The 57,151-nt window shown below is 51.4% G+C and carries 53 protein-coding genes and 3 pseudogenes (1 of these 56 cut by a window edge); 30 read left to right on the top strand and 26 right to left on the bottom strand.

The features are described 5' to 3' along the window. Positions 1–119: pseudogene (locus tag RDY34_RS07470) on the top strand (IS5/IS1182 family transposase); the annotation flags it as partial. A gap of 188 nt (positions 120–307) precedes the next feature. Here the strand turns inward: RDY34_RS07470 and RDY34_RS07475 are convergent. From RDY34_RS07475 to uvrA, 3 genes are read right to left on the bottom strand one after another with little or no spacing between them, the layout of a single operon-like run. Next, a complete protein-coding gene (locus tag RDY34_RS07475; RefSeq protein ID WP_003754769.1) occupies positions 308–1,048 on the bottom strand; it encodes an MAE_28990/MAE_18760 family HEPN-like nuclease in 741 nt (246 codons plus the stop codon). 8 nt (positions 1,049–1,056) lie between these two features. After that, positions 1,057–2,229 (bottom strand): DUF262 domain-containing protein, encoded by a 1,173-nt coding sequence (locus tag RDY34_RS07480; RefSeq protein WP_003754771.1) that lies wholly within the window; start codon positions 2,227–2,229, stop codon positions 1,057–1,059. Positions 2,230–2,232: 3 nt separating this feature from the next. Next, entirely contained in the window at positions 2,233–5,094 is a 2,862-nt protein-coding gene (uvrA, locus tag RDY34_RS07485; RefSeq protein WP_308074716.1) for an excinuclease ABC subunit UvrA, read from the bottom strand. Positions 5,095–5,248: 154 nt separating this feature from the next. On the opposite strand from uvrA, the gene RDY34_RS07490 reads away from it, so the two are divergent. Next, on the top strand, positions 5,249–6,046 hold the full coding sequence (locus RDY34_RS07490; protein ID WP_308074715.1) for a phosphatidylserine decarboxylase: 798 nt from the start codon (positions 5,249–5,251) through the stop codon (positions 6,044–6,046). Between the two features lie 391 nt (positions 6,047–6,437). On the opposite strand, the gene znuD is transcribed toward RDY34_RS07490, so the two are convergent. After that, the gene (gene znuD / locus RDY34_RS07495; RefSeq protein ID WP_308184513.1) at positions 6,438–8,714 is read right to left on the bottom strand and encodes a TonB-dependent zinc receptor ZnuD; all 2,277 of its coding nucleotides are present in this window, start codon (positions 8,712–8,714) and stop codon (positions 6,438–6,440) included. A gap of 420 nt (positions 8,715–9,134) precedes the next feature. Here znuD and RDY34_RS07500 point away from each other — a divergent pair, with 420 nt between their 5' ends. The 6 genes and pseudogenes from RDY34_RS07500 to RDY34_RS07530 all read left to right on the top strand — a co-directional run bounded on the left by RDY34_RS07500 (position 9,135) and on the right by RDY34_RS07530 (position 13,669). Further along, the gene (locus tag RDY34_RS07500; protein ID WP_308184514.1) at positions 9,135–9,725 is read left to right on the top strand and encodes an aminodeoxychorismate/anthranilate synthase component II; all 591 of its coding nucleotides are present in this window, start codon (positions 9,135–9,137) and stop codon (positions 9,723–9,725) included. A 63-nt stretch (positions 9,726–9,788) separates the two neighbouring features. Beyond that, complete coding sequence (gene trpD / locus RDY34_RS07505; protein ID WP_308184515.1) at positions 9,789–10,817, top strand: anthranilate phosphoribosyltransferase; 1,029 nt, start codon at positions 9,789–9,791, stop codon at positions 10,815–10,817. A 202-nt stretch (positions 10,818–11,019) separates the two neighbouring features. Next, positions 11,020–11,511: a contact-dependent growth inhibition system immunity protein gene (locus tag RDY34_RS07510; protein WP_308073697.1), complete on the top strand. Its 492-nt coding sequence runs from the start codon at positions 11,020–11,022 to the stop codon at positions 11,509–11,511. 75 nt (positions 11,512–11,586) lie between these two features. Beyond that, positions 11,587–12,042: a hypothetical protein gene (locus tag RDY34_RS07515; protein WP_308073698.1), complete on the top strand. Its 456-nt coding sequence runs from the start codon at positions 11,587–11,589 to the stop codon at positions 12,040–12,042. A gap of 198 nt (positions 12,043–12,240) precedes the next feature. Further along, positions 12,241–13,208 (top strand): annotated as a pseudogene (locus tag RDY34_RS07525) (two-partner secretion domain-containing protein); the annotation flags it as partial. Continuing rightward, positions 13,184–13,669 (top strand): immunity 42 family protein, encoded by a 486-nt coding sequence (locus RDY34_RS07530; RefSeq protein ID WP_301005482.1) that lies wholly within the window; start codon positions 13,184–13,186, stop codon positions 13,667–13,669. The pseudogene RDY34_RS07525 and the gene RDY34_RS07530, both read left to right, overlap by 25 nt. A 302-nt stretch (positions 13,670–13,971) precedes the next feature. On the opposite strand, the gene glyA is transcribed toward RDY34_RS07530, so the two are convergent. Beyond that, positions 13,972–15,222, bottom strand: coding sequence for a serine hydroxymethyltransferase (gene glyA, locus RDY34_RS07535; RefSeq protein ID WP_308075271.1), 1,251 nt, complete (start codon positions 15,220–15,222; stop codon positions 13,972–13,974). 210 nt (positions 15,223–15,432) lie between these two features. Between glyA and RDY34_RS07540 the strand changes: the two genes are divergently transcribed. Further along, positions 15,433–15,651, top strand: coding sequence for an HP1242/YdcH family protein (locus RDY34_RS07540; RefSeq protein WP_003754814.1), 219 nt, complete (start codon positions 15,433–15,435; stop codon positions 15,649–15,651). A 141-nt stretch (positions 15,652–15,792) separates the two neighbouring features. Here RDY34_RS07540 and RDY34_RS07545 read toward each other — a convergent pair whose 3' ends face one another. Both RDY34_RS07545 and RDY34_RS07550 read right to left on the bottom strand, forming a co-directional pair. Beyond that, complete coding sequence (locus RDY34_RS07545) at positions 15,793–16,767, bottom strand: class 1 fructose-bisphosphatase (protein WP_308073700.1); 975 nt, start codon at positions 16,765–16,767, stop codon at positions 15,793–15,795. Positions 16,768–17,168: 401 nt separating this feature from the next. Then, a complete protein-coding gene (locus tag RDY34_RS07550) occupies positions 17,169–18,014 on the bottom strand; it encodes a 23S rRNA (adenine(2030)-N(6))-methyltransferase RlmJ (protein WP_308073701.1) in 846 nt (281 codons plus the stop codon). Between RDY34_RS07550 and RDY34_RS07555 the strand changes: the two genes are divergently transcribed. Next, complete coding sequence (locus tag RDY34_RS07555; protein WP_304670825.1) at positions 17,958–18,083, top strand: hypothetical protein; 126 nt, start codon at positions 17,958–17,960, stop codon at positions 18,081–18,083. The genes RDY34_RS07550 and RDY34_RS07555 overlap by 57 nt on opposite strands. 18 nt (positions 18,084–18,101) lie before the next feature. Here RDY34_RS07555 and plsY read toward each other — a convergent pair whose 3' ends face one another. Further along, positions 18,102–18,704 (bottom strand): glycerol-3-phosphate 1-O-acyltransferase PlsY, encoded by a 603-nt coding sequence (plsY, locus tag RDY34_RS07560; protein ID WP_308073703.1) that lies wholly within the window; start codon positions 18,702–18,704, stop codon positions 18,102–18,104. Positions 18,705–18,759: 55 nt separating this feature from the next. Here plsY and folB point away from each other — a divergent pair, with 55 nt between their 5' ends. Together folB and RDY34_RS07570 are read left to right on the top strand one after the other, a co-directional pair. After that, positions 18,760–19,116: a dihydroneopterin aldolase gene (folB, locus tag RDY34_RS07565; protein WP_002221051.1), complete on the top strand. Its 357-nt coding sequence runs from the start codon at positions 18,760–18,762 to the stop codon at positions 19,114–19,116. 33 nt (positions 19,117–19,149) lie between these two features. Further along, entirely contained in the window at positions 19,150–19,686 is a 537-nt protein-coding gene (locus tag RDY34_RS07570; protein ID WP_003754827.1) for an NUDIX hydrolase, read from the top strand. A 654-nt stretch (positions 19,687–20,340) separates the two neighbouring features. Here the strand turns inward: RDY34_RS07570 and RDY34_RS07575 are convergent. Then, a complete protein-coding gene (locus RDY34_RS07575) occupies positions 20,341–20,700 on the bottom strand; it encodes a fluoride efflux transporter CrcB (RefSeq protein WP_003754830.1) in 360 nt (119 codons plus the stop codon). A 28-nt stretch (positions 20,701–20,728) separates the two neighbouring features. Then, positions 20,729–21,409, bottom strand: a complete 681-nt coding sequence (locus RDY34_RS07580; protein WP_003754832.1) for an energy-coupling factor ABC transporter permease — start codon at positions 21,407–21,409, stop codon at positions 20,729–20,731. Positions 21,410–21,573: 164 nt separating this feature from the next. Here RDY34_RS07580 and RDY34_RS07585 point away from each other — a divergent pair, with 164 nt between their 5' ends. After that, positions 21,574–24,630 (top strand): DNA translocase FtsK, encoded by a 3,057-nt coding sequence (locus tag RDY34_RS07585; protein ID WP_308073704.1) that lies wholly within the window; start codon positions 21,574–21,576, stop codon positions 24,628–24,630. Between the two features lie 66 nt (positions 24,631–24,696). Here the strand turns inward: RDY34_RS07585 and RDY34_RS07590 are convergent, their stop codons facing one another. Then, entirely contained in the window at positions 24,697–25,959 is a 1,263-nt protein-coding gene (locus RDY34_RS07590) for a glutamate-5-semialdehyde dehydrogenase (protein WP_308073705.1), read from the bottom strand. A gap of 12 nt (positions 25,960–25,971) precedes the next feature. Continuing rightward, positions 25,972–27,081 (bottom strand): glutamate 5-kinase, encoded by a 1,110-nt coding sequence (gene proB, locus RDY34_RS07595; RefSeq protein WP_025458362.1) that lies wholly within the window; start codon positions 27,079–27,081, stop codon positions 25,972–25,974. Positions 27,082–27,326: 245 nt separating this feature from the next. On the opposite strand from proB, the gene RDY34_RS07600 reads away from it, so the two are divergent. Both RDY34_RS07600 and RDY34_RS07605 read left to right on the top strand, forming a co-directional pair. Next, the gene (locus RDY34_RS07600) at positions 27,327–29,120 is read left to right on the top strand and encodes a 2-isopropylmalate synthase (RefSeq protein WP_308073707.1); all 1,794 of its coding nucleotides are present in this window, start codon (positions 27,327–27,329) and stop codon (positions 29,118–29,120) included. A gap of 97 nt (positions 29,121–29,217) precedes the next feature. Then, entirely contained in the window at positions 29,218–29,880 is a 663-nt protein-coding gene (locus tag RDY34_RS07605; RefSeq protein WP_308074712.1) for a YecA/YgfB family protein, read from the top strand. 70 nt (positions 29,881–29,950) lie between these two features. On the opposite strand, the gene lgt is transcribed toward RDY34_RS07605, so the two are convergent. Both lgt and RDY34_RS07615 read right to left on the bottom strand, forming a co-directional pair. After that, positions 29,951–30,799: a prolipoprotein diacylglyceryl transferase gene (gene lgt, locus RDY34_RS07610; protein ID WP_308074711.1), complete on the bottom strand. Its 849-nt coding sequence runs from the start codon at positions 30,797–30,799 to the stop codon at positions 29,951–29,953. Between the two features lie 75 nt (positions 30,800–30,874). Continuing rightward, positions 30,875–32,005: a M14 family metallopeptidase gene (locus RDY34_RS07615; protein WP_308074710.1), complete on the bottom strand. Its 1,131-nt coding sequence runs from the start codon at positions 32,003–32,005 to the stop codon at positions 30,875–30,877. 168 nt (positions 32,006–32,173) lie between these two features. Between RDY34_RS07615 and argB the strand changes: the two genes are divergently transcribed. Further along, positions 32,174–33,070, top strand: a complete 897-nt coding sequence (gene argB / locus RDY34_RS07620; RefSeq protein ID WP_003751967.1) for an acetylglutamate kinase — start codon at positions 32,174–32,176, stop codon at positions 33,068–33,070. A 1,234-nt stretch (positions 33,071–34,304) separates the two neighbouring features. Here the strand turns inward: argB and RDY34_RS07625 are convergent. The 6 genes from RDY34_RS07625 to RDY34_RS07655 form a co-directional block, all read right to left on the bottom strand. Further along, a complete protein-coding gene (locus RDY34_RS07625; RefSeq protein WP_308074709.1) occupies positions 34,305–34,973 on the bottom strand; it encodes a histidinol-phosphatase in 669 nt (222 codons plus the stop codon). A gap of 111 nt (positions 34,974–35,084) precedes the next feature. Beyond that, the gene (hda, locus tag RDY34_RS07630) at positions 35,085–35,777 is read right to left on the bottom strand and encodes a DnaA regulatory inactivator Hda (RefSeq protein ID WP_107819344.1); all 693 of its coding nucleotides are present in this window, start codon (positions 35,775–35,777) and stop codon (positions 35,085–35,087) included. Positions 35,778–35,881: 104 nt separating this feature from the next. Further along, positions 35,882–37,651, bottom strand: a complete 1,770-nt coding sequence (locus RDY34_RS07635) for an ABC transporter ATP-binding protein/permease (RefSeq protein WP_308073709.1) — start codon at positions 37,649–37,651, stop codon at positions 35,882–35,884. Between the two features lie 391 nt (positions 37,652–38,042). Further along, on the bottom strand, positions 38,043–38,690 hold the full coding sequence (locus tag RDY34_RS07645) for a DUF799 domain-containing protein (protein ID WP_308073710.1): 648 nt from the start codon (positions 38,688–38,690) through the stop codon (positions 38,043–38,045). Next, the gene (locus tag RDY34_RS07650; RefSeq protein ID WP_025458374.1) at positions 38,687–39,055 is read right to left on the bottom strand and encodes a DUF4810 domain-containing protein; all 369 of its coding nucleotides are present in this window, start codon (positions 39,053–39,055) and stop codon (positions 38,687–38,689) included. The genes RDY34_RS07645 and RDY34_RS07650 overlap by 4 nt, the downstream gene beginning before the upstream one ends. Before the next feature lie 9 nt (positions 39,056–39,064). Further along, positions 39,065–39,736, bottom strand: coding sequence for a CsgG/HfaB family protein (locus RDY34_RS07655; protein ID WP_308073711.1), 672 nt, complete (start codon positions 39,734–39,736; stop codon positions 39,065–39,067). Positions 39,737–40,093: 357 nt separating this feature from the next. Here RDY34_RS07655 and RDY34_RS07660 point away from each other — a divergent pair, with 357 nt between their 5' ends. Both RDY34_RS07660 and RDY34_RS07665 read left to right on the top strand, forming a co-directional pair. Next, positions 40,094–40,558: a hypothetical protein gene (locus tag RDY34_RS07660; RefSeq protein ID WP_118786805.1), complete on the top strand. Its 465-nt coding sequence runs from the start codon at positions 40,094–40,096 to the stop codon at positions 40,556–40,558. A gap of 17 nt (positions 40,559–40,575) precedes the next feature. Then, positions 40,576–40,869, top strand: a complete 294-nt coding sequence (locus RDY34_RS07665) for a hypothetical protein (protein ID WP_118777633.1) — start codon at positions 40,576–40,578, stop codon at positions 40,867–40,869. Positions 40,870–40,948: 79 nt separating this feature from the next. On the opposite strand, the gene RDY34_RS07670 is transcribed toward RDY34_RS07665, so the two are convergent. From RDY34_RS07670 to hpnD, 3 genes are all read right to left on the bottom strand, one after another. Next, positions 40,949–41,668, bottom strand: coding sequence for an SDR family oxidoreductase (locus RDY34_RS07670; RefSeq protein ID WP_003675340.1), 720 nt, complete (start codon positions 41,666–41,668; stop codon positions 40,949–40,951). Positions 41,669–41,745: 77 nt separating this feature from the next. Then, positions 41,746–43,062, bottom strand: coding sequence for a hydroxysqualene dehydroxylase HpnE (gene hpnE, locus RDY34_RS07675; RefSeq protein WP_308073714.1), 1,317 nt, complete (start codon positions 43,060–43,062; stop codon positions 41,746–41,748). A gap of 78 nt (positions 43,063–43,140) precedes the next feature. Further along, positions 43,141–44,013, bottom strand: a complete 873-nt coding sequence (gene hpnD / locus RDY34_RS07680) for a presqualene diphosphate synthase HpnD (RefSeq protein WP_308017374.1) — start codon at positions 44,011–44,013, stop codon at positions 43,141–43,143. Between the two features lie 170 nt (positions 44,014–44,183). Here hpnD and hscA point away from each other — a divergent pair, with 170 nt between their 5' ends. The 4 genes and pseudogenes from hscA to fdx all read left to right on the top strand — a co-directional run bounded on the left by hscA (position 44,184) and on the right by fdx (position 47,831). Next, complete coding sequence (hscA, locus tag RDY34_RS07685) at positions 44,184–46,046, top strand: Fe-S protein assembly chaperone HscA (RefSeq protein ID WP_308074720.1); 1,863 nt, start codon at positions 44,184–44,186, stop codon at positions 46,044–46,046. Positions 46,047–46,141: 95 nt separating this feature from the next. Continuing rightward, positions 46,142–46,637 (top strand): annotated as a pseudogene (locus tag RDY34_RS07690) (GIY-YIG nuclease family protein). Between the two features lie 35 nt (positions 46,638–46,672). Continuing rightward, a complete protein-coding gene (locus RDY34_RS07695; RefSeq protein ID WP_003751924.1) occupies positions 46,673–47,434 on the top strand; it encodes a DUF2314 domain-containing protein in 762 nt (253 codons plus the stop codon). Positions 47,435–47,489: 55 nt separating this feature from the next. Then, positions 47,490–47,831: an ISC system 2Fe-2S type ferredoxin gene (fdx, locus tag RDY34_RS07700; RefSeq protein WP_002219289.1), complete on the top strand. Its 342-nt coding sequence runs from the start codon at positions 47,490–47,492 to the stop codon at positions 47,829–47,831. 183 nt (positions 47,832–48,014) lie between these two features. Here the strand turns inward: fdx and RDY34_RS07705 are convergent, their stop codons facing one another. Continuing rightward, the gene (locus RDY34_RS07705) at positions 48,015–48,602 is read right to left on the bottom strand and encodes a hypothetical protein (protein ID WP_003751922.1); all 588 of its coding nucleotides are present in this window, start codon (positions 48,600–48,602) and stop codon (positions 48,015–48,017) included. A 212-nt stretch (positions 48,603–48,814) separates the two neighbouring features. Between RDY34_RS07705 and iscX the strand changes: the two genes are divergently transcribed. Continuing rightward, the gene (gene iscX, locus RDY34_RS07710) at positions 48,815–49,012 is read left to right on the top strand and encodes a Fe-S cluster assembly protein IscX (protein WP_002248850.1); all 198 of its coding nucleotides are present in this window, start codon (positions 48,815–48,817) and stop codon (positions 49,010–49,012) included. 67 nt (positions 49,013–49,079) lie between these two features. On the opposite strand, the gene RDY34_RS07715 is transcribed toward iscX, so the two are convergent. Beyond that, positions 49,080–49,481: an RNA-binding S4 domain-containing protein gene (locus RDY34_RS07715; protein ID WP_002219287.1), complete on the bottom strand. Its 402-nt coding sequence runs from the start codon at positions 49,479–49,481 to the stop codon at positions 49,080–49,082. 211 nt (positions 49,482–49,692) lie between these two features. Here RDY34_RS07715 and RDY34_RS07720 point away from each other — a divergent pair, with 211 nt between their 5' ends. From RDY34_RS07720 to bioB, 7 genes are all read left to right on the top strand, one after another. Further along, positions 49,693–50,652 (top strand): acetyl-CoA carboxylase carboxyltransferase subunit alpha, encoded by a 960-nt coding sequence (locus tag RDY34_RS07720; protein ID WP_002217206.1) that lies wholly within the window; start codon positions 49,693–49,695, stop codon positions 50,650–50,652. Between the two features lie 66 nt (positions 50,653–50,718). Then, positions 50,719–52,029, top strand: a complete 1,311-nt coding sequence (gene tilS, locus RDY34_RS07725; RefSeq protein ID WP_308074708.1) for a tRNA lysidine(34) synthetase TilS — start codon at positions 50,719–50,721, stop codon at positions 52,027–52,029. Positions 52,030–52,102: 73 nt separating this feature from the next. Next, entirely contained in the window at positions 52,103–52,888 is a 786-nt protein-coding gene (locus RDY34_RS07730) for a TrmH family RNA methyltransferase (RefSeq protein ID WP_304670814.1), read from the top strand. 9 nt (positions 52,889–52,897) lie between these two features. Then, a complete protein-coding gene (locus RDY34_RS07735; protein WP_025458387.1) occupies positions 52,898–53,095 on the top strand; it encodes a hypothetical protein in 198 nt (65 codons plus the stop codon). Positions 53,096–53,107: 12 nt separating this feature from the next. Beyond that, complete coding sequence (locus tag RDY34_RS07740) at positions 53,108–53,410, top strand: DUF4124 domain-containing protein (RefSeq protein WP_304670816.1); 303 nt, start codon at positions 53,108–53,110, stop codon at positions 53,408–53,410. A gap of 61 nt (positions 53,411–53,471) precedes the next feature. After that, positions 53,472–54,848, top strand: coding sequence for a UDP-N-acetylmuramate:L-alanyl-gamma-D-glutamyl-meso-diaminopimelate ligase (mpl, locus tag RDY34_RS07745; protein WP_003751910.1), 1,377 nt, complete (start codon positions 53,472–53,474; stop codon positions 54,846–54,848). 206 nt (positions 54,849–55,054) lie between these two features. Beyond that, positions 55,055–56,107, top strand: a complete 1,053-nt coding sequence (bioB, locus tag RDY34_RS07750; protein ID WP_003751908.1) for a biotin synthase BioB — start codon at positions 55,055–55,057, stop codon at positions 56,105–56,107. Between the two features lie 81 nt (positions 56,108–56,188). Here bioB and RDY34_RS07755 read toward each other — a convergent pair whose 3' ends face one another. Beyond that, on the bottom strand, positions 56,189–57,151 hold the 3' portion of the coding sequence (locus RDY34_RS07755; RefSeq protein WP_042742384.1) for a CapA family protein. 267 nt of this gene lie beyond the right edge of the window; 963 of the gene's 1,230 nt are visible here — the last part of the coding sequence; its start codon lies beyond the right edge, outside the window; its stop codon occupies positions 56,189–56,191.

Raw genomic sequence — 57,151 nt, forward strand, 5'->3', positions numbered from 1 at the left:
GCTACGCCCGGGCAGCCTATTTTGGTTTGCTCAAAGTGAGTGCGCAAAGTCATCTGAAGGCGATGTGTTTAAACCTGTTGAAAGCGACTAACAGGCTAAGTGTGCCTGTTGCTGCCTAAAAGGCGACCCGGATGCCTGATTATCGGGTATCCGGGGAGGATTAAGGGGATATTTGGGTAAAATTAGGAGGTATTTGGGGAGAAAACAGCCGAAAACCTGTGTTTGGGTTTCGGCTGTCGGGAGGGAAAGGAATTTTGCAAAGGTCTCAAGCCGGCAATCAAGCAACCGCGTGCGTACCGCACACACCCTACGCTTTGGTTTTGAAGTCCGAGTGATTCATCGGTAGGGTATGTGGGTGACTATACAGACTACGGCTTGCTACATCTAGGAAAGTTAAATTTATAATCATTTCTCTTAATTCATCACAAAAACTTTCCATTAATTGAAGACACATATTTTTTGTTTCCCCTAAATCATGAGAAGCAATTATCCTTTCTTCTCCATGAGCAATCGCATTTCTTGTGCTTAATAAAGTCTGATCTATAAAATTAAATTTTGTTTCGAAATTTTTAGTAGATATTCCTAGCTTGTAACAGATTTCTTCTAAAACCTCAGAATTTAAATTTGATTTAGTATTGCAAAAAGTATCTAAGTTGCAATTAAATAAATCATTTAAATTTAATGAGTTATCAAAATATTTGCGAATATAATTTACACTTAACGCATATGATCCATTAAAACTATGAAATTGGTTTAATGCAGCACAGATATGAAAATTAGGTTTTAGCTGATTAAATCGTAGTCTACTTTTTCGCAAAAACCTAAAAAATAGAAGCATTACATCTTTAATTAACCCTTCCCAGTGAGAATATAATAAACAATGGATCATTTTATTATGAATGTTTCTAATGCCTTCAGGCTGATTGTAAGTATATGAAAAAATATCAGTAATTTCTTTCTTTCTCCTGCTAAATTGCTTATCAATTTTATCTAATAATTTATTTGCTTTTTCGGTTATGTCATTAAGAAGTTCTTGCTCAATATCCATTTAAATTACTACTTTTCAAATAGTTTATCTGCTAATTCAATAAATTGAGGTAATCGTCTGCTGGCTCTAGTTCCTGAGCCACTAGCCTCCCTAAATGTGTCATTCGTTGGTAAAAGCATAGAAATTTCTTGTATTTTCTTTATGTCATCATTATTGTTTATATCATAATTCCCTAAATGTTTTGATAGTCCTATACTTAATATTTCATAAATAGATAAAGAAAATGCTCCTAGATACTTACCGTTTTCATATCGTTTAAATGAGTTTTCAGATAGTGCTCTATTAAGTAATGCAAAAGTTTTACAAAAAATATCTTTTTCTGAAACAAAATCAAAACGCTTAAAGCTTTCTGAAGAGTTATTTTCTGGAGTAAACATATTAATCATCTCAGATGTTAAAAAGTTACCTACATCTTCAAGCATAGAAGAAGTAATGTTTGGTGTGTTCTTTAAAATGAGAAATCGTAATACTAGTTCAGTATGATATTCTTCAGAAAGCTGTCTATCTGTTAACGTAAGAGTTTCTCTAAAATTTTGATCATCTGCTAAAGCTCTTATCCAAGAAAAAACCGTTGGATCTATCATAATTAGCATACAGTTACGGACTTCTTGGCTTGATAGTGAACTACCAAAAGTATTTAACCTTTGGAATAGTTCATATTTTGTATTACTATCGCTTTCCTTTTTAATGATTTTAATATCAATTTTCTCTCTTTTGAAAGCCATCTGTAATTTCTTGGTAAGAGAGCTGGATTCAGGGAATAAAGATGTACTATCTGGGATAATTGAGGAATCCCAATATATATTCTCTAAAGCTGGTAAATATTTAGTACCTATTAATTGTAATGGTTTTTCCAACTCCCCTTTTTCATTTTTGTAAATACCTAAAAATGAAAAAATGGTCGATAAGCGTTGTAAACCGTCTACAACATCCCAAACACCATCATCTCTTTGAGCAACAAAAAAAGATGGTAAAGGGATACCTAAAAGGATGGATTCAATTAATTTACTTTTCTGGGTAATAGACCAGCGATATGTACGCTGGAATTCGGGATGTATATCTAATTCACCGTCTTGGTACAGGTTAATAATTTCACCAATAGACATGGGATAAGAGTCGGTATAAATTTCTTTACGTTTTTGTTCAATTTGTTGTTCTAATGAAACTTGCTTATCATCCATTGCTTAATCCTTTTTCTGTACAATTTGTTTAAGATATTTAGCAGTATAGCTAATACTTGTCATTTTCGCCACTTTCTCGGGGCTACCTGAGGCAATAATCCTCCCCCCGCCATCACCACCTTCCGGCCCTAAGTCCACAATATAATCAGCCGTTTTTATAACGTCAAGATTATGCTCGATAATCACGATTGAGTTGCCTTTGCCTTTCAGACGACCGATTACTTCCAGCAGCAGGGCAATGTCGGCGAAGTGCAGACCGGTGGTGGGTTCGTCGAGGATATAGAGCGTTCTGCCGGTGTCGCGTTTGGATAGCTCTAGGGCGAGTTTGACGCGTTGGGCTTCGCCGCCGGAGAGGGTGGTGGCGGACTGGCCGAGGCGGATGTAGCCGAGGCCTACGTCCATGAGGGTTTGCAGTTTGCGCGATACGGTGGGGACGGCGTCGAAAAATTCGCGGGCTTCTTCGACGGTCATGTCGAGGACTTGGCTGATGTTTTTGCCTTTGTATTGGATTTCGAGGGTTTCGCGGTTGTAGCGTTTGCCGTGGCAGACTTCGCAGGGGACGTACACGTCGGGCAGGAAGTGCATTTCGACTTTGATGACGCCGTCGCCTTGGCAGGCTTCGCAGCGGCCGCCTTTGACGTTGAAGGAGAATCTGCCGACGTTGTAGCCGCGTTCGCGCGAGAGGGGTACACCGGCGAAGAGTTCGCGGATGGGGGTGAACAGACCGGTGTAGGTGGCGGGGTTGGAGCGCGGGGTGCGGCCGATGGGGGATTGGTCGACGTTGATGACTTTGTCGAGGTGTTCGAGGCCGTGGATGTCGTTGTATGGGGCGGGTTCTTCTTGGGCGCGGTTGAGCTCGCGGGCGGTGATTTTGGCGAGGGTGTCGTTAATCAGGGTGGATTTGCCGCTGCCGGATACGCCGGTGATGCAGGTAATCAAACCGAGCGGCAATTCGAGGGTAACGTTTTTGAGGTTGTTGCCGCGCGCGCCTTTGAGGATGAGCATTCGGTCGGGATTGACTGGCGTGCGTTCAGACGGCACGGCGATGGATTTTTTGCCGCTGAGGTATTGTCCGGTAACGGAGTTTTCGCATTTGGCGACGTTTTCAGGCGTGTCGGCAATCAGTACGTTGCCGCCGTGTTCGCCTGCGCCCGGGCCCATATCGACGACGAAATCGGCTTCGCGGATGGCGTCTTCGTCGTGTTCGACCACAATCACGCTGTTGCCCAAATCGCGCAGGCGTTTGAGGGTGGCGAGCAGGCGGTCGTTGTCGCGCTGGTGCAGGCCGATGGAGGGTTCGTCCAAAACGTACATCACGCCGGTCAGACCGCTGCCGATTTGGCTGGCGAGGCGGATGCGTTGGGCTTCGCCGCCGGAAAGGGTTTCGGCGGAGCGGGAGAGATTCAGGTAATCCAGCCCGACGTTAATCAGGAAGCCGAGCCGCTCGGTGATTTCTTTGAGGATTTTTTCGGCGATTTGTTTTTTGTTGCCGTCCAAATCCAGCGTTTCAAAGAATTGGTGGGTTTTGGTCAGCGGCCATGCGGAGATTTCATGCAACGGTTCGCCGCTGACGTAAACGTAGCGGGCTTCTTTGCGCAAACGTGCGCCGCCGCAGCTCGGGCAGGCGCGGTGGTTTTGGTATTCGCGCAGCTTTTCGCGCACGGTTTCGCTGTCGGTTTCGCGGTAGCGGCGTTCGAGATTGGGGATGATGCCTTCGAAGGCGTGGCTGCGGTTGAAGGTAGTGCCGCGTTCGGACAGGTAAGTAAAATTAATGACTTCCTTGCCCGAGCCGTGCAACACGACTTTTTTCACTTTTTCAGGTAGCGTTTCCCAAGCAGCCTGCACATCGAAACCGTAATGCCGCGCCAGCGACTGAATCATTTGGAAATAGAACTGGTTGCGCTTGTCCCAGCCGTCAATCGCGCCCGTTGCCAATGACAATTCGGGGTGGGCGACCACTTTTTCGGGGTCGAAGAAGTTGGTGTTGCCCAAGCCGTCGCAAGTCGGGCAGGAACCCATAGGGTTGTTGAAGGAAAACAGGCGCGGCTCTAATTCGGGCAGGCTGTACGAACATACGGGGCAGGCAAAACGCGCGGAAAACCAATGTTCTTCGCCGCTGTCCATCTCCATCGCCAGTGCGCGCTCGTTGCCGTGGCGTAATGCAGTTTCAAAGCTTTCTGCCAGTCGTTGTTTGACGTCCGCCTTCACTTTCACGCGGTCGATGACCACGTCGATATTGTGTTTGATGTTTTTTTCCAGCTTCGGCACTTCGTCCAGCTGATAGACCTCGCCGTCCACGCGCACCCGCGCAAAGCCCTGCGCCTGCAAGTCGGCAAAGAAATCGACAAACTCGCCCTTACGCTCGCGCACCGCCGGTGCCAGAATCATCACGCGCGTGTCTTCCGGCAGTTTCAAGACGGCATCGACCATCTGCGATACGGTCTGGCTCGACAACGGCAGATTATGTTCGGGGCAATACGGCGTGCCGACGCGTGCGTACAAAAGGCGCAGGTAATCGTGGATTTCCGTAACCGTGCCGACGGTGGAACGCGGATTGTGGCTGGTGGATTTCTGCTCGATGGAAATCGCGGGCGACAGACCCTCGATCAAATCGACGTCGGGTTTGTCCATCATCTGCAAAAACTGCCGCGCATAGGCGGAAAGGCTCTCGACATAACGCCGCTGCCCTTCGGCATACAGCGTGTCAAACGCCAGCGACGACTTGCCACTGCCCGACAGCCCCGTTACCACCACGAGTTTGTGGCGCGGAATGTCCAAATCGACGTTTTTCAAATTATGCGTACGCGCGCCGCGGATGCGGATGGTGTCGTTGTCGTGCGAATGTTGGGGATGATGGTTGCACATAATGGATGCCGCCTGAAAAATAAAGGAAAACCGATATTGTAGCACTTTCTCGGATGCCGTCTGAAGCTGCGTTCAGACGGCATTTGTCGGCGGAACGCGGCAGATTCCGCTATAATGTCGGCAATTTTAACCCGCTTGAACAAAAGGATGACAAATGAACCGTCTTTACCCCCACCCGATTATCGCCCGTGAGGGCTGGCCGATTATTGGCGGCGGTTTGGCTTTGAGCCTGCCGGTGTCGATGTGCTGCGGCTGGTGGTCTTTGCCGTTTTGGGTGTTTACTGTATTTGCCCTACAGTTTTTCCGCGATCCTGCGCGTGAGATTCCGCAAAATCCTGAAGCGGTGTTGAGCCCTGTTGACGGCCGTATCGTGGTGGTCGAGCGCGCACGCGATCCGTATCGTGATGTTGATGCTTTGAAAATCAGTATTTTTATGAACGTGTTCAACGTGCATTCGCAAAAATCGCCTGCCGATTGTACGGTAACGAAAGTGGTCTATAACAAAGGTAAATTCGTGAATGCGGATTTGGATAAGGCCAGCACGGAAAATGAACGTAATGCGGTTTTGGCGACTACGGCTTCTGGTCGTGAAATTACTTTTGTTCAAGTGGCCGGTTTGGTGGCGCGCCGTATTTTGTGTTACACCCAAGCAGGTGCGAAACTGTCCCGCGGCGAACGCTATGGCTTTATCCGCTTTGGTTCGCGCGTGGATATGTATCTGCCTGTCGATGCGCAGGCGCAAGTGGCGATTGGCGATAAAGTTACCGGCGTCAGCACTGTATTGGCGCGTTTGCCGCTGACTGCGCCGCAAACTGAATCTGAGCCTGAATCTGAGCCTGCTTTACAAACTGCTCCGGTTGAAACAGCGGCAAACCCATCTGCCGAACAACGGCAAATTGAAGCGGCGGCGGCTAAGATTCAGACGGCTGTGCAAGATGTGTTGAAAGATTAATTTTGCGAACTGAAATAGAAAATATCAGTACCATCATTCACACGAATGAGGAAGTTTGGTTTTTTGAATTTTTGCTAATGTTCACACCGTTATGTTCACGAAAATGGGAATCCGGGAACTTAACGTTACAGTGATCTATCGGAAACGGCTGAAACCGAATGAATTGGATTCCCGCCTGCGTGGGAATGATGGGATCTTGGGTTTTTGCTTTTGATTTTTCTGCTTTTGTGAGAATGACGGCGTGAAAGCAAGAATGATGAAACAAAAAAAATGGGAATGATGGCATAGTGGTTTGTTCTTTGTCTTTGCCATATTTCCTAAAAAATTGATTAAAAAGAAAAAAGGTTTTCAGAATGCCGTCTGAAAACCTTTTTTGTTTGCCTGTCCGATTTTAAAACTTCACGTTCACGCCGCCGGTAAAGCTGCGGCCCATTTGCGGCGTATCAGAGAGGAAGCTGCTGTGGGCGTAAACGGATTGGTTGAGCAGGTTGTCGGCTTTGACGTACCAATTCCACTCGCCATAGCGCGTATTGCGGCGGTAGTTTGCGCCGAGGTTGAGCATATGGTGTCCGGGCGTACGCGTTTCGTAGCGGGCGAGTTTGTTTTGGGCGAACACGCGGTAGTAGTCCAAATTGGCATCGATACGGTCGGTCAGCGAGGCTTTCAGGTGAACGCCGAGGCGCGCAGCCGGAACGCGCGGCGCGTTTTGGTCGGCTTGTGCGATGAAGGGACGCTTGCCGTAAGCATCTTCCCTACCGGGTAGGGATGGCAGGTTTTTCAGACGGCCTCGTACATAGTCGCCGGAAACGCCGATGCGGTAGCGCGGTGTCGGTTTGAAGTAGATTTCGCCTTCCGCACCGTAGAAGTCGGCGCCGGATTGGTTGTAGCGCACGAGCTTCATTTCGCTGTCGTCTTCGATGGATTTGGGGCCGCGTCCGTCGTTTAAGGTTTGGGCGTAAATGTAGTTGCCGAAGCGGTTGCGGTAGAGTGCCAGATTGTATTGCCAGCGGTCGCCTTCGTAGCCCAGTGCGAGTTCGATATTGTTGGAACGCTCTTTGTTGAGGTGTTTGTTGCCGACTTCAAAGGTGTTGGTGGCAACGTGTTTGCCGTGTGCGTACAGCTCTTGCGTTGACGGCAGGCGTTCCTGATGAGAGGCGGTCAGGCTGAGTTTGTGTTGTGGCGTGAAATACCAGTTGCCCGAAAGTGCGAACGATCGTGCGGTTTGGCGGTGCGCGCCGAGGTCGGGCAGGGGCTGGTTGTAGTAGTTTTCCCGATCAATCAATGCTTTGTCGTACCGGATGGAGGCTTTTTGTTTTTCCACGCGTACGCCGCCTTCAAGCGTGAAGTTGTCCCAGTTTGCCTGTTCTACACCGAAAAAGCTGTAATGGCGCACATTGTTGTCAATCAACATCGGTTGTTTGACCGCTTCGGATGTGGCAGATAAAGCACTGGATTTTTGTTGTAAATATTGCACGCCCCAGCTGCCTTTCAGACGGCCTATGGGTTGGTGGCGCAACTCGATGCGGGCGTTTTGCGTTTGGTTGTTAAAAAAGTTTTCGACCGCATCGCCTGCTTTTTCGTCGTGGCGGTAGTCGTTGCGGTTCAAGTGTACGCGCAGGGCTTCAAAACCGGGGAACGGTTGCTTCCATTCGGCACGGAGTTCGTAGCGTTTGTTGCGCAGGTCTATCCACGGTCTGCCGCTGTGGGTGTGTGCGTGTGCATTATCGTCGTCGTGGAAGCCGCAGCTCAAGCCCGGATTGTCGTAATCGATGTCTTCTTCGGTCAACAGGTGCGGATAAAGCTGTAAATAGCGTTTGTTAATCAAGCTCTTTTGCCAGATGATGTCGGCGTGGCAATCATCGTATTCGTGGCTGTGGGCAGGCAGGCCGTATTGGTCGCGACGGTCGCTGTACGCCACGCCGATAAAGCCTTTTTCGCCAACCCAAGACAGCCCGATGCTGCCCGTTTGCGAATCGGCGTGGCTGTCGGGCAGGCGTTTCAGATTGCGGTAACGCGGTACGGCGTAATCGCCCGATTTGCGGTACAGCCCTTCCGTGTGCAACACGAAGTTTTTGCCCAGACCGATATTGATGCCGCCGGACGTGAGTTTTTCCAAATTACCGCTGCTCAAACGCAATCCGAGTTCTCCCGATACGCCGTTTTCAGGCATTTTTTCGGGGATTTTGCCATCGGCAACATCGACCAGCCCCGCCACATTGCCCGAACTATATAAAAGCGTAACCGGCCCGCGCAGGATTTCAACCTGTTGCGACAAGGCGGTATCTACCATAATAGCGTGATCGGGTGAAAAATCCGCCATATCGCCTGTTTCGCCGTGATGGTTCAACACTTTAATCCGCCTACCCGTTTGACCGCGAATGATGGGAGCGGACGCGCCGCCGCCGTATTGCGAAGCGTGGATGCCCGGTACGCCGTCCAAAGCGTCGCCCAAGTTGACGGCTTTTTGGCGCAAGGTATCGCCGGAGATGATTTTGTCGGAGGCGGTCGAAGTGTGCAGCAGCCCCGAAGTGGCGCGCGGACGGCTTTTGCCGACGACGCTGACCGTTTCCAAGCCCACCGATTGTTCAGTTTCATGCGCTTGGGCGAGTAGGGGCGTGTTGATTAAAATAATTGATAAAACAATGGGTTTGAGTGTGGTTTGTGCCATTTTGACTTCTCTTCGCATTTCAAAAGTTTGTTATTATATAACATTACATTTTTTATATCATAAGATTTTGAGAACACTCAGAGGGCATAGGCAAAAGTTTTTCAAATGACACGGTTGCGGCATCGGGCGGTGTCCATTTGTATCCGCCGTCATTCGGGGGCGCGGTTGATGTTGACGCAGATTCCGCTATGTTTGCCCACTATGTTCGGCTGCGGGATAACCAAAATTTATGAGTGCATAAAAACGGTACGTTCCCGAACGGTCGAAAAGGTGGCAAAATGGCGTACTCGTCAGAACGCGAGGCTCTGCGCCAGATTCACGAGGGCGCATCGGGCACGCTAAGATATAAGGGGTATGGATGTGGGTATCGGAAATACAGTTAATAATAAACAAATTATAAATCAATAGGTTAATCATAAAATGCTTTTGTTTATCGACAATTACGACAGTTTTACTTACAACATCGTCCAGTATTTTACAGAATTGGGGCAGGAAGTTGTCGTGCGCCGTAACGATGATATTACATTGGAAGAAATCGAAGCCTTAAAGCCGCAATATCTTGTAATCGGCCCCGGACCGTGTTCCCCTAAGGAGGCAGGGATTTCAGTAGAAGCCATGCGCCATTTTGCCGGCAGGCTGCCGATTATGGGCGTGTGCCTCGGGCATCAGACGATAGGCGAAGCGTTCGGCGGAGATGTGGTACGGGCAAAAACCTTGATGCACGGCAAGGTGTCGCCTGTGTCCCATTCGGGTAAGGGTATGTTTAAAGATTTGCCCAATCCGGTTACCTGTACGCGTTATCACAGCCTCGTTATCGATCGGAATACGATGCCCGAATGTTTGGAAGTAACGGCTTGGACTGACGACGGCGAGATTATGGGTGTGCGCCATAAGGAATATGCTGTTGAGGGCGTGCAGTTCCACCCCGAAGCCCTCTTGACCGAACACGGACATGATATGTTGAACAATTTTTTAATCGAATTTCAAAACTTCAAACCGCAAAAAATCTGACGTGATGCCGTCTGAAGCCCTTCAGACGGCATTTTCGTCCGAATATTGAACGGAGGACAAAAAATGATTACACCGCAACAGGCTATCGAACGATTAATCAGCAATAACGGGTTGTTTTACGATGAAATGACCGACTTGATGCGTCAGATTATGAGTGGACAGGTTCCGCCGGAGCAGATAGCGGCCATTTTGACAGGATTGCGTATCAAGGTTGAAACCGTTTCCGAGATCACCGCCGCCGCCGCCGTGATGCGCGAGTTTGCGACAAAAGTGCCGCTGGAGGATGCGGACGGGCTGGTCGATATCGTCGGTACGGGTGGGGATGGCGCGAAAACCTTTAATATTTCGACGACTTCGATGTTTGTTGCCGCAGCGGCAGGCGCGAAGGTTGCCAAACACGGAGGCCGGTCGGTCTCTTCCTCCAGCGGTGCGGCTGACGTGATGGAGCAAATGGGCGCAAACCTCAACCTGACTCCCGAACAGATTGCCCAAAGTATCAGGCAGACCGGCATCGGGTTTATGTTCGCACCCAATCACCACAGTGCCATGCGCTATGTCGCCCCGGTACGCCGTTCGCTTGGTTTCCGAAGTATTTTCAACATATTGGGTCCGTTAACCAATCCTGCGAGCGCGCCGAACCAACTTTTGGGCGTGTTCCACACCGATTTGTGCGGCATCCTTTCCAGAGTATTGCAACAGCTCGGCTCCAAACACGTTTTGGTTGTTTGCGGGGAGGGCGGTTTGGATGAAATTACACTGACGGGCAAAACGCGCGTTGCCGAACTCAAAGACGGAAAAATCAGCGAATACGACATCCGCCCAGAAGATTTCGGTATCGAAACCCACCGCAATTTGGATGAAATCAAAGTTGCCAATACTCAGGAATCTTTGTTGAAAATGAACGAGGTGCTGGAAGGAAGAGAAGGGGCGGCACGCGATATCGTATTGCTTAATACCGCCGCCGCCCTATATGCCGGAAATATCGCTGCTTCGCTTTCAGACGGCATATCTGCCGCACGGGAAGCCATCGATTCAGGTAGGGCAAAATCGAAAAAAGAGGAGTTTGTCGGTTTTACACGGCAATTTGCCTAAGCAGGCAGAATGAATATAAAGCAACAAATGCCGTCTGAAAATTTCAGACGGCATTTGTGTTTCAGGGTTAAAAGAATGAAGAAGGCAATTTATTTATATAAAAACTTTTGGGGCTGTAAAGGAGCAAAGATTGCAGTTGCAACGTGTGGTAGAGTATGGCAAAAGTCAAAACATTACAGTCAAAATTACGGAGATCGAATAAATGACTTTCAATCAAGAACAAGATTATTGGGCTGGCTATAAGGCAAATGAAAGAGCCTTGATTATTCAAACATGGTCAGGATTTGGGAGATATGCTCTAGACCACCTATATCCCCCCCATATCCTGCCATTGGATACCGACAATGAAACTTTAGGCACGGCGGTCTTGCAAGCGTTGGCAAATAGCAGGACGTTAGACAACGAAGCTGAACGTATTGATTTTTTAAAACAGGAAAGTTTTAAACCACGTTATGAGGATTGGGTTGCCAAGCTATGCGGGAACTTAGGCTATAAAACCAGACGCGCCCTATTTAAAAACATGATGAGCGGGGATATTTGGCTGCACAACGGCTGCCTGAAAATCAGCCCGAGCCGCCATGTCAAGCTGGAAGCGTGGGATGCCATTGATGCAGACGATGTAATTTTATCATTGGATAACAGCCCTGAAGAAATCGGAGCAGGTTTAAAGTTGGCATTGAGCCGCTGCCGATAATATTTGGCAAAAGGTCGTCTGAAAGCCGGGAATTGGTTTCATTAGATAATAAATAAATATAGGAGTAAATAAAAAATGGCAATTTGGAATTATCGGTACTACCTCATACCATCAGCTGCTATCAGAAATAAATTTAATGCAAATAAAGATATTATACTTGATGAGTATCGATCTAATAATTTTCAGAATTTTAATGAGAATAAAAGTTTTGAAAATTACTTTATCGATAATGATATTATATTATCATCAATAATAAATGAAGCAAAAAAACAGCTTAAATTGAAAGAGTCTTGGGATAAAGACGCAATTATGTTTTGTGATAATTTTGGTAATAGTCTTACCGTTTGGCCAGATGATATAGAGTGTGAACTTGATTTAAGATTTGATTATATTCAATTTATTCAGAAAACCATTGATTGGGCAATAAAATATAATTGTCTATTTGTAATAGAAAAAACAGGAAATGTAGTTTCCCCTAATATAAATAATCTAATGTATGAAATAAAAGCATATTTGGAAAGCAAGCCGTAGCCCATATGAAACCTAAACTCAATAAGTAGCATGTGTGAGGAATGCACGCATGCGGTTCTCAAGGTTTGAGCTAAAAGGTCGTTTGAAACAACAAATACGTTTCAGACGGCCTTCTTTTAACAAATCGCCACAGCAATCAGACAAAAGCAACCTACATCACCTTATAAATTGAAACTGTCCAATCAACCGTAGTTCGGCAAATATGCCGAAGCCCTCAAGCGCGAAGTTGAAAAACGCGAAGGCAGAAAAATCAGCAGCCAAGAAGCGGCAATGAGAATCCGCAGGCAGATACTGCGTTGGGTGGACAAAGGTTCCCAAGCCGGCTATACCGCCCAAAGCGTCATATCCCTTATCGGAATGAAAGGCGAAGACAAAGCCTCGGGTTATACTTGTGACTAGCGCAACTACGGCGCAAGAAATCCGCAAGCCTATAATGATCCGAAACTGTTTGAGGAATACCGCCGACAGGACAAACCCGAATACCGCACCTGACCTGGTTGCACAGCGGGACGAAAAACACCAAAATCAGGCAGGAAGAGCGGAAAAACGAAGAGTTTGCACTGAACGTTGCCGACATCCTGACGGGCTTTGTCATCCCGAACCCAAGGGTAAATGCAGCAGTTCGTGCAGGCATCCGCAACCTGAAAAACATCAAGCAGACCGTTACCGGCAGCGATCCCTTATTGGTGGGTGCGGGGAATATCCGTATCCCTGTAAACGGCAATGTTGCGAAGGGGGGCAGGATTCCGGATACGGCGTTGGCGTCGAAGAGTCATCAAAAGAATGATTTGGGGGCATCTAAAGGGCAGGTGGGTAGGTCTTCTGTACCTGTACCTGAAACTGTAAAAATTAAGTTTGATAATGAAGTTGTTGCTTATAAATCGAACTCAAAACACACTCCAGGCGTTTCAGGTTGGAATCCAAAAGCCGGCAAAGGACCGAAGAATTCACTTGACTTATTTATAAAGTCTAAACCAATACCATCATCTCCGACAGTTCGATTTTCAAAAGACGAATATGGAAATATTCATCGATTTTCAGGGGATCATAATAATCAATGGCACTGGAATGGAAGTACGGGTGATGTCAATAATCCATTAAAATTAAACAATAAGGTTAAATTTGATTTAAGAAATTTAGGTTGGAAAGAAAAGGTTTTAAAATGATTTTTGGAAATAAACCAGATTTTTTCGTACAAACAGACATATTAATTAGAGATGGAGATTATTGCATGGGTCCCCTTGTATTCTGGATTAATGATAAAGCATATCCAGGGGAAGGGGCTGTGTTAACGTTAAACAGTGAAATAATGACTTTAAAAGATAATTTAGATAAGGCGTTATGTAAAAAGTTTCCTGGAAGTATTTTTTCATTGCATGATATTGATTTTGAAAAAGAAGAGGAAAGTGAAGAAAATATCATGTATTGTTATCTTTCGGAGCTGGGGGATTATGGTTTAAGAATGATGTGTGAGATTGTAGAGGATAAATTTAGGCTGTTTTATTCTCTGCATGAAGGGTCTTTTAAGCTGAAGGAAATTTCTTTGCAGTATTATAGAAATATAATAGTTGAGTTATTCAAATTTATTTCAGTCCAATCAGCAAACCATAGCCCATATGAAACCTAAACTCAACAAGTAGCATGTGTGCGGAACGCATGTATGCGCTTCTCAAGGTTTGAGCTAAGAGGTCGTCTGAAAACCGTGAACCCGTTTCAGACGGCCTTTATTTAGCGTTACCGAGCCAGTGGGTTACAAAGCGCAGTTAATACCGCTGCGCCCTATGCCTCCGAAGCAATAGGCAGGACATTTGGACACGGTGAAAACAAAAACGAAATCGTCCAAACTGTCGGACACTTCCTTTTAATAGCTTGGATTTTAAGTAAATGCCGTCTGAAAAGGTTTCAGACGGCATCGGTTTTTAAAAAGGCTTACGCGCCGTAAACGGGGTATTTGTCGCAGAGGGCGGTAATCTGTTTGCGGACGTTTTCCAGATTCGCTTCGTCGTCGGGATTTGCTAATACGTCGGCAACCAAGTTCGCCAATACGCGTGCGTCGGCTTCGTTAAAGCCGCGTGTGGTCATGGCGGCGGAGCCGATGCGGATGCCGGAGGTAACGAATGGTTTTTCCGGATCATTCGGGATGGCGTTTTTGTTGACGGTGATGTGCGCTTTACCTAAAGCGGCTTCGGCGGCTTTGCCGGTGATTTTCATCGGTTGCAGATCGACGAGGAAAACGTGGCTTTCGGTACGGCCGGAAACGATGCGCAAACCGCGTTTCACCAGTTCTTCCGCCATAGCGGCTGCGTTGGTTTTCACTTGTTTCGCGTATTGTTTGAACTCGGGTTGCAACGCTTCTTTAAACGCTACGGCTTTGGCAGCGATAACGTGCATCAACGGGCCGCCTTGCAGGCTTGGGAAGATGGCGGAATTCAACGCTTTTTCGTGGGTATTGTCACGGCACAAAATCACACCGCCGCGAGGGCCGCGCAGGGTTTTGTGGGTGGTGGTGGTCACGAAGTCGCAGAATGGTACGGGGTTGGGATATTCGCCACCGGCAATCAGGCCGGCATAGTGCGCCATGTCGACAAAGAGGTAGGCACCGACTTTATCGGCGATTTCGCGGAATTTTGCCCAATCGATTTGCAGCGCGTAGGCAGATGCGCCGGCTACAATCATTTTGGGTTTGTGTTCAAGCGCCAAGCGTTCGACTTCGGCATAATCGAGAACTTCGTTTTCATCCAAACCATAAGTAATGGCATTGTAGAGTTTGCCGGAGATGTTAACGCTTGCACCGTGGGTCAAGTGGCCGCCGTGTGCCAGAGACATGCCCAAAATGGTGTCGCCCGGTTTCAAAACAGAAGCATATACGGCTTGGTTGGCTTGCGAGCCGGAGTGCGGTTGGACGTTGACATATTCTGCGCCAAACAACTCTTTAGCGCGGTCAATCGCTAATTGTTCGACAATATCAACGTATTCGCAGCCGCCGTAGTAGCGTTTGCCCGGATAGCCTTCAGCGTATTTGTTGGTCAATTGCGAACCTTGGGCTTCCATTACGGCGCAGCTGACGTAGTTTTCTGAAGCAATCAGCTCGACATGGTCTTGCTGGCGTTGGTCTTCTTGGGCGATGGCGGCCGCCAGTTCGGGATCATATTGGGTGATGGTTACGCTTTTTGAAAACATCTCTTGATTCCTTTGTGTGGTCAGGGTTAGGTATTGAAAATTTATGCGCAAAGCGGAGGATTGTCAACGATTTTGTCGGACGGTGGGGCGGTTTTCTGCGGGCGGTGTTGCCGTGTGTAACAAAACACTGGATAAAAATATTATCTTTGTTATAATTAATGTAAAGATTCAGTTTGACTTTTTAACCGTAAACCAAGAGAGGAAAGCGATATGTTCCCAGAATACCGTGATTTGATTTCCAAATTGAAACAGGAAGATTCCCACTTTGCCCGTCTGTTCGACGAACACAACGAGCTGGACGATAAAATTACCGGTCTGGTCAACAATCCGGTTACCAGCGGCGCGGAAAACATTGATGAGCTGAAAAAAGCCAAATTGAAACTGAAAGACGAGTTGTACGCCATTCTGCAAAAAGCAGCGGGCAAATAATTCGGGTTTGAGTTTTTGAAATGCCGTCTGAAATGTTTTCAGACGGCATTTTTGTTATTTGACCGGAAGGCTTGTGCTGTTTGAAATAACGGCGGCGGTATCGGATTGCCGCCACCGTGTGCTTGTGTGAACGGTGTCCGTCTATTTTGCGTGCAGGCGGTCGAGATAGGCGACTTCTTCGCTGCTGCCCATGAAGACGGCGACGCGTTGGTGCAGGTTTTCGGGCTGTATGTCGAGCATGGCTTGATATGCGTTGCTTGCCGATGCGCCCGCCTGTTCGAGTATCAGGCTCATAGGGTTGGCTTCGTACATCAGGCGCAGTTTGCCGGGTTTGGCGGGGTCGCGTTTGTCTTGCGGATACATGAACACGCCGCCGCGCATCAGTATGCGGTGGATTTCGGCAACCATACTGGCTACCCAGCGCATATTGTAGTTTTTGCCGCGCGTGCCGGTTTCACCTGCCAAGAGTTCGTCTATGTATTGTTGGACGGGGGGCAGCCAGTGGCGGCGGTTGGACATATTGATGGCAAATTCTTTGGTACTTTCGGGTACTTCCGGGTTTTCTTTGGTCAGCACAAATTCGTTTTCGGCATTGAGCGTGAACATATATACGCCGTGTCCGAATGTGAATACGAGCTGGGTTTGAGGCCCGTAAAGAACGTAACCAGCGGCAAGCTGCTGTCTGCCCGTTTGAAGGAATGATTCGGTTGCCACTGCGCCTTCGGGTTTTTCAAGGATGGAGAAAATCGTACCGACGGAAATGTTGACATCAATATTGGACGATCCGTCTAAAGGGTCGAATAGGACGAGATAGCGTCCGTTTTCACCGGCACTTACGAAAGTGTCTTCTTCCTCGCTTGCCAAACCGGCAACGGCAGGGTTGGCTTTGAGTGTATCAATCATAATGTTGTTGGCGATAACATCCAGTTTTTTCTGGTCTTCGCCCTGAATATTGCCCGTACCTGCCATGCCCAATACGCCGGCAAGTGCGCCCAAGCGGACTTTGGCGTTGATTTCGGTGCAGGCGGAAACGACAGACAGTAAAACGCCGCCGAGTGATTCGGGCAGTTGGTTTTGTTGCAGGTGTTCGGGGAGGAATCGGGTCAGTGTGTCCATAGTTTGCTCGTTTCGGAAAGGTTTGTGCCGTTTGAAAGGCGGCAGGTTATTGCGGCGTATTCCTTTGGCGCGTTCCGCCAAATATTGTGTGGGATTGTAGTGGAAAAAAACGGCATGGGGCAAGTCGGAACGCGGTATGCGGATGAAGGATATTTATTCTTATAGTAGATTAAATTTAAACCAGTACAGCGTTGCCTCGCCTTAGCTCAAAGAGAACGATTCTCTAAGGTGCTCAAGCACCAAGTGAATCGGTTCCGTACTATTTGTACTGTCTGCGGCTTCGTCGCCTTGTCCTGATTTTTGTTAATCCACTATAAAAGTGTCGGCTGCCGGTCTATCGTCCGGTTTTGTTTGTTTGACGGGAGATGCCGTCTGAAGGGCTGTTTCAGATGGCATCGGGGTCAGCAGATTTTGCTGTCCAAAAGGTAGCGCGCGCCTTCATCTTGCGCCAGCAGCCGCGTCAGGGCGGGGAGGTTTGCCGCCAATTGTTCCGCCAACAGATAGGGCGGATTGATGACGAACATTCCGCTGCCGTGCATACCGAAACCGTCGGTTTTCGGCGCGTGGACGTGCAGTTCGGCGTGAAGGTAGTTGTCGGGAACGAGTTTTTTCAATTCTTCGGGCAGCTTGCGGCTTTCTTCCCGGCTGAGACAGGGATACCAGATGAGATAACAGCCGGACTCAAACCGTTTTAAAGCGGCTTTCAGCGTTTCCGTTACACGCCGGTAGTCCTGTTTTTCCTCATAGGGCGGGTCGATGAGAATAACAGCGCGGCGCGGTGGGGGCGGCAGCAGGGAAATCAGTCCTTTGTAACCGTCTTCGCGCAACACTTGTCCGCGTTTGCTCAATCCTGCTTCGTCCATATTGTTTTTCAGATGGACAAAGTCGGTGGGGTGCAGCTCAAACAGGCGCAATTTGTCGCCGACGCGGGTCAGCGATTGCGCCAGCCACGGAGAACCGCAGTAAAGTTCGGGCGAGGGCAGGATTTTTTGTATGTGCGCAGCAAAGTCAGACAGTTCGGCAGGCAGGTTTTGCGCCTGTCGGAGCAGGGCGATGCCTTGCCGGTATTCGCCGACTTTTTGCGCTTCGCTGCCTTCGAGATTGTACAAACCCGCGCCGCCGTGCGTGTCGATGTACCAGTAGGGCTTGTCTTTGCGGTTGAAATATTGCAGCACTAAAAACAAGGTGAAGTGTTTGAGCATATCGGCATGGTTGCCGGCGTGGAATGCGTGTCTGTAACTGAGCATGGTATGAAAGCCGTTTGTGCGGAAATGCCGTCTGAACGCGGAAATATGGTTTCAGACGGCATGACGTAATGGAAAACAAATGCCGAATCAGCTTTTTTCGCCGATTTTGCCTTCTTTGCCTTTAAGCAGGTTGCTGATATTGCTTTTGTGGCGGAACAACACCAGCAGGGCGATAAGGAGCGTCGCCCAAATCCAAGAAGGGTGGGGCATAAAAAACAGTGCGGCAAGGGGGGCGGCGATTGTGGCGGTTAATGCAGCAAGGGAGGACACCTTGAAGCCGAATGCCATAACAAGCCAAATCAACGCGCAGACCAAGGCAGTTGCGGGAGAGAGTGCCAAAAGCACGCCCAATGCCGTTGCCACGCCTTTGCCGCCCTTAAATCCGAAAAACACCGGCCACATATGCCCGACCAGCGCGGCGAGTGCGACGGCAGCGATTGCGCTGTCGGATAAACTGAGCGGTTCTTGAAACACGCGTGCAAGCAAAACGGCAACCAAACCTTTGGCAGCATCGCCCAAGAGCGTCAGCGCGGCTGCCTTTTTTTTGCCGCTGCGTAAAACATTGGTCGCGCCGGGATTGCCCGATCCGTAGGTGCGCGGGTCGTCCATGCCGTAATACTTGGACACGATGACGGCAAAAGAAAGTGAGCCGATCAGATAGGAAACGGCAACAGCCGGTATGTTGAACATTTGCGGTACTTTACTTAGAATGGTGCGGTTATTTTAGCAAAAAACGGGGCGGATTATGGATAAAATCTTTTTGCACGGCATGAAGGCGGATACGCTTATCGGCGTGTACGGCTGGGAGCGCGAACGGTTGCAGACCCTGATTGTCGATTTGGACATCGGCGTTCCCGAGAAAGCGGGTTCGGACGACGATATTGCCAATACGGTACATTATGCCGAGGTATGCGAAACGCTGCGCCGACATCTGAAAGAACAGGATTTCCTGCTTTTGGAAGCGTTGGCGGAATATATTGCCGATTTGGTTTTGGGATATTTCGGCGCGGTGTGGGTACGCGTGAAAATCGTCAAGCCGGGTATTTTGGAAGGCGTGCGCGAGGTTGGAGTGGAAATTGAGCGCGGTAAGCGTGAAGATTGAACGGCAGAATAGGAAACGGAAAGGAGATATGAAGTGGATTTGAGGGAAGTAAAATTAGGCGGCGAAACCATTTACGAGGGCGGTTTCGTCAGCATCAGCAAGGATAAGGTCAGGCTGCCCAACGGTAACGAAGGGCAGCGTATCGTCATCCGTCATCCGGGTGCGGCGTGCGTGTTGGCGGTAACGGATGATGAAAAGGTCGTTTTGGTGCGGCAGTGGCGTTATGCGGCAAATCAGGCGACATTGGAACTTCCTGCGGGCAAGCTGGATGTGGCGGGTGAGGATATGGCAGCGTGTGCGCTGCGAGAACTGGCTGAAGAAACGCCTTATACCGCCGACAGCGTGCGCCTGTTGTACAGTTTTTATACGGCGGTCGGTTTTTGCAACGAAAAAATGTATCTGTTCGAGGCGGAAGGCGTGCGTTTGGGCAGTACGCTTGCCAATGACGAAGACGAGATTACGGAAACCGTATTGATGTCGAAGGAAGAAGTCCGCCAAGCCCTTGCCAACGATGAAATTAAAGACGGTAAAACATTAATCGGTTTGCAATACTGGTTGATGAAGGATTGACAGGATGTTGGAACTGCCCGCCGGAGTAGATTGGCGGGCAGTTTGTTTGGCGGATGAGATATGCCTTTTCGGCTTGTCTCTGGGCGCGTCCTTTAAAGTCATTCGTGCTTTAGTAATAAGAGAGAAAAGGGGATGATAATTACCCAAACGAACATGATCATTTTTAAGAATAGTTAATAATGAAAATCTTTGTTACTAATTTTTTTTACTGGTTTATTAGTTTATTGGTTCTTTCTTATATATCATCTATTAATCCATGGCATGATGAATTAATAGATGATATTAATTTTGGCAAAAGGGTTATGATGGTTACTTTTTTTGCATTTTTAGACGCAGTAATAGAGAGTTTTTTTTAATAAAAAGCCTTGGTAGGTTTATCCTACCAAGGCTTTTTTTGTTATAGACCTAAAAGCCCAATTTGAATTTGAGAACGGTATAGTGGATTAAATTTAAACCAGTACGGCGTTGCCTCGCCTTAGCTCAAAGAGAATGATTCTCTAAGGTGCTGAAGCACCAAGTGAATCGGTTCCGTACTATCTGTACTGTCTGCGGCTTCGTCGCCTTGTCCTGATTTTTGTTAATCCACTATAATTGGCACAGGCAGTATTTAAATGTTATAGATTATGTCAAAACCAAAGGAAGCAATTTTTTCGATTATTTGACTGCCGTCCCTATCTTCAGCCCGAGCCAAGTCAGCAGCAGCGAACCTGCTGTGTGTAGGAAAATATTGGCAAGTGCTGAAGCAGGACGATTCGATTGGAGCAGGGTTACGGTTTCCAGAGAAAATCCGGAAAGCGTGGTCAGGCTGCCGAGAAAACCGGTGATCAGCAGCAGCTTCCATTGTGGGTGGTTGACGGTTTCGGCAAAGATTCCGATAAGAAAAGCACCTATCCAGTTGGCAAACAGGTTGCCTGTGGCCGGAGGTATTGATGCGGGAACGGCGAGGTTGAGCAGCCAACGCGCCGTTGCACCGAGTGCTGCACCGATGGAAAGGGGGATGATGTTGGAAAGCATAGTTTTGCCTGCCTATGCCGTCTGAAGGCTACCGCCATATGCCGCGGTCGGACTTCAGATAGCGGTTGTCGTCGAAAGTGTTGATCCAATGGGGCTTCAGTGCAACAAATATGGCAGTTGAAATGCCGCTGAGGAAGGCTTCCGCCCACGCCAGCAGAATAAAGACGGGCAGGGCGGTCGTCCACAATATTTCGGACGGAAAAGCGTTTGCGGCATCCAAAATACCGGTCAGCACCAGCCCGGTCAGCAGAATGCCGGCGGCGGAAGCGAGAAAGCCGTTGACGAAAATAAAGATGAAAATATTGGGCGGCAGGCGGTTGACCAGCATACGCGACAGGCGGTTGACGATCAGCGCGGGCAGAATCAGCACCAAAGCGTTCGGCGGATATGCGCCGGCAGAACCGGCAAACAGCAGGCAGTAGGGCAGCATCAGCAGCGCGGCAAGCCAAAGGGCGGCGGAAGTGCCCACCATCAGTGCAACCAGATTGACGGCGAGCAGGTGGTAGTTCATCTGTGCAAGCTGTCCGCCGCCGGCAGAGGCGTTCAGACACCATGCTGCGGAAAAAATTACGGTACACAGTGGAAGGGCGGAACGGTAGCGGGCAAGCGAGCGGAATGCCGACGGCGCGGAAGTTGCCAGTATCAGGATAAGGACAATCCACGAAACCGACAGTACCACATCTGAAAACCAGACTGTTTGGAAAATCATGGCAATGCCGCAAAGATTAAGGGAAGGGACGGCTATTATACTGTCGGCGGGGGCAAACCGAAAGCCGAATCGGTTTCGGCAGAATTGCCGGCCGGTTGTTTTTTTTGGGATGGAAACACGTTAAAATAAACCAATTTAATCGTTTGTCTTGCGGGAAACGGCATATGTTTTGGATAGTTTTGATCGTTATTTTGTTGCTTGCGCTTGCCGGCTTGTTTTTTGTCCGCGCACAATCCGAACGCGAGTGGATGCGCGAGGTTTCTGCGTGGCAGGAAAAGAAAGGGGAAAAACAGGCGGAGCTGCCTGAAATCAAAGACGGTATGCCCGATTTTCCCGAGTTTGCCCTGATGCTTTTCCATGCCGTTAAAACGGCAGTGTATTGGCTGTTTGTCGGTGTCGTCCGTTTCTGCCGAAACTATCTGGCGCACGAATCCGAACCGGACAGGTCCGTTCCGCCTGTTTCTGCAAACCGTGCGGATGTTCCGAACGCATCCGACGGGTATTCAGACAGTGGAAACGGGACGGAAGAAGCGGAAACGGAAGCAGCAGAAGCAGAAGCAGAAGCTGCGGAGGAAGAGGCTGCCGATACGGAAGACATTGCAACTGCCGTAATCGACAACCGCCGCATTCTATTCGACCGGAGTATTGCTGAAGGGTTGATGCCGTCTGAAAGCGAAATTTCGCCCGTCCGTCCGGTTTTTAAAGAAATCACTTTGGAAGAAGCAACGCGTGCTTTAAACAGCGCGGCTTTAAGGGAAATGAAAAAACGCTATATCGATGCATTTGAGAAAAACGAAACAGCGGTCCCCAAAGTCCGCGTGTCCGATACCCCGATGGAAGGGCTGCAGATTATCGGTTTGGACGACCCTGTGCTTCAACGCACGTATTCCCGTATGTTCGATGCGGACAAAGAAGCGTTTTCCGAGTCTGCGGATTACGGATTTGAGCCGTATTTTGAGAAGCAGCATCCGTCTGCCTTTTCTGCAATCAAAGCCGAAAATGCACGGAATGCGCCGTTCCGCCGTCATGCAGGGCAGGGGAAAGGGCAGGCGGAGGCAAAATACCCGGATGTTTCCCAAGGGCAGTCCGTTTCAGACGGCACATCCGTCCGCGATGCCTGCTACCGCGTTTCCGTCAATTTGAAAGAACCGAACAAGGCAACGGTTTCTGCGGAGGCGCGGATTTCGCGCCTGATTCCGGAAAGTCGGACGGTTGTCGGGAAACGGGATGTCGAAATGCCGTCTGAAACCGAAAATGTTTTCACGGAAACCGTTTCGTCTGTGGGATACGGCGGTCCGGTTTATGATGAAGCTGCCGATATCCATATTGAAGAACCTGCCGCGCCCGATGCTTGGGTGGTCGAACCACCCGAAGTGCCGAAAGTTCCCATGCCCGCAATCGATATTCCGCCGCCGCCTCCCGTATCGGAAATCTACAACCGTACCTATGAACCGCCGTCAGGACTCGAGCAGGCGCAACGCAGCCGCATTGCCGAAACCGACCATCTTGCCGATGATGTTTTGAATGGAGGTTGGCAGGAGGAAACCGCCGCTATTGCAGATGACGGCAGTGAAGGTGTGGCAGAGCGGTCAAGCGGGCAATATCTGTCGGAAACCGAAGCGTTCGGGCATGACAGTCGGGCGGTTTGTCCGTTTGAAGATGTGCCGTCTGAACGCCCGTCCTGCCGGGCATCGGATACGGAAGCGGATGAAGGGGCGTTCCAATCTGAAGAAACCGATGCGGTATCCGAACACCTGCCGACAACCGACCTGCTTCTGCCTCCGCTGTTCAATCCTGATGCGACGCAAACCGAAGAAGAACTGTTGGAAAACAGCATCACCATCGAAGAAAAATTGGCGGAGTTCAAAGTCAAGGTCAAGGTTGTCGATTCTTATTCCGGCCCCGTGATTACGCGTTATGAAATCGAACCCGATGTCGGCGTGCGCGGCAATTCCGTTCTGAATCTGGAAAAAGACTTGGCGCGTTCGCTCGGCGTGGCTTCCATCCGCGTTGTCGAAACCATCCCCGGCAAAACCTGTATGGGTTTGGAACTTCCGAACCCGAAACGCCAAATGATACGCCTGAGCGAAATCTTCAATTCGCCCGAGTTTGCCGAATCCAAATCCAAGCTGACGCTCGCGCTCGGTCAGGACATCACCGGACAGCCCGTCGTAACCGACTTGGGCAAAGCACCGCATTTATTGGTTGCCGGCACGACCGGTTCGGGCAAATCGGTGGGTGTCAACGCGATGATTCTGTCTATGCTTTTCAAAGCCGCGCCGGAAGACGTGCGTATGATTATGATCGATCCGAAAATGCTGGAATTGAGCATTTACGAAGGCATCCCGCACCTGCTCGCCCCTGTCGTTACCGATATGAAGCTGGCGGCAAACGCGCTGAACTGGTGTGTTAACGAAATGGAAAAACGCTACCGCCTGATGAGCTTTATGGGCGTGCGCAATCTTGCGGGCTTCAACCAAAAAATCGCCGAAGCCGCAGCAAGGGGAGAAAAAATCGGCAATCCGTTCAGCCTCACGCCCGACGATCCCGAACCTTTGGAAAAACTGCCGTTTATCGTGGTCGTGGTCGATGAGTTTGCTGATCTGATGATGACGGCAGGCAAGAAAATCGAGGAACTGATTGCCCGCCTCGCCCAAAAAGCCCGCGCGGCAGGCATCCATCTTATCCTTGCCACACAACGCCCCAGTGTCGATGTCATCACGGGTCTGATTAAGGCGAACATCCCGACGCGTATCGCGTTCCAAGTGTCCAGCAAAATCGACAGCCGCACGATTCTCGACCAAATGGGTGCGGAAAACCTGCTTGGGCAGGGCGATATGCTGTTCCTGCCACCCGGCACGGCTTATCCGCAGCGCGTTCACGGCGCGTTTGCCTCGGATGAAGAGGTGCACCGCGTGGTCGAATATCTGAAGCAGTTTGGCGAACCGGACTATGTTGACGATATTTTGAGCGGCGGCGGCAGCGAAGAGTTGCCCGGCATCGGGCGCAGCGGCGACGGCGAAACCGATCCGATGTACGACGAGGCTGTATCCGTTGTCCTGAAAACGCGCAAAGCCAGTATTTCGGGCGTACAGCGCGCCTTGCGCATCGGCTACAACCGCGCCGCGCGGCTGATTGACCAGATGGAGGCGGAAGGCATTGTGTCCGCACCGGAATATAACGGCAACCGTACGATTCTCGTCCCCTTGGACAATGCTTGATTTTTTGCAAATGGAAATGCCGTCTGAAGGTTTCAGACGGCATTTTTGCGCCTGCCCGGATGCGGATTATTCCCTGACCTGTCCCGTGCCTTGTATGATGTATTTGTAACTCGTCAGCTCTTTCAAACCCATCGGACCCCGGGCGTGAAGTTTTTGCGTGGAGATGCCCATTTCGCAACCCAAGCCGAATTCGCCGCCGTCGGTAAAGCGCGTGGACGCGTTGACATACACGGCGGCAGAATCGATATGGGTCGTGAAATAGTCCGCAGCGTGGCGGTTTTCGGTAACGATGCCGTCTGAATGGTGCGTGCCGTGGGCTTCGATGTGCCCGATCGCCTCTTCGACCGAAGCGACGGTTTTCACGGCGAGGATGTAGTCTAAAAACTCGGTATCGAAATCGTCTGCACCCGCCGCTTCGCCGCCGATATGCCGCGCCGCCTGCGGATCCAAACGGAAGCGGACGGGCGGCAGTCCGGCTTCTATACGGTTGCGAACCAACAGCCGTTCGAGCTTGGGCAGGAAGTCGGCAGCAATGTCTTCATGCACCAGCAGCACTTCCATCGAGTTGCACACGGACGGGCGGCTGGTTTTGGCGTTGTACACGATACGGAGCGCCTTGTCCCAATCCGCGTCCTTGTCGATATAAATGTGGACGATGCCCGTCCCCGTTTCAATGACCGGCACGACGGCATTCTCAACCACCGCCCGTATCAGCCCCGCCCCGCCGCGCGGAATCAGCAGATCTAGATAATCTTTCGCCCTCATCATTTCGTAACTGCTTTTGCGCCCGGTGTCTTCAATCAACTGGAGCGCGTCGGGGTCGATGCGGGTTTGTGCCAACCCCGTTTTCAGGGCGGCAACGATGGCGCGTGCGGATTGGAATGCATCTTTGCCGCTGCGGAGTACGACCGCGCTGCCGCTTTTCAGTGCCAAAGCCGCCGCATCGGAAGTAACGTTCGGGCGGCTTTCGTAAATAATGCCGATAACGCCCATCGCCACGCGCTTTTTGACGATTTTCAAGCCGTTGGGCAACGTCGAGGTTTCCAGTATTTCGCCCACGGGGTCGGGCAGCGCGGCAACCGCCCTGATGCCATCCGCCATCGCGCCAATGCGTTTGCCGTCCAACAAAAGGCGGTCGGTCATGCTTTCGGGAATTTTGCCTGCCGCCGCTTCCAAATCCAAACGGTTTGCCGCCAAAATATCTTCCGCCGCCGCTTCCAGGCTGTCCGCCATAGCAAGCAGCGCGCGGTTTTTTTCTTCCGTATCCGCCGTGTTGGCGGATTTTTTTGCCGCTTTGGCAAGGGCAAGCTGTTTTTGTGTGTTTGACATGGGTTTCCTTTTCTAAAATTCGGTCAGAAGCAGGCGTATTTCGGGCGTAATGGAAATCCAATCGTCCCGATGGATGAACACGCCTTTCGCTTTGCGCGATTTGAGCAGGTCTTCGGCGGCGGCAGAGCCGAAAAGGACGCGCCCTTTGCCCAAAGGCTGTTTGGTTGCGTTGCTGTACACGGTTACGGTGTCCATACGGGAAAAATGCCCTTCGATTCCGGCAACGCCCGACATCAGCAGGCTTTTTCCCTGTTCCGACAAGGCGTGTTCCGCACCTTCGTCCACATAAACGCCGCCCCGGCTTTCGGAATAGAACGCCAGCCATTGCTTTTGCGTCCGCAAACCTTTGGCACGGGGGACGAAAAACGAGCCGTCCGCCTGATTATCTGCCGCTTCGGCCAGTGCATCGGGTTTGAGCGAGGAACAGATATACACCGGTACGCCGGACTCGGTCGCAATCGTCGCCGCTTTGATTTTAGTCAGCATACCGCCCGTGCCGTTTGCCGAACCCGATCCGCCCGCCATTTCGATGATTTCATGGTTGATGTGTTCGATTCTGTCCAGCCGTACGGCATCGGGATTGCTGTTCGGGTTGCCGGTGTAAAGCCCGTCTATGTCGGTTAGCAGCACCAAGAGGTCTGCCTGTATCATCGCCGCCACTTGCGCACTCAATGTGTCGTTGTCGCCGATTTTCAACTCCTCAACCGAAACCGTATCATTTTCATTGATGATGGGGACAGCGCGGCGTTGCAGCAGCACGGAAAGTGCGCCGCCGGCATTTTGGTAGCGGCGTTTGTCGGCAAAGTCGGCGCGGCTGAGCAGGATTTGTGCGGACACGATGCCGTCTGAAGACAGGTTTGCCGTATATTCTTCCATCAGCAGCCCCTGCCCGACGGCGGCAGAAGCCTGTTTGTCGGCGATTTTGACCGGACGTTTTTTGAAACCCAGCGCACCGAACCCTGCCGCAACCGCGCCGGAAGACACCAAGACCAGCTCGTGTCCCGCATGATGCAATGCGGCAAGCTGGCGGGTGATGGTTTGGATTTTGCCGCGCGAGAGGCTGCCGTCCGAATGGGTAATCGAAGATGTGCCGACTTTAAATACGATTCTTTTGTATTTCATTGTTTCCGTCCTTGTTGGTTTGTCCTGTCTCGTTGCCGTCTTGTGCCGCCGAATTTGCCCTGTTCTGCCGCAATTGTCAACAATCACGCCGCGCCTGCAATAAAATGGACAAAATGTATAAAATTAATAAAATCTATAGCGGCTTATTGAGATTTTTTCAAATTTATATTGCCGTTTTGTCCAAAATGCGTATAATCCCGTCCATATTTCTGCTGTAGGCTGATTTATTTTAGACAAGGACTACCATGCAATTAGATATAGACCGCTTGGTTGCTTATTTCGGCGGCGTGAACGCGCTTGCCGAAGCGTTGAAACAGCACGATCCCAAAAATGCCGCGACGACCGCCGCCATCTATAAATGGCGCACGCGCGGGTCGCTGCCCCTGGCGCAACTGCAAAAGCTGACCGCGTTGGCGGAAGCGCAAGGCAGGCCGCTGGATTTGAATGCTTTTTTACAAAAAAACGAATCTCTGGAGAGAACAGAAATGACACAGACCAACCGCGTAATTATTTTCGACACCACCATGCGCGATGGCGAGCAGTCGCCCGGTGCATCCATGACCAAAGAGGAGAAAATCCGCATTGCCCGCCAGTTGGAGAAAATGGGCGTGGATGTGATTGAGGCGGGTTTTGCCGCCGCCAGCCCGGGCGATTTCGAGTCTGTCAATGCGATTGCCAAAATCATCACCAAATCCACAGTCTGCTCGCTGGCGCGTGCCGTTGAAAACGATGTGCGTAAGGCAGGCGAAGCCGTTTCCCCTGCTCCGAAAAAACGCATCCATACCTTCATCGCCACCAGCCCCATCCACATGGAGCACAAACTGAAAATGAAACCGCAGCAGGTGATTGATGCGGCAGTGAAAGCGGTGAAAATCGCCAAAGAATACACCGACGATGTGGAATTTTCCGCTGAAGACGCGGTTCGTTCGGATTTGGGCTTTCTCGCCAAAATCTTTACGGCGGTTATCGACGCAGGCGCGACCACCATCAATATTCCCGATACCGTCGGCTACTCCATCCCTTCCGTGTGGTACGAACGTATCAGCAACATCATCAAAAGCGTGCCCAACGGCGACAAAGTAGTCTGGTCGACCCACTGCCACAACGATTTGGGTATGGCGGTTGCCAACTCGCTGGCTGCTGTTCAGGCAGGTGTGCGTCAGGTGGAATGTACCATTAACGGCTTGGGCGAACGTGCGGGCAATGCCAGCCTTGAAGAAATCGTGATGGCGTTGAAAGTGCGTCATGATTTGTTCGGCTTGGAAACCGGTATCGACACCACGCAAATCGTGCCGGTATCCAAACTGGTGTCCACCATTACCGGCTATCCGATTCAGCCCAACAAGGCGGTGGTCGGCGCAAACGCCTTTGCACATGAATCAGGCATTCATCAGGACGGCGTGTTGAAACACCCCGAAACCTATGAAATCATGACTGCCGAATCGGTCGGCTGGTCAACCAACCGCCTGACTTTGGGCAAACTCTCCGGTCGCAGCGCGTTCCGCAGCAAACTGGCGGATTTGGGCATCGAGTTGGAAAGCGAAGAGGCGTTGAACGCGGCATTTGCACGCTTCAAAGAACTCGCCGACAAAAAACGCGAAATCTTCGATGAAGACCTGCACGCGCTGGTGTCCGACGAAATGGGCAGCATGAACGCCGAGAGCTACAAATTCATCTCCCAAAAAATCAGTACCGAAACCGGCGAAGAACCGCGCGCCGACATCGTATTCAGCATCAAAGGCGAAGAAAAACGCGCTTCTGCCACCGGCTCTGGTCCTGTCGATGCGATTTTCAAAGCGATTGAGAGCGTGGCGCAAAGCGGCGCGACTTTACAGATTTATTCCGTCAATGCCGTCACGCAAGGTACGGAAAGCCAGGGCGAAACCAGCGTCCGTCTGGCGCGTGGCAACCGCGTTGTCAACGGACAAGGTGCGGATACCGACGTTTTGGTCGCCACTGCCAAAGCCTACCTCTCTGCCTTAAGCAAACTGGAATTTGGTTCTGCCAAACCGAAAGCGCAAGGTAGCGGTACGATTTAACGGTTGGGCGGAAGTTATGCCGTCTGAAGTAGAAAACGCTTCAGACGGCATATTGCGATTATAATTAGGTATTAAACCCATTTTAAAAGGCCAAATGATGGATTCCCAAAAATTTACCGAAGCGTCCAAACAGCGGTTGAGTGAATTGTTGGATGCCAAAAGCGAACAGGGCAATACCATGCGTTGCGACGAAGTTCAAGGTTTTATGATGGCGTTGTTGAGCGGGCCGGACAAACTGACACCGTTCGACTGGCTGCCGGAAGTGTTGGGCGACGAATCGCAATTTACCGCCGCCGAACGTTCCGAAATCGAACGGCTGGTTTTGGCAATGGCGATGGAAACAACCGCCGCGATGTCGGATAAAAAACTGCCCGATTTGTGGCTGTATGAAAACGAAGACGGCGGCAGCGATTTTTACACATGGTGCAATGCTTATCTTTACGGTTTGGATATTGTGCCGACCGATTGGTTTGAAGCCGTCGATGATGAAGAGTTTGAAGAGTTGTTTTACCCCGTGATGGCATTGGGCGGCATTTACGACGAAGAGGAAAACGGCGCTATCCGCCTGCAATTTACAGAAGGCGAGCTGGCGGAGCTGGAATCCGAGTTGCCTTACGCGCTGGCGGACATCTACCGCTACTGGCAGGCGGTTATCAACAAGCCGCAAACCGTCCGCAGGGAAGGGGCAAAAACCGGCAGGAACGATCCCTGTCCTTGCGGCAGCGGCAGGAAATACAAGGCGTGTTGCGGTAAGAATTGACGGTTCGGGCGGAATAAAACGCCGTCTGAAATGCAGTTTGCGTTTCAGACGGCGTTTTTGTCGGAAAGGTTTAGTTTTTCCTGCTGCCGAAGAAGATGAAGCCGGCGATACCCAAAACAATCATCGGGACGCTCAGCCATTGCCCCATCGACAGCCCCAAGGTCAGCAGCCCGAGATAATCGTCGGGTTGGCGCGCAAATTCGGCAATAAAGCGGAATATGCCGTAGCCGCCGAGGAAGAGCGCGGCAGTCTGCCCGGCCGGGCGCGGTTTTTTGGAAAACAGCCACACGGCGATAAACAGGCAGATGCCTTCAAGGGCAAACTGATAAAGCTGCGAGGGATGGCGCGGCAGCATACCGTATTGTTGCAGCCAATCCGCCCAAAGCGGATTGTGTGCGGCGGCTTCGGTATCTTCGTAATGCGCCTGCGGGAAGCCCATTGCCCAAAATGCGTTGATGTCGGTAATGCGTCCCCAAAGTTCGCCGTTGATGAAGTTGCCGATACGGCCGGAAGCTAAACCTAAGGGAACGAGCGGGGCGACCGTATCCGTCAGTTTGAGGAAGCCGATGCCGTGCTTGCGGCTGAACAACCACATGGCAATAACTACACCCAAAAAGCCGCCGTGAAACGACATTCCGCCTTCCCATACCTTGAAAATATCAAGCGGATGGGCAAGGTAGTAGGCGGATTTGTAAAACAGGACGTAACCCAAACGGCCGCCCAAAATCACGCCCAAAATGCCCCAAGTGAGGAAGTCGTCGAGCGATTCTTTAGTAAAAACGGACAAGCCTTGCGCGATGCGCCTTCTGCCGAGAAAGGTAAAAAGAATAAATCCGAGGATGTAGCTTAGGGCATACCAGCGGATGGCAAGCGGGCCGATACTGATAAGGACGGGGTCGAATTGGGGATGGATAATCATGATGTTCCTTGATTTCAATTTCAAATGCCGTCTGAAAGGCGTGATGCTTCAGACGGCATTTCTGCAATAAGGGTTTCAGCGCAAATCGCCGGCAACGTTCAAAATGGCGGACAACGCGGCTTCGCCCAAACGCAGCGAACGCTGACCATTCCAGCCGAAATCGTCGTCGGGCAGGTTGGCATTGTCTTTGAACGGCATTTCCAGCGTGTAGGCAAGGCAGTTGAAACGGTTGCCGACCCAGTTGGTCGCCAAGGTCATATTTGCCTGACCGGGCGCGTCTTTTTCGTAACCGTATTCGTCTTGGAAATCGGGGCTGGCGTTCAAAAGGGCGGTTTTGAACTGTGTTTCCAACGCGGAAATGCGCGGATTGTAGTTCGGCACGCCTTCAGTTCCCGCAACAAAGACAAAGGGCAGCCCTTCGTCGCCGTGGATGTCCAAAAACAAATCCACGCCGGTTTCCAGCATTTTTTCGCGCACGAAGAACACTTCGGGGCTTTTTTCCACCGTCGGGTTTTCCCACTCGCGGTTGAGGTTCGCACCGGCGGCGTTGGTACGTAGGTTGCCCAGTGCCGAACCGTCGGGGTTCATGTTTGGCACGATGTAGAACGTGGCGCGGTCGAGCAGGGTGCGCGCGGTTGCATCCTGAGGGTCGAGCAGCCTGCCAAGCAGTCCTTCAACAAACCATTCCGCCATCGTTTCACCCGGATGCTGGCGGGCGGTAATCCAGATTTTCAAATCGCTTTCGACCTGATTGCCGATGGTCAGCAGATTGATGTCGCGACCTTGCACGGTGCTGCCCAAATCATCGATATGGCACAGCCCGCTGCCTTGCGCGTCGCCCAAAAGATTTAAATGCTGTTCTTCGGAATAGGGTTCGAAATAGGCGTAGTAGATGCTGTTGGATAACGGCGTGTGGTTGATGGTCAGTACGCCGCCTTCATAGCTTGTCGGTACGCGGAACCAGTTGCGTCTGTCGTATGAGGCGCAAGCCTGATAATCTTCCCAGCCTTTCGGGTAGGCGGCTTCTGCCGCGTTTTCAAAATGCATGATGCAGTTTTGATATGCCGCGCCTTGCAGCCGGAAGTAGAACCATTGTGCGAAATCGGAGGCGTTGTCGGGACGCAGGGCGAGGCGGATGTTGGAAGGGTCGGTCAGGTCTTTGACGACGACCGAGCCGGCATCAAAGCGGGTGCTGATTTTAATCATAGGGAGTCCTTGCTGTCGCCGGTTTCTCGAACCGGATAAACCGCGATTTTACCGCCCGTATCGCAAGGCTTCAACCTGCCCGAAGGTGTGCCGGATACCGTCTGAAGATTGTTTCAGACGGCGTTTGGCGTTAACATAAGCCGAAATTGTTAACAATATGGAGCCGTTATGGAGTCTGAAAACATTATTTCCGCCGCCGACAAAGCGCGCATCCTTGCCGAAGCGCTGCCTTACATCCGCCGGTTTTCCGGTTCGGTCGTCGTCATCAAGTACGGCGGCAACGCCATGACCGAACCTGCCTTGAAAGAAGGGTTTGCCCGCGATGTCGTGCTGCTGAAGCTGGTCGGCATTCATCCCGTCATCGTTCACGGCGGCGGGCCGCAGATCAATGCGATGCTTGAAAAAGTCGGCAAAAAGGGCGAGTTTGTCCAAGGAATGCGCGTTACCGACAAAGAGGCGATGGATATTGTCGAAATGGTGTTGGGCGGGCACGTCAATAAAGAAATCGTGTCGATGATTAACACATATGGCGGACACGCGGTCGGCGTGAGCGGACGCGACGATCATTTCATTAAGGCGAAGAAACTTTTGATCGATACGCCCGAACAGAATGGCGTGGACATCGGACAGGTCGGTACGGTGGAAAGCATCGATACAGGTTTGGTTAAAGGGCTGATAGAACGCGGCTGCATTCCCGTCGTCGCCCCCGTCGGCGTAGGTGAAAAAGGCGAAGCGTTCAACATCAACGCCGATTTGGTGGCAGGCAAATTGGCGGAAGAATTGAACGCCGAAAAACTTTTGATGATGACGAATATCGCCGGTGTGATGGACAAAACGGGCAATCTGCTGACCAAACTCACGCCGAAACGGATTGATGAACTGATTGCCGACGGTACGCTGTATGGCGGTATGCTGCCGAAAATCGCTTCCGCGGTCGAAGCCGCCGTCAACGGTGTGAAGGCTACGCATATTATCGACGGCAGGTTGCCCAACGCGCTTTTGCTGGAAATCTTTACCGATGCCGGTATCGGTTCGATGATTTTGGGCAGTGGGGAAGATGCCTGAAGTAAAGTCGGAAAATGCCGACTTTGGCGGAAAACCCGTTTGTCCGGTTTCTGTTTTTGGGGTTTCGGGCAATTTCCAAACCGTCATTCCTGAAAAAATAGAAACAAAAACAGAAGCCTAAGATCCGTCATTCCCGCCGGGCATCTGGTTTTTTGAAATCTGGTTGTTTGGGATAAATTCTCCGGCTTTGATTTTCTGTTTTTCCGATAACGCCATAACTTTGAAATTTCGTCATTCCCGCGCAGGCGGGAATCCAGACCTGTCGGCACGGAAATTTATCGGGAAAAAAGGTTTCTTTAGATTTCACGTCCTAGATTCCCACTTTCGTGGGAATGACGGGATGTGGGTTTTTGTGCGGATTTGAACCGGTAAGGGTGGTGTGGGATTGGTGGTTTGCTTAGGATCTTTTGGATTGTATTTTGTATATACATTTACTTGTTGATAAAAGATAAAATAAAATTAGAAACTAAAAGTGAGAAAAAATTAATAATAATAGGGATGTATAAATGTAAAGGCTCCGTTTCATAGCTAAGGTTATCTGAATATATGGAAAAAAAGTAAAAGTCCATAAAAGTAAAATATATAGATAATGCTAATGATAATAGAATTATCACTTTCCTAGAGTAAGGATAATATTTTTTTACGATAAAAAAATATAAAATAGGATAAATAATTGCCATATAGATAGATTTTGTAGCAAAATTAAAAATAAATAATAAAAATAATGTAATAAAGTATATTTTTTGGCTATGAAATAAAATTGTACATAATTGAACGAGCAGATCAAAAAATGAACTACATATAACAATAAATAATAACATATTTACCATACTAAATTTAATAGGTCTCATTATCATATTTAATAACCACTTCATAGTAAATGCAGAGTGGATGGAAACACTCACTTTATGGTTTGCTACGCTCTGCTCAATTAGCAACCCGATAACCCAATATAGATAATAGGGTAATTAATCCAATCTAATTTGTCAGCATCCGTTAATTTATTGCAAAATAAAGTATTGAATTATGTCGGGTGCAAATGACGAAATATAAGTTTCCGTGCGGACGGATCAAGATTCCCACTTTCGTGGGAATGACGGTGGAAAGATTGTTGTTTTTCCCGATGAATTCCTGTGTTTTTTGTTTTTCCGGATAAATTCCTGTGGCTTTGAGTTTTTGGGATTTCAGCCTCAATGCCGTCTGAACGCCGAATCGGGCTTCAGACGGCATTGCGTCATTTGAAATTCAAAACCGGCCAGCCTTTTTCTTTGGCTTCTTTTTCCAGTTCGGTATCGGGGTTAACGGCGACGGGTTCGTCGACGAGGCGCAGCAGCGGCAGGTCGTTTTTGGAGTCGCTGTAAAAATAGGTTTTGCCGTAGCTTTGGAGCGTTTCGCCGCGTTCGGCAAGCCATTGGTTCAGTCGGGTAATTTTGCCTTCTTTGAGGCTGGGCGTGCCGATGTAGTTGCCGGTGTAGCGGCCGTCGGCACCGGTTTCGAGTTGCGTGCCGATGATGTTGGTGATGCCGAAAAGGCGGCAGACGGGCGTGATGATAAACTCGTTGGTCGATGAGATGACGAGGGTTTCGTCGCCTGCCATTTGGTGGCTCTGCACCAGCATACGCTGCATAGGCGAGATGTGGGGGATGATGTATTCCGCCATAAATTCGCGGTGAAACTCCGCCAGCTCTTCTTTGCTGTAACGGGCAAGCGGGGCAAGGTGGAATTTGAGGAATGCGTCGATGTCGAGGCAGCCGTTTTGGTAGTCGCGGTAGAATTTTTCGTTTTGCGTTTCGGTTTCGGCAGCGTCAACCAACCCTTTTTTGATGAGGTATTGCGGCCAGGCGTGGTCGGAATCGGTGTTGATGAGGGTGTTGTCGAGGTCGAAGATGGCGAGGTTGTTCATCGTATTTCCTTAATGGTTGAAACCCTGACACTCGGACATCCGTCCTTCGTGGCGGCGGGAGCAGACTTTGTTTGGGAAGGGTGAAATCAGGGCAACATATAGGGCAACGCTTTATGTGTCGTCCTGTGTGTTGGAACATTGGGTTTCCTGTTGTTTCAAAAGCTGGCGAAGCAGCGGCAGGGTGATGCGTTTGCCCATGGTTACGGCGTAGTTGTCCAGCGTGTCGAGCATCATCATCAGGCTGTCCATATCGCGCCGCCAGTGTTTGAGCAGGTATTCGAAAATTTCGGAATCGACGGTTACTTGGCGTGCCGCCGCCATACTGGCGAGCGCGTCGATTTTTTCTTGGTCGGTTAAGGGTTTGACTTCGTAAACGAGGCAGTACGCCATACGCGTCCGTAAATCTTCGCGGATGACGAGCTGCTGGGGCGTGTATTCCGAACCGAGCAGCAAAAAGCCTTTGCCGCTGTTGCGGAAGCGGTTGAAGATGGAAAAAAGCAGGGCTTGTTCTTCGTTGCCCAGCTTTTCGACTTGATCGACGGCAAGGTATTCCGCCTCGAACGCGGCATCGGTCAGCGGCATGGAGGCGGCATCGATATAGGCGGCGTTTTTGCCGGCTTCGAGCGCCTGTGCGACCCACGCCTGCAACAGATGGCTTTTGCCCGCGCCTTCTTCGCCCCAAACATAGATGAATTGTCCGTGTTTGTGTCGGAGGACATAGACCAGCTCCGCATTTTCCGTGCCGAGGAATTTGTCGAAACTTGGGTAGTCGTGTGCGGCAAAGTCGAAAATAAGCTGGTTCACGGTTCGGCATTCCGAGGGGTGGTAAACGGGTTTATTGTACGTTGTTTTCGCGTGTCTTTCCAATTTGAACAATGCCGTCTGAAAACGGCTTCAGACGGCATTGTTCAACCGCAGGCAGCGTTGCCGACATCAAGGTGCATATTGTGGAACGCGTTGAGCGTGCTTCGGTGTCCGATGCTGATGATGATGCTGTCAGGCAGTTTTTGCTTTAAGGCGCGGTAGAGTGCGGCTTCGGCCGGTTCGTCCAAGGCGGCGGTGGCTTCGTCGAGTAGGACGATTTTGGGCTTGGAAAGCAGGGCACGGACGAAGGCGACGCGTTGCAGTTCGCCTGGGGAGAGTTTGTGCTGCCAGTCGTCTGTTTTGTCCAATTTGTCAATCAGATAACCCAAGCGGCAGGTGTTCATGGCTTCGGCTAACTCGGGATGCTGTTTGTCGATATCGGGGTAACAAACCGCGTCGCGCAGGCTGCCTTGCGCCGTGTACGGGCGTTGCGGCAGGAAGAGGATGTCTTGATGAGGCGGACGGCTGACTTTGCCGCTGCTGCCGAACGGCCAAAGCCCAGCCAGCGCGCGCAGCAGCGAGGTTTTGCCGCAACCGCTCGGGCCGCGTATTAATAAGGAATCGCCGCTTTCGAGCCTGATGTTGATGCCATCCAATAAAACTTCGCCGTTGTGGCGGAACAGGGCGACGTTTTCCAGTGCAATGCCGTCTGAAACTTCGCTAATCTCGGGTTGCTGCGCGCTGTGTTGTTCTTCCGTACTCAGCAAAAAGCCGTATAAACGTTCCAACCGGGCGCGGTAGGCAGTGAACTTGTTGTAGAACATCCGGAAGAAAGACAGCGCGTTTTGCAGTCGCGCGAAGGCTTGGACGGTCTGCTGGATGTCGCCGATTTTGATTTGTCCGGCAAACAGGCGCGGAGCTTGCAAAATAATCGGGAAGAGTTTGATGCCGTTGGTGAACATATCGTTAAAGCCGCTTAAGCAGACGCTTTGCCGCGCAATGCGCCAACGGTTGCGGATAATGGCTTTGAAGCGGTCGGAAAGCCGGCCGTGTTCGTGTTGCTCACCGTTGTAAAACGCTACGCTTTCGGCGTGGTCGCGCACGCGGATGAGGGAATAACGGTAGTCGCCGTTGAGCTTTTCGTTTTCATAGTTGTAACGAATCAATGGGTTGCCTATCCACATGGCGATAAAGGTCGCCAAAATCACAAATATATAGACAAACCAAACGATGCCGTGCGGAATGTCGAAGCCGAACACGATCAGGATGCCAGCCAAGCCCCACAAAACAACGGCAAATTCCAGAGAAGTAACGACCGAATTGACCATACCGCGCACAAATTCGATGGTCGAAGCGATAAATTCCTGCGCGTCCTGTTGGATACGCTGGTCGATATTGTCCGGTGCGTGGCGGCGCATTTGCAGGCGGTAGTAGTTTTTGTCGGCAAGCCAGCGAGTGGTCAGCACTTCATTGAGCCGCTCCGACCATTTAATCGCCAAGCCTTGATCGAGGAAGTCGTTGACGACATTGTTAAACGCCCGTATCAGCACCACGCCCGCGTTCATAGCTGCAAACATCCAAAACGCAGAGGCGTTCAAATCCTGCATCGAGTCGTAAAGTCCTTTGGACATAAAGGTACTTAACACATTCAGCCGCACTTCGGTTAACAGCAGCGTAATCATCGCCGTAATCAGCAGCAAGACTTTGACCGTACTTTTCGGTGTCAGGCAAAGGTGCAGGATATAGGCAAACTCCCGCCCGAAGCGCGTTTTCCGTGTCAAAAACAGAATCACCGCCGAAGCGGCGGAAACTATCAAGAGAGTCTGTAAAAGCCAAAGCGGTGTGGAATAAAGCTCGGTTTGCCATTTCTGCATGGGAAATCTCTTACGGTATCAATGCTGTCTGAAAAAGACGGGTAGTTGATTTTTTGATGAAGTTTGGGGAAGTTTTGCCGGTCAGGGCATATTGCTTGTTATAGTGGATTAAATTTAAATCAGGACAAGGCGACGAAGCCGCAGACAGTACAGATAGTACGGCAAGGCGAGGCAACGCTGTACTGGTTTAAATTTAATCCACTATAATTTACCATACAACCACGCCGGAATTAAGTTTAAATTTGAATAAAAGGTTCGGGTTCTGCAAAATACAGAACCCGAACCTTGTTCGGATATTGAAATCGGCTGCCCGATTTTGGACGGTACGGCTTGCAAGTATCAAGATTCGCATATGCCGTCTGAAGCTCGGAGAGGTTCAGACGGCATATGCTTATTTGGGCTGCTCTTCGACGAATCTCGGACCTTTCAAGATGCCGTTGTGAGAATAGGGCGACAGCAGGTTGTATGCGGCGCTTTGGGAAACCTGATAACCGCGGTCGGTCAGGCTGTTGGCAATCTGGTTGACCACTGCGCCGACCAAAGCCCCCAACAGGCCGCTGTTGCTGTTGTTGCTGCCTTCGCGGATGCTGGCCGAACCCGACCACAACTCTTTTCCGTTGCGGGAATCGACCAGCCGTGCTTTGGCGGATACGGTGGTTACGCTGTCTAAAATTTGATATGAAGTGCCGTATTCGGTAACCGTAATGTACAAAACCGCATCATTGCCGAAAATCTGATGCAGTTTTTCCGGCCGGACGGCGTGAATATCGGCGGCATTGGTCAAGCCGTTTTGTTTGAAGGTTTCCTCCACGACTGCGGCGGGGAAGACGTAATAGCCGGCTTCGGAAAGCGGCTCGGCGGTCGAAGCCAGCATCCCCCAAGTGCCGTTGACATCGGGCGATTCGTTCAGGGGCGGAACCACCAAAATTGAAGCCGGTTTGCTTTCCTTGAATGACGTGTAGTCGAAGTCGGGAGCTTTTTGAACTTGGCAGGCAGACAGCACCAACACGGCAGCAAGCCCTAAAATCAAAGGTTTCATCGCTTGCCTCCTTTACCGGTTTTCATCAGGAAGTCCATAAATACGCCCGATTCGGGAAACAGCCTTTTCTCTTCTTCAAACTGGCGGAACGCGCCCTCTTTGTCTCCCGAACGGGAAAGCAGCAGTCCCAAATGGGCGTGCGCACCCGGGGCGGCATTCATTTTTTTGTTGCCGGCTTCCACAAAATATTTTTCCATCTTTTCGGTCTGCTTGCCCAACGAAGTGTCGTCGTTTTTCAAACCTTCATAGACGGTATCGGGATAGTCGCCGTAATAATACAGGTTTTTATGCCCGCCGCCGCCGCAGGCGGTCAGAGCCAAGACCGCCGCACACAGCGACAAACGGCTCAAGGTTTTCGGATTCATCATTTGTCCTTAACGGTTGGGTTGCCATGCGCCGTTGTCGACAGCCTGAACCAGGTTGTTGACGGCTTCGCGGATTGCCAAGTCCAAAACTTTGCCGTTTAGAGTCGCATCGTAGCCGGAAGTGCCGCCAAAGCCGATGATTTCACGGTTGGAAAGTGTGTATTCGCCCGCGCCCTGTGTGGAATAGACGATTTCGGAAGTATTGACGTTGACGATATTCAGAGCCACTTTTGCATAGGCGATTTGCGATTTGCCGCGCCCCAAAATGCCGAAGAGCTGATGATCGCCGACATCTTTGCGTCCGAATTCGGTTACATCGCCGGTAACGACATAATCTGCGCCTTTCAGGTTTTGCATTTTGCCAGAAATGCCGGATTCCTGTTTCAATGCGCTAAGGTTGGTGCGGTTCAGTACGTTGAAGCGGTTGGTTTGTTGCAGGTGCGTTAGCAGAATGGTTTTCGCCTGGCTGCCCAAACGGTCTTCCCCGTCAGAGAAAATGCCTTTTTGGAAGCTGGAGCGGTTGTCGAATGTTCCAACGGAAATCGGGGTGCGAACACCGTGATATTGCGTATTGTAGGAGGCGACTTTTGCTACCTCGAGGCTGCGTGAGGATTCGGTCGCACAGCCGGTCAGTGAAACGGCAGCGGCGGCAAAAGCGATGGCGGCGGAAATTTTCTTCATGAAACCTACTCCAAAATTGTTAGAGGAATAAAGAGGTTGTTATTATTATTTGCATGTAATTTTTAGTCAAGGTGTTTTTGTCTGTCGGGGTGTCGAAAGATTTGCCTGTGTCGGCATATTGGCGGATATGGCGTGCTTTTTGATGCCGTCTGAAAAGAAGGGCGGGTGTGGAACCTGCCCTTTGATCGCAGGGCACATGGGGCGCGATTATCTACCGCCCGTTCTGCATTGCTTCCATGACGGTGAGCTAAGTGCAGGCTGCTTAAAGTTTCTGCGAAGCTAAAAACAAGGCTGTCTGTTTTCAGACGGCCTTTTTCATGCCCGCACCTGCGGGTTTTTTTACTTGGAGTATTTAAAATGGATAGAGCCATACAAGAATCTTATGTTAAAATCCTAAATGTACTGTTTGAAGGCGCAGTCCGCGCCCAGCCGAATCAAATTACAGAAGAAGTAGTCGGTATGGCCGATCAGATGTTCTCCGAAATCGGCGCATGCCATGAGCGTTTGAAACCGCTGGCTGTACTGGCTGACGGCATTGCCGGCAGCGTTATGGAACAGCTTCCGGACGAGCTGAAGCTGCTTTTCGGCAACGTGCCGTTTGATAAATACCTGATCAGCAAAGGCAGGGATGCAACCGCTAAGGAAATCAAACGATTGTGGTTTAATAAAGCAGTCGGCCTTAACAACGCGCTCAAAGTATTGGAGGCTTTTATTGAAAGCTGGATTAAATACAGCGCGGCAGACCGAAAATTAAGAATGTGTATTGTTACGGCACAAGCCCGCTGGCGTTCAAAAGTCGAAATCGAACTGCTGGGCTTGTAACCGCAGGGGGGGCAGGTATGTATCTGCTGTTTTTTCGTTGGATATGGGAAAAAGTGGTACCGGAAAGCATCCGCAACAGCAAGCCGGTGCGGTGGGTAGCCAACCATAGAAAGCTCACTATCTGGGTAATTGTGACAGTATGGATCAACTTCTTCCCCGATACTTACGAATACGACATTGTTCCTAGTCATAGGGGATACGGCTATTGGCATGTCGATCATCCGTTGTATCCCTATGCCCGATTTCTGCTTCCCCTTATTCTCGGTGCGGCTTTTCTTTTCATTCCGCCCGATCCGCCCGAAAAGAAATAGTAACCTGCATATAAGCAGCCTGAAATCTTTCAGGCTGCTTTTTTATTGGAGAACCCAAATGGCAAAACAAAAAGGAGATTTAGAGGTAAACGATTTCGCCGCTTCTTCCCTTACTTTCGGAACTTGCCCACCAGACAAATTGCGGGAGTACGTCTTCGTAGTTTTTACGTTCGTTTTTTGCTTCACCCGGATGGGATTTGATGCGTTGGGGGGAATTGATGGGGCCCGGAATCAGGACATTGGCGCGAAGGTTGCCAAAGCGTTCCCATTCATCGGCGGCAACTTTGCACAGATAGTTCAGTGCGGCTTTTGATGCACCGAAGCCGCCCCAGTAGGCTTTTGGGGTTTCCCCGTGGCTTTCGCCGACGAAGATAACGGATGCGTCCGGCGACTGTTTCAGCAGGGGAAGGAGGGCGCGGGTCAGCCCCATCGGGGCGACGGTGTTGATACGGTATTGGTTGACCCATTCGGCGACGGTCTGGAAATCCAGGGGCGATAGTGCGTAGAAATAGCTGGCGCAATGGACGATACCGTCTAGTTTGCCTTGAGTGGCTTCGGCAATAGTGGCGGCGAAATGTTCAAATTCTTTTTCTTCCGCGCTAATAAGGTCAAAGCAGATGGCGAATGGTTCGGGGTATCCGGCTTCGACAATCGCGTCATACACTTTTTCCAGTTTTTTCTGATGACGGGCAACCAAAATCACAGTCGCGCCTGCTGCCGCATAGGCTTTGGCAACCTGTTCGCCTAGCCCTTGTGATGCGCCGGTAACTAATATGGTTTTGTCGGTCAGTGTCGGCATGGTTGTCCTTTGAGATTTAGGGATAATGTATTTTAACGTTTTGTTGTGGCTTGTAAAGTACCTTAATGCCCTGACAGTCAAACTGTAATCAGATGATGCAGACATGCTTCTGCTGCTGCAAATCCTGATTGTACCGCAGCTTCAAGCGTGGCAGGGTAGCGGGGGTGGAGGTAGTCGCCGGCCGGGTAGATTCGGTGTCGGTGCAGCCAGGTCAAATCAGGCAACGGGGAATTGGTGCTTGCAGAGGTCGTCGCGCGTTTTTCAGTAATGACGCGGACGGCTTCGGGCTCGTTTAAATAGGGGCAGATGCGCTTGATGTCGGCATGGATTTTTTCCGTCCACACTTGTCCGGTAAATGTACCGACGCGGTCGGAAACGCTGATAACGGCGGATACTTCGTTTGGGGACAGTCCGAGTTTTCCGCGGCTGAGCAGCCATTGTGCCGTTCCGTCGGCAAGTCCGGTCAGCGGTGCAGGTAGGCGGACAGGGTCGGCATAACGCAGATAGACGGTGGTAATGGCATGATAATGCAGGTTTTGATAGCCGGACAGAATGTGTTCGGGTGTATCTTCAGGCAGGAGTGCTGCGGCATGATAGGGGGCAACGGCGAGAACTGCGGCATCGAAAAATTCCCCGTTTACCAATACCCTGCCGTCAGGTAAGGTTTTCAGACGGCATGCACGGGTTTCTAAACGGATATCCGCACCGAAATGCCTGAGTTTTGCCAGTGCGGGTTCGGCAACAATCATACCTAAATCCTGCTTGGGTAAAAGATAGTCGCTGCCGGATTTCCCTGCCCAAACGCCGTCGGATAACACGTTGCACAATATACGCAGGCTTGCATTTTCCAAAGGCGTATTGAGTGCACCCCATACAAGTGGCTGCCAAAATTGCGTAATGGCGGCGCGGGGGGTATTTCGTTGCTGCAGCCATTGCCCGACCGTCATGTCAGCCTGGTCGGAACGTGCAAACTTTTGCAGGCGGGACATATCGGAAAGCAGTTTGGTTTTGAATGTAAAAGGGAAGTGTCTTGCCAACAACACTCCGCTTAAAATGTGAAGCGGAGCTGGCAGGAAGCGGGTACGGAATTGCAGGCCTTCGTGCATATGCCACTGCAGAGGCAGGCGCAGAAAGGCGGTTTTAGGGTTGGAGCCGATTTCTTTCATCAGGCGCAATACGCCGTGATATGCACCCAGTAGGATATGCTGCCCGTTGTCTAAAAAACTGAATCCGTGGTTGTCGCCTGTCAAGGTGCGTGCCCGGCCGCCCGGCTGCCGCCCGGCTTCGAACAGGGTAAGGTCGGTATCGCGAGCCAGCATTACAGCAGCGGACAATCCTGCCCAGCCTGCGCCGATGACGGCGATTTTCGGGCGCGGATGCGGCGTGTTCATCATTTATTCCTCCAATGGTTGAAACCCCGTTTTTCGGGGCGGCGGGGGTTGGGTTTTCCTGAAGGGCGGGCGGTATGCGCCTTATGCCCGTTCCGGCGTGCCGGGGCGCGGTTTGAATCCGAATAACCAGGTTTTCAGGACAATGCGTTTTTTGCGCGGCGAAGGGAGGGCGATTTTGTATTTGAGGACGTTTTGCGCGCCGTCTCGGTCGATTTCGTTTAAAAGCGCGTAATAAACCGCCGCCATGACCAGTCCGACTTTTTGGGCTTTTTTATCGGCGGCCGGCAGCAGCGATACGGCTTCGCGGTAGGTTTCGCGGGCGCGTTTGATTTGGAACGCCATCAATTCGGCAAAATTGTCCGTCGGGCTGCATTGCAAAATCACGCTTGCGGGTACGTCAAACCGCCGCATTTCCTCCATCGGCAGGTAAATCCGTCCCCTGCGTGCATCTTCGCCGACATCGCGGATGATGTTGGTCAGTTGCAGCGCAAGACCCATCTTGTCGGCGTATTCCAGCGTTTTGCCGTCTGAAAACCCCAAAATCCGCGCAATCAGGCAGCCGACCACGCCTGCGACGCGGTGGCAATACAGTTTCAATTCTTCAAAACTGCCGTAACGCGCCCGAACCAAATCCATCTGCATCCCGTCGATTAAGGCTTCCAGTTCATATTTCGGCAGCTTGAAGGTTTCTTTAACCTGCCGCAAGGCCTGATTGACGGGGTGTTCCGGCATCTCGCCACCGAACACCTTGTCCAAATCGCCGCGCCACCAGTTCAATGTCGCCTGTGCAACATCGGGGTTGGAACATTCGTCAACCACATCGTCCAATTCGCGGCAAAAGGCATACAGAACCGTTACCGCATCCCGTTTTTCCTGAGTCAGGAAACGGAAGCCCGACAAAAAACTGGAGCGGCTTTCTTCTGCTTTTTGGCGGCAATAGTCGAGTCCTTTCACGATTTATATTCCTAATGATGGGCGGGAAAGGCGGATTTTATCGGCATTTGGCGGTAGAGGGCAATTTCGGCGGCACGGCCCAATCCTTAGCGGTTTGCTCAACTATCGGCGCAAATTCTGTTAAAATGCCGCTTTCCTTCCTTTACACACCGCACCGACAGGCAGAATTTATGGCTCTTTTGCAGATTTCAGAACCGGGTATGTCCGCCGCCCCGCACCGGCACCGTTTGGCGGCAGGCATCGATTTGGGTACGACCAACAGCTTGGTTGCCACCGTCCGCAGCGGCAGTGCCACCTGTCTGCCCGATGCCGAAGGGCGCGTTACCCTGCCTTCCGTCGTCCGCTATCTGGAAAACGGCGGCATTGAAGTCGGCAAAACCGCCCTGTCCGCCCAAAAATCCGATCCGCTGAACACCGTCAGCTCCGCCAAACGCCTTATCGGGCGGACGCTTGCCGATCTGCATCAAAATACGCATTACCTGCCTTACCGTTTCGGTGACAATCAACGCGTTATCGAACTGCATACGCGGCAGGGGGTGAAAACGCCTGTCGAAGTGTCGGCGGAAATCCTCAAAACCCTCAAGGCGCGTGCCGAAGAAACCTTGGGCGGCGATTTGGTCGGCGTGGTGATTACCGTCCCCGCCTATTTCGACGATGCCCAACGCCAGGCCACCAAAGATGCCGCGCGTCTGGCGGGTTTGAACGTATTGCGCCTGCTCAACGAACCCACCGCCGCCGCAATCGCCTACGGACTGGACAACGCCTCGGAAGGCACGTTTGTCGTGTACGACTTGGGCGGCGGTACATTCGACGTATCCGTATTGCAACTGACCAAAGGCCTGTTTGAAGTCAAAGCCACCGGCGGTAACAGCGCGTTGGGCGGCGACGATTTCGACCACCGGCTGTTCTGCCGCCTGCTCGAACAAAACGGACTCTCCCAACTTAACGAACAAGACAGCCAACTCCTGCTTTCCCTTGTTCGCGCCGCCAAAGAACAATTGACCACGCAAACCGAAGCGCGCATTCAGGCGACGCTTTCAGACGGCATTGCAATCGACACAAGCATCAGTCGCGCCGAGTTCCACAACCTGACGCAGCATTTGGTGATGAAAACACTCGAGCCGGTCAAGCAGGCGTTGAAAGATGCCGGTGTCGGTAAAAACGAAGTCAAAGGCGTGATTATGGTCGGCGGTTCGACCCGTATGCTGCACGTCCAACAAGCGGTTGCCACTTTCTTTGGTCAAACCCCGCTGAACAACCTCAACCCCGACGAAGTGGTCGCGCTCGGCGCAGCCATACAGGCGAACGTCCTCGCAGGCAACAAAGCCGACGGCGAATGGCTGCTGTTGGACGTTACGCCCTTGTCGCTCGGTTTGGAAACCTATGGCGGCCTTGCCGAAAAAATCATCCCGCGCAATTCCACCATCCCCACCGCGCGCGCGCAGGACTTTACCACCTTCAAAGACGGTCAGACCGCGATGACGATACACGTCGTACAAGGCGAGCGTGAACTGGTTGCCGACTGCCGCAGCCTTGCCAAATTTACCCTGCGCGGCATTCCGCCTATGACGGCGGGTGCGGCGCGTATCCGCGTAACCTTCCAAATCGATGCGGACGGGCTGCTGTCCGTTTCCGCCCAAGAACAAAGCACCGGCGTACAGGCGCAAATCGAAGTCAAACCTTCCTACGGCTTGGACGACGACACCATCACCCAAATGCTCAAAGACAGCATGAGCAACGCCGCCGAAGACATGGCGGCACGCGCCCGCGCCGAAGCCGTGGTCGAAGCCGAAAGCCTGACCGATGCCGTCAACGCCGCCCTCGAGTTGGACAGCGATTTGCTGGAAGCCGAAGAATTGCAACAGATTCGGCAAGGCATCGCCGATTTGCAAGGCCGTCTGAAAGACGGAAAAGCCGAAGACATCCGTGCCGCCGCCGCTAAACTCGGCAGCATTACCGACAACTTCGCCGCCAAACGCATGAACCGCAACATCCAACGTGCGCTGACTGGGCAAAGCGTTGATAATATTTGACGGCAAATGGTTTCAGACGGCATTGGATAAAGAGGCCGTCTGAAAAAATATCATCTCACAGAAATAAAAATAAAGAGCAACAATAAAGAGCAACAATGGAAAAAGCAGGCATTGTCTACCTGATGAAAACTGTCATCAAAGGTGTATATAAAATCGGCATTTCGGACGTAAGCAATTTTGAAGGCAGAATGCGCCATTTGGAAAACAACGGCTCGCGGCGAAATCATGTTCCCGAAAAACGAAACGGCGGAATCGGAATTTGAAAAAAGCGTTCACGAACGCAGGCAGGAAGGGAATGTCGGATCCGGTCGCAAACAACTGCTTGATTTGGTACGGCGCGGACACCGAGAATACCCTTACGCGCTGCCCCGGCTTTTGGCGGGCGCGGCATCCTACAAGCCGAGAAAATCGAAAATCCGCCTTTTTAAAGAAGCATATTCCCGCAAAAGCGGCACGAGGCTGACCGACGAAATTGCAGACGGCATCCATATTTACACCTGTTTTTCGCGGGCGGATTTGGAAAAAGCCTATTCCGAATATTTGGAATTTTTCAAATCCGAATCGGATGCCGAAGGCAGAAAACCACGCTAAGGTGCAAACAGATACCGTACACGTTGAGGAGCAGTATGATGGGCGATTCCGTCATTTATTATGTAGAACAGGCAGACGAACCGGTAAACCGTGCCGGCGAACGCGCCCGTAAAACATTCAAATACTTTTGGCGCGAGCTTTTTTGGGAACGCCGACGCATTATTCCCGCCCTGGATTTTGCCATGGTCAAAGTCCCTTTTTTCCAAGACGGCGAAGACGGCGAAATTTGCGAACATATGTGGATCGACGATATTTATTTTGACGGTCTTTACATTTACGGTGTGCTGAACAACGAACCCGGCGGACTGACCAATGTCGAACAAGGCGAAAGCGTTTGCGTTTCGATTGACGACATCAGCGACTGGATGTTCGTGTGCAACGGCATCCCCTACGGCGGTTTTACCGTACAGGCAATGCGCGGGCAGATGACGGAAGAGGAGCGTGCAGAACACGATGCCGCATGGGGAATCGATTTCGGCGATCCCGGGCAGGTATTGCTGGTGTATGAAGAAAAAGAACATCCTGAAAATCTGGAAGAGCATCCGATGTGCCGGAACTGTATTGACGATTTTCGGCAACAGTTGTCCCAAAATCCGGATTTTCTGCATGAGCAGGACGAAGACGGCTATACGCCGCTTCATCATGAAGCCATCGCAGGAAATGCACTTATGGTTCAAGCCATGCTTGAATACGGCGCAAATCCTGCCTCAAAGACATCGGAAGGCTATACCGCCCTCGATTTTGCCCGCCTGACGGGCTGGCAAAATGTTGCCGACCTGCTCGAACCGCGACATTAGGCAGACAATTTTCCGAAAAACGAACGCAACCACTTTTTACAGAAAGACAATAAAAATGCCCAAAATCACCGTACTTCCACACACGACATTATGCCCCGAAGGCGCGGTTATCGAAGACGCGCCCGAAGGTAAAACCGTCCTCGACGTACTGCTCGACCACGACATCGAAGTCGATCACGCCTGCGAAAAATCCTGCGCCTGCACCACCTGCCATGTCATCATCCGCAAAGGTTTCGACAGTTTGGAAGAGCCGACCGAATTGGAAGAAGACCTGCTCGATCAGGCTTGGGGTTTGGAAGCCGATTCGCGCCTGAGTTGTCAGGCGGTTGTCGCCGGCGAGGATTTGATTGTGGAAATCCCCAAATACACCATCAACCACGCGCGCGAAGAACACTGAAAACAGGCCGTCTGAAGCCGGCGCGCTTCAGACGGCATTGTTGCGCGGATAAGGCGCAATCGCCCGAAAACAGGCGTTTGTACAGGTGGAAATTTCGATTCTATATTGATTTTTATCGGTTTTCTGACGGAATGATCCAGTGCGGCATCCGAGACGGATTGCTCGGACGCGATGCACAGGTATTTATCGGTTTTGCAGCCGGAAAAACCGCCGGCGGGTTACTTTCAGGGCGGCGGTCGGGCGGTATGCCGGATAACGTTCCACTTTCGCTTCTATATTGATTTTAATCGGTTTCCTGCCGGAACGGCCTGATGCGGCATCCGGGGTGGCTTGTGTTTCTTCCTGCCCGCCTGCTGGATTTTCCTGTCCTTGCGCGAAACCGAAAGAGACGGCGGCGCAGCGGACAAGCTCGAGATAGCGTCCTTCAAGCTCCGGGCAGGCGGCGGACACGCTTTCTGCCGTAACCGTGAAACCGCCGCCCGACCCGGCAAGGCGTTCCGCAATCTGCGTGTAGATGAGCCAACGTTGGGCGCGCAACATTGCCGCATCGCAACCGGCAGCCGCTTTATCCAAGGCAATCAGACCGCGCCTGCTCCGGTAGTGAAGGCAAACCGTTACTCTGGAGAGGATATGCTGCCCGTCCAATATTTGATACAGTTTGCGTATCAGCAAAATCAGGCGGTCAAACTCCCCCATCTCCGACAGGGGGTCGGGATGGTCGGAAGCGGTATAAACCAGTTTGGACAATTTTGCGGCAAACATATTGTTCATCAATCTTCCTTGTCGGTTGAAGCCCCGCTCTTCAGGGCGGTAGAATCAGATTTGTTTGGGAGGGGCAGCTCCTCCCAGATTGGGACGACACATAGGCTGGTGCTTGATGTGTTGTCCGGCGAGTTGAAACATTCAGCCATCCTCAAAAGGCGGCAGTTTTGCCGAAACATATTCTACACGGCTTCAATGCCGGACGATAAAAGGAAATTTATATGAAATGGACCGATACCCGGCGCATCGCCGAAGAACTCTACGACCTGCACGGCGAAACCATCGATCCCAAAACCGTGCGCTTTACCCAACTGCGCGACCTGATTATGGCATTGCCCGAATTTGACGACGATCCCGCCCGTTGCGGCGAGCGCATCCTCGAGGCTGTGCAGCAGGCATGGATAGACGAGGCGGAATAAGTTTCGGGAATGCCGTCTGAAATACGGCGGTACGCGGTTCGTGCTTCTGTTTGCAGCGGGAATGGTTTTACCAGTCTCCTTTTTTCAGCCTGTCCAGTTGGCGGCGGTCGCGCTTGGTCGGTCTGCCGTCGGGATAGGCGGAAGTGATGCGGCTGAATTGGTCGAGCTGTTTGCGCTCTTCCCTCAATGTTGCCGTTTTCGTGTCTTCTTCATACAGAAGCCGCGCCTCGGATGCCGGGCGACGTTGGTGGTTCAAACCTTTAACCTTGATTTTATAGGGAAGGGAATTAAGCGTCAGGTCGATAATATCGCCGATGTCTATGGTTTTACTGTTTTTGACCTTCGAGCCGTTTACTTGAACCCTACCCAGTTCGATGTGCTTTTGCGCAAGGGAACGGGTCTTGAAAAAACGTGCCGCCCAAAGCCATTTGTCCAGCCGCATGGCGGAAGAATCGTGCTTGTCTTTCATACGATTTTGTTTGAAATAATTGAATTTGTTTCGAGTTTAGCATAAGATACGCCGCCTTATAACTAGTATATATGCACTAATCCACTGTTTTCCATGCTGTCCGAACACAAAAAGAGGGTATGGAAAAGCCGTTTTGGACAATAAATTAACTGCGGAATATGCACAAATAGCGTATGATAGCGGCAGAATCTGTTGATGAGAGCTTCATTCTATGAAACCTGTTTTTTTGGATTTTGAACAACCCATAGCCGAACTGACCAACAAAATCGATGAGCTGCGTTTCGTCCAAGACGAGTCTGCCGTCGATATTTCGGACGAAATACACCGTTTGCAGAAAAAAAGCAACGACCTGACCAAATCGATTTTCAGCAAACTTACGCCCGCCCAGGTTTCACAGGTTTCCCGGCATCCGCAGCGTCCCTATACTTTGGATTACATTGAGGCACTGTTTACCGATTTTGAAGAGCTGCACGGCGACCGCCATTTTGCCGACGATCATGCGATTGTCGGCGGATTGGCACGTTTCAACGGACAAAGCGTGATGGTCGTCGGGCATCAGAAAGGGCGCGACACCAAAGAAAAAATCCGCCGCAACTTCGGTATGCCGCGCCCCGAGGGCTACCGCAAAGCCCTGCGCCTGATGAAAACGGCTGAGAAATTCGGCTTGCCCGTCATGACCTTTATCGATACACCGGGCGCGTATCCCGGCATCGGCGCGGAAGAACGCGGGCAGTCGGAAGCCATCGGCAAAAACCTGTACGAACTGACACGCCTGCGCGTTCCCGTTTTGTGTACCGTCATCGGCGAAGGCGGTTCGGGCGGTGCGTTGGCGGTCGCCGTGGGCGATTACGTCAATATGCTGCAATATTCGACCTATTCCGTTATTTCCCCCGAAGGCTGCGCGTCTATTTTGTGGAAAACGGCGGAAAAGGCGGCGGATGCGGCTCAGGCTTTGGGCATTACTGCCGACCGCCTGCAAAAGCTGGACTTGGTCGATACCGTCATCAAAGAACCATTGGGCGGCGCGCATCGGGATTTCGGGCAAACCATGAAAAACGTAAAAGCCGTTTTGGAAAAACAACTGCACGAAGCGCAAAGCATCCCGCTTGCCGATTTGCTTTCGCGCCGTTTCGACCGCATTATGGCTTACGGCAAATTTTCGGAACAATAATTCAGGTAGAACAAGCAGCAAGCAGTTTGTCTGAAACTGCTTGCTTTTTCTTTATCGGGGCGCGGCGTGCTGACTTTAGATGCGTTTGAGCAATGCTTGAAGGATTGTTTCCCTCAAGGTCTGAATGGAAAAAAAACAGCAGTGGCATTAAGCGGCGGCTTGGATTCCGTCGTTTTGCTGCATCTGCTTGTCCGCGCCGGAAAAAAAGGCGGCTTTATTCCCAAGACCGTGCATATCCATCACGGCTTGAGTCCCCGTGCCGACGCTTGGGCGGATTTCTGCCAAAACTATTGCGATATGCTCGGGGTGGAGCTGGAAACGGTTAAGGTCTGCGTGGAAAAAAACGGTTTGGGTATCGAGGCGGCGGCGCGGCAAAAGCGTTATGCCGCGTTTGCCGAAAAAGGCTTTGACGTTTTGGCGTTGGCGCACCACAGGGACGATCAAATCGAAACCTTTATGCTGGCGGTCGCTCGCGGCGGCGGTTTGCGCGCTTTGGCGGCTATGCCCGCCGTCCGCCCTTTTGGGGAAAACGGCATCATCTGGCGGCCCTTGCTGCCTTTTTCGCGCCAAGACATATGGGATTATGCCCAAAAACACGGTTTGCCGAATATCGAGGACGAAAGCAATAGCGATACGGCTTATTTGCGAAACCGCTTCCGGCACCGTATTTTGCCCGAACTTTCGGCGCAGATTCCCCATTTCGGGCGGCATGTGCTGAACAATGTCCGCGCTTTGCAGGAGGATTTGGCTTTGTTGGACGAAATCATCAGTCAGGACTGCCGTTGGGTCTGTGAGGAAGGCAGTTTTGATACGGTGCGTTGGCAAACCTTTTCCCTGCGACGGAAAACCCATATTTTGCGGCATTTTCTAAAGGAAAACGGCATCCCCGTGCCGAATCAGAACGCACTTGCCGACATTGCCCGGGTTTTGACGGAAGCAAAAACCGGACGTTGGAGCTTGCAAGGCTTCGAATTGCATCATTATGCAGGCAGGCTGTTTGTGTTCCAATTGAAAAAAATGGATAAACTACTGTTTTTGAAAGACAGGCAAATAAGCGGAAATTTAAGGGAAATATTGACGGGGCAGGGATTTGTTTTAAAACGTCATCCGTTTGGACTTCCTGAGCATCTTTTGGAGCAGGACGGAATCTTGCGGGCGGTTGCGGCATCGGACAGGCTGGCTGTCGGCGGTATCCATAAGGATGTGAAAAAAATCCTTCAGGAAAAGCGGGTTTTGCCCGCCCTGCGCCCAATCTGGCCGTTCGTTGCCGACAGCGGAAACCGTCCATTGGCGTTGGCAAACTGTTGTGCGGATTTCCAATATTCGGTTTCAGACGGCATTTTGCCCGTCCATCCTGACTTTCCCATTTTATTTTGATAATATCGCAAACAGATTTCGGCAGCGTTCAGTCGGGTATTGTCCGGTTGCATATTTCTAAAAGGCTTGTGAAGTGAAACACATCAGTTCGACCAATAATGAACACATCCGGCACCTGCACCGCCTGTTGTCGCAAGGAAAGTTCAGACGGCAATACACCCAAACCGTTTTGGAGGGCGTGCACCTGCTTCAGGTTTTCCTGCAATCCGGCGGGATACCGCTCGGGGTATATATTCCCAAGGGCAAAATGCCGTCTGAAGAAGTCCGCAGGCTGAGGGCGGTTGTGCCGGAAGACAGGGTTTTTTCCGTTTCAGACGGCATATTAAAAAAAATCAGCAGCTTGACTTGTGCGGATGATGTGCTTGCGCTGATTGATATTCCGGATGCGGGTGCTTTGCCGGCCGGCGGCGACTGCGTGGTTTTGGACGGCGTGCAAGACCCGGGCAATGTCGGCACGGTGTTGCGGAGCGCGGCGGCGGCGGGAATCGGCGCGGTCGTTTTGGGCAAAGGTTGTGCGGACGCGTGGTCGCCCAAAGTGCTGCGAGCCGGAATGGGCGCGCATTTCTTGTCGGAGATTTATCCGCAGGCGGATTTGGAAATATGGTTGGCGCGTTATGAAGACCGTGTGTTTGCCACCGCCTTGCGTGAGGAAAAACAGGCGGTTCTGTATAACGAAGATTTGCGCGAACCGACAGCCTGGGTGTTCGGCAACGAAGGCGCGGGTGTCGGCAAAGCGGTTTTGGACAGGGCGGACAAGTGCGTCAGGATACCGATGCACGATGCAACCGAGTCTTTAAATGTCGCGATGGCGGCGACAATCTGCCTGTTCGAGCAGATGCGGCAGCGGGCGGCGTATTGAGGAAAAGAAATGCCGTCTGAAAAAATCTATTACGGCGTATTGATTTTCTTATGTATCGCTTCTATGCTGCTGTCGCCGTTTTTTTATGGCGGCGTTTTGAAGCCGAGAAGGGCTGTGCCGCATAAGGCGGGACAGTGGAAACTCATCTTATTGTCTAATGCCGTGGCGGCGGCGGTTTTGGCTTGGATGTGGTGGAAATGGTTTTGAAGGAGTCTTGATATGAGAACATCTAAAATGATTGCAGGGCTGATGCTGGCTGTGGCGGTTCAGACGGCATCTGCGGCAGTGTATGAATGCCGTCAAAACGGTAAGGTCAGTTACAGCCAAACTCCAGGAAAACATTGTACCAACGCGGGTTTGGGGCGAGATCGTGTGTACAGTTCGGTCAGGCCTGCCGTGAAAGACAGGGCGGAAGACGCAGGGGCTGACGATCATTTGGATTCGGTGAGGAACGAAGCCGCCCAAAATCCGAAAGGAAATGCACAGAAAGACGGTTCGGCTGCCGGCATCAAGCCGCACTGATTGAAGCCGAATCAGCCCTTGCGCTGTCGGACGGCAAAATTTGAACGATTGGGGAACTTTGATGAAACACATCCATATTATCGGTATCGGCGGCACGTTTATGGGCGGGATTGCCGCCATTGCCAAAGAAGCGGGGTTTGAAGTCAGCGGTTGCGACGCGAAGATGTATCCGCCGATGAGCACCCAGCTTGAAGCCTTGGGCATAGGCGTACACGAAGGCTTCGATGCGGCGCAGTTGGAGGAATTTCAAGCCGACGTTTACGTTATCGGCAATGTCGCCAGGCGCGGGATGGATGTGGTCGAGGCGATTTTGAACAAAGGGCTGCCTTATATTTCCGGCCCGCAATGGCTGGCTGAAAACGTGTTGCACCGGCACTGGGTGCTCGGCGTGGCGGGGACGCACGGCAAAACAACCACCGCGTCTATGCTCGCCTGGGTCTTGGAATATGCCGGACTCGCGCCGGGCTTTCTCATTGGCGGCGTACCGGAAAACTTCAGCGTTTCCGCCCGCCTGCCGCAAACGCCGCGTCAAGACCCGAACAGCAAATCGCCGTTTTTCGTCATCGAAGCCGACGAATACGACACCGCCTTTTTCGACAAACGCTCCAAATTCGTGCATTACCGCCCGCGTACCGCCGTGTTGAACAATCTGGAATTCGACCACGCCGACATCTTTGCCGACTTGGGCGCGATACAGACCCAGTTTCACCACCTCGTGCGCACCGTGCCGTCTGAAGGCTTAATCGTCTGCAACGGACAGCAGCAAAGCCTGCAAGACACTTTGGACAAAGGCTGCTGGACGCCGGTGGAAAAATTTGGCACCGAACACGGCTGGCAGGTCGGCGAAGTCAATGCCGATGGCTCGTTCGACGTGTTGCTTGACGGCAAAAAAGCCGGACACGTCGCATGGGATTTGATGGGTGGACACAACCGCATGAACGCTCTTGCCGTCATCGCCGCCGCGCGTCATGCCGGAGTCGACATTCAGACGGCCTGCGAAGCCTTGGGCGCGTTTAAAAACGTCAAACGCCGCATGGAAATCAAAGGCACGGCAAACGGCATCACTGTTTACGACGACTTCGCCCACCATCCGACCGCCATCGAAACCACCATCGAAGGCCTGCGTCAGCGCGTCGGAAACGCCCGCATCCTCGCCGTCCTCGAACCGCGTTCCAACACCATGAAACTCGGCACCATGAAAGCCGCCCTGCCCGCAAGCCTCAAAGATGCCGACCAAGTGTTCTGCTACGCCGGCGGCGTGGACTGGGACGTCGCCGAAGCCCTCGCGCCTTTGGGCGGCAGGCTGCACGTCGGCAAGGATTTCGATGCCTTCGTTGCCGAAATCGTGAAAAACGCCGAAGCAGGCGACCATATTTTGGTGATGAGCAATGGCGGTTTCGGCGGAATACACACCAAACTGCTGGACGCTTTGAGATAGCCCGGGCGATGCCGTCTGAAAGCCCTTCAGACGGCATCGCCCGGCTGCGCGGCACAAAGGCGGAAAAACCGTTTGCCCCGTATTTTCAAACGCGTTACACTTGCCGCCGCTGTTTTCAGCCATTTGATTACCCGCAACCGCTGTCATTGCGCCGGCGGTTTGCCTGTCAGCGTCATTGCGCCGCTGTAAATACGAAAGAACACATTATGACCGTATCCCCCGTCGCCTTGCGCCGTAAGACCGAGTGCAAGCCTCATCCCACCGCGCGCTATTGGAAAAAATGCGATGTCGAGGCACTTTTCGGACTGCCGTTTTTAGAACTTGTCTATCAGGCGGCAGAAGTCCACCGCCAAAATTTCAACCCGCGCGAAATCCAACTTTCCACGCTGTTGTCCATCAAAACCGGCGGCTGTCCCGAAGATTGCGCCTACTGTCCGCAATCGGCGCACCATAACACCAATCTGGGCAAAGAGCAGATGATGGATGTGGATGAAATCGTCGAAAAAGCCAAAATCGCCAAATCGCGCGGCGCAAGCCGGTTTTGTATGGGCGCGGCGTGGCGCGGCCCCAAGCCTAAAGACGTGGAGACGGTTTCCGCAATCATCAAAGCCGTCAAGGGCTTGGGTATGGAAACCTGCGGTACCTTCGGTATGCTCGAAGAAGGTATGGCGGAAGACTTTAAAGAGGCGGGCTTGGACTATTACAACCACAACCTCGATACCGACCCCGACCGCTACAACGACATCATCCACACCCGCCAACACGAAGACCGAATGGACACCTTGGGCAAAGTCCGCAACGCCGGTTTGAAAGTCTGCTGCGGCGGCATCGTCGGGATGAACGAAACCCGCGCCGAACGCGCCGGACTGATTGCCAGCCTCGCCAACCTCGACCCGCAGCCCGAAAGCGTGCCGATTAATCAGTTGGTTAAAGTGGAAGGCACGCCGCTTGCCGATGCCGAAGATTTGGACTGGACGGAATTTGTCCGCACCATCGCCGTGGCGCGGATTACGATGCCGCAAAGCTACGTCCGGCTGTCGGCAGGGCGCAGCAATATGTCGGAAGCAATGCAGGCGATGTGCTTTATGGCGGGCGCGAATTCGATTTTTTACGGCGACAAGCTGCTGACCACGGGCAATCCGGATGAAGACGGCGACAGAATCCTGATGGAAAAGCTCAACCTGTATCCCTTGCAGTTCGAGCCGGAAGGCGGCGCGGACGGGGCGGAAAAAGCCTCGGGGATTAAAGTGGATTATTGACGATTGCAAAAATGCCGTCTGAAACGCGGATGCCGTCTGAAACCCGAAAAAAGGCTTTCAGACGGCATTTCCAATATTTCTTTACCGGCGCGTGATGCTGCCGTCGGGCGAGACATCCAGTCCGTTCCCGTTGGGGAAGTCGCTGCGGTTCAGATAAATAATCTGCCCGATAACGGTTTTCTCAGGGTCGATTTTGGGAATTTTATCGCCGACTTGAGTGACGGGGATAATGTTGCCGGAAACGAACCGCCCCTGTTTGTCGGTGATAATTTTGAAAATGGGGGCGATGCCGCTGATGCCGGAGGTGTTGATTGCGCCGTAGGTGGCAAAGTTGCCGCCGCTGTAAGAGATGAAGCGGTCGCGGTAAAGTTCGACGGCGCGTGTAACGTGCGGCCCCTGACCGAATACGACATCCGCGCCGGAGTCGACGGCCAGCCGTGCAAACTCGACGACGTTGCCCCTGTTTTCCCCATAGAAGATTTCGGTATCGAACGGCAGATGTTCCGCCTGTTTCCCTTCCGCGCCGCCGTGGAACATCACAATGACGATGTCGGCTTTTTGTTTGGTTTTCCGAATCAGTTTTCTAACTTTGGCATAGTCGTTCAGTTTGACGGCAGCAAGGTTGGGGGCGAAGGAGACGAAGCCGTATCTTACGCCGTTTTTCTTCAGGATGGCGGTTTCAAACCTGTTTTCGATACCCGAATATTTGATGTTCAATTCGTCAAGGTTGCCTGCCGTTGCCGTGATGCCTTGCGCGCCGAAGTCGTTGCTGTGGTTGTTGGCGAGGTTGAGGTAGTCGAATCCCGCGTCGGCAAGGTATTGCCCGTATGCGGAGGGCGTTCGGAATGCATAGCATATTTTGGGGTTTGCACATTTTTTCGGCGTACCGCCTTCGTCAAACAGCGTACCTTCGAGGTTACCAACAGTAATGTCCGCGTCTTGCAAGACGGATTCGACGTTTTTCAGAATATTGGTATCGGGCAGGTAATCGACCGGATAATTGCTACCGAGCATAATGTCGCCGACCCCGATGATGGAAACGGT

This window comes from Neisseria polysaccharea, assembly GCF_963392925.1.
In the GTDB taxonomy this organism is placed as follows: Bacteria; Pseudomonadota; Gammaproteobacteria; order Burkholderiales; family Neisseriaceae; genus Neisseria; species Neisseria polysaccharea.

Excerpts from the sequence above, each read along its gene's own strand:
- RDY34_RS07500 (WP_308184514.1), top strand. The coding sequence starts at position 9,135 with ATGCTTTTGTTTATCGACAATTACGACAGTTTTACTTACAACATCGTC.
- fdx (WP_002219289.1), top strand. The coding sequence starts at position 47,490 with ATGCCCAAAATCACCGTACTTCCACACACGACATTATGCCCCGAAGGC.
- RDY34_RS07590 (WP_308073705.1), bottom strand. The coding sequence starts at position 25,959 with ATGTCAAACACACAAAAACAGCTTGCCCTTGCCAAAGCGGCAAAAAAA.
- plsY (WP_308073703.1), bottom strand. The coding sequence starts at position 18,704 with ATGTTCAACATACCGGCTGTTGCCGTTTCCTATCTGATCGGCTCACTT.
- RDY34_RS07635 (WP_308073709.1), bottom strand. The coding sequence starts at position 37,651 with ATGCAGAAATGGCAAACCGAGCTTTATTCCACACCGCTTTGGCTTTTA.
- RDY34_RS07605 (WP_308074712.1), top strand. The coding sequence starts at position 29,218 with ATGGATTCCCAAAAATTTACCGAAGCGTCCAAACAGCGGTTGAGTGAA.
- RDY34_RS07655 (WP_308073711.1), bottom strand. The coding sequence starts at position 39,736 with ATGAAGAAAATTTCCGCCGCCATCGCTTTTGCCGCCGCTGCCGTTTCA.
- RDY34_RS07645 (WP_308073710.1), bottom strand. The coding sequence starts at position 38,690 with ATGAAACCTTTGATTTTAGGGCTTGCTGCCGTGTTGGTGCTGTCTGCC.
- RDY34_RS07695 (WP_003751924.1), top strand. The coding sequence starts at position 46,673 with ATGATGGGCGATTCCGTCATTTATTATGTAGAACAGGCAGACGAACCG.
- RDY34_RS07545 (WP_308073700.1), bottom strand. The coding sequence starts at position 16,767 with ATGGACACACTGACCCGATTCCTCCCCGAACACCTGCAACAAAACCAA.
- RDY34_RS07515 (WP_308073698.1), top strand. The coding sequence starts at position 11,587 with ATGGCAATTTGGAATTATCGGTACTACCTCATACCATCAGCTGCTATC.
- lgt (WP_308074711.1), bottom strand. The coding sequence starts at position 30,799 with ATGATTATCCATCCCCAATTCGACCCCGTCCTTATCAGTATCGGCCCG.
- RDY34_RS07600 (WP_308073707.1), top strand. The coding sequence starts at position 27,327 with ATGCAATTAGATATAGACCGCTTGGTTGCTTATTTCGGCGGCGTGAAC.
- RDY34_RS07625 (WP_308074709.1), bottom strand. The coding sequence starts at position 34,973 with ATGAACAACCTCGCCATCTTCGACCTCGACAACACCCTCATCAACACC.
- uvrA (WP_308074716.1), bottom strand. The coding sequence starts at position 5,094 with ATGTGCAACCATCATCCCCAACATTCGCACGACAACGACACCATCCGC.
- folB (WP_002221051.1), top strand. The coding sequence starts at position 18,760 with ATGGATAAAATCTTTTTGCACGGCATGAAGGCGGATACGCTTATCGGC.
- RDY34_RS07735 (WP_025458387.1), top strand. The coding sequence starts at position 52,898 with ATGCCGTCTGAAAAAATCTATTACGGCGTATTGATTTTCTTATGTATC.
- RDY34_RS07660 (WP_118786805.1), top strand. The coding sequence starts at position 40,094 with ATGGATAGAGCCATACAAGAATCTTATGTTAAAATCCTAAATGTACTG.
- RDY34_RS07540 (WP_003754814.1), top strand. The coding sequence starts at position 15,433 with ATGTTCCCAGAATACCGTGATTTGATTTCCAAATTGAAACAGGAAGAT.
- hscA (WP_308074720.1), top strand. The coding sequence starts at position 44,184 with ATGGCTCTTTTGCAGATTTCAGAACCGGGTATGTCCGCCGCCCCGCAC.
- RDY34_RS07550 (WP_308073701.1), bottom strand. The coding sequence starts at position 18,014 with ATGCTCAGTTACAGACACGCATTCCACGCCGGCAACCATGCCGATATG.
- glyA (WP_308075271.1), bottom strand. The coding sequence starts at position 15,222 with ATGTTTTCAAAAAGCGTAACCATCACCCAATATGATCCCGAACTGGCG.
- RDY34_RS07510 (WP_308073697.1), top strand. The coding sequence starts at position 11,020 with ATGACTTTCAATCAAGAACAAGATTATTGGGCTGGCTATAAGGCAAAT.
- znuD (WP_308184513.1), bottom strand. The coding sequence starts at position 8,714 with ATGGCACAAACCACACTCAAACCCATTGTTTTATCAATTATTTTAATC.
- RDY34_RS07650 (WP_025458374.1), bottom strand. The coding sequence starts at position 39,055 with ATGAATCCGAAAACCTTGAGCCGTTTGTCGCTGTGTGCGGCGGTCTTG.
- RDY34_RS07580 (WP_003754832.1), bottom strand. The coding sequence starts at position 21,409 with ATGATTTTCCAAACAGTCTGGTTTTCAGATGTGGTACTGTCGGTTTCG.
- RDY34_RS07475 (WP_003754769.1), bottom strand. The coding sequence starts at position 1,048 with ATGGATATTGAGCAAGAACTTCTTAATGACATAACCGAAAAAGCAAAT.
- proB (WP_025458362.1), bottom strand. The coding sequence starts at position 27,081 with ATGAAATACAAAAGAATCGTATTTAAAGTCGGCACATCTTCGATTACC.
- RDY34_RS07665 (WP_118777633.1), top strand. The coding sequence starts at position 40,576 with ATGTATCTGCTGTTTTTTCGTTGGATATGGGAAAAAGTGGTACCGGAA.
- RDY34_RS07585 (WP_308073704.1), top strand. The coding sequence starts at position 21,574 with ATGTTTTGGATAGTTTTGATCGTTATTTTGTTGCTTGCGCTTGCCGGC.
- bioB (WP_003751908.1), top strand. The coding sequence starts at position 55,055 with ATGACCGTATCCCCCGTCGCCTTGCGCCGTAAGACCGAGTGCAAGCCT.
- RDY34_RS07715 (WP_002219287.1), bottom strand. The coding sequence starts at position 49,481 with ATGAAAGACAAGCACGATTCTTCCGCCATGCGGCTGGACAAATGGCTT.
- argB (WP_003751967.1), top strand. The coding sequence starts at position 32,174 with ATGGAGTCTGAAAACATTATTTCCGCCGCCGACAAAGCGCGCATCCTT.
- RDY34_RS07615 (WP_308074710.1), bottom strand. The coding sequence starts at position 32,005 with ATGATTAAAATCAGCACCCGCTTTGATGCCGGCTCGGTCGTCGTCAAA.
- RDY34_RS07575 (WP_003754830.1), bottom strand. The coding sequence starts at position 20,700 with ATGCTTTCCAACATCATCCCCCTTTCCATCGGTGCAGCACTCGGTGCA.
- RDY34_RS07740 (WP_304670816.1), top strand. The coding sequence starts at position 53,108 with ATGAGAACATCTAAAATGATTGCAGGGCTGATGCTGGCTGTGGCGGTT.
- RDY34_RS07670 (WP_003675340.1), bottom strand. The coding sequence starts at position 41,668 with ATGCCGACACTGACCGACAAAACCATATTAGTTACCGGCGCATCACAA.
- mpl (WP_003751910.1), top strand. The coding sequence starts at position 53,472 with ATGAAACACATCCATATTATCGGTATCGGCGGCACGTTTATGGGCGGG.
- RDY34_RS07705 (WP_003751922.1), bottom strand. The coding sequence starts at position 48,602 with ATGAACAATATGTTTGCCGCAAAATTGTCCAAACTGGTTTATACCGCT.
- trpD (WP_308184515.1), top strand. The coding sequence starts at position 9,789 with ATGATTACACCGCAACAGGCTATCGAACGATTAATCAGCAATAACGGG.
- iscX (WP_002248850.1), top strand. The coding sequence starts at position 48,815 with ATGAAATGGACCGATACCCGGCGCATCGCCGAAGAACTCTACGACCTG.
- RDY34_RS07490 (WP_308074715.1), top strand. The coding sequence starts at position 5,249 with ATGAACCGTCTTTACCCCCACCCGATTATCGCCCGTGAGGGCTGGCCG.
- hpnE (WP_308073714.1), bottom strand. The coding sequence starts at position 43,062 with ATGATGAACACGCCGCATCCGCGCCCGAAAATCGCCGTCATCGGCGCA.
- RDY34_RS07720 (WP_002217206.1), top strand. The coding sequence starts at position 49,693 with ATGAAACCTGTTTTTTTGGATTTTGAACAACCCATAGCCGAACTGACC.
- RDY34_RS07480 (WP_003754771.1), bottom strand. The coding sequence starts at position 2,229 with ATGGATGATAAGCAAGTTTCATTAGAACAACAAATTGAACAAAAACGT.